53 protein-coding genes and 1 riboswitch (2 of these 54 running past the window's edge) are annotated in these 57,671 nt (G+C 67.3%); of the genes, 21 read left to right on the forward strand and 32 right to left on the reverse strand.

Features of this window, described 5'->3' with window-relative positions; translation table 11 throughout:
* Positions 1-766, forward strand: the 3' portion of a protein-coding gene (locus GNX95_RS24930; protein ID WP_163509794.1) for a zinc-dependent alcohol dehydrogenase family protein. Its footprint begins 275 nt before the window's first position; the window shows 766 of its 1,041 coding nt (coding positions 276-1,041); its start codon lies beyond the left edge, outside the window; it ends in the stop codon at positions 764-766.
* A 1,161-nt stretch (positions 767-1,927) separates the two neighbouring features.
* Here GNX95_RS24930 and pgm read toward each other — a convergent pair.
* Both pgm and GNX95_RS24940 read right to left on the reverse strand, forming a co-directional pair.
* Positions 1,928-3,565: a phosphoglucomutase (alpha-D-glucose-1,6-bisphosphate-dependent) gene (pgm, locus tag GNX95_RS24935; protein ID WP_163509795.1), complete on the reverse strand. Its 1,638-nt coding sequence runs from the start codon at positions 3,563-3,565 to the stop codon at positions 1,928-1,930.
* A 28-nt stretch (positions 3,566-3,593) separates the two neighbouring features.
* Positions 3,594-3,896 (reverse strand): hypothetical protein, encoded by a 303-nt coding sequence (locus tag GNX95_RS24940; protein WP_163509796.1) that lies wholly within the window; start codon positions 3,894-3,896, stop codon positions 3,594-3,596.
* A 55-nt stretch (positions 3,897-3,951) separates the two neighbouring features.
* Positions 3,952-4,067: riboswitch (SAM riboswitch) on the forward strand.
* Between the two features lie 33 nt (positions 4,068-4,100).
* On the opposite strand from GNX95_RS24940, the gene GNX95_RS24945 reads away from it, so the two are divergent.
* Both GNX95_RS24945 and GNX95_RS24950 read left to right on the forward strand, forming a co-directional pair.
* Positions 4,101-5,441 carry an aminotransferase class V-fold PLP-dependent enzyme gene (locus GNX95_RS24945; protein WP_163509797.1) on the forward strand — a complete coding sequence of 447 codons (1,341 nt, stop codon included), beginning with the start codon at positions 4,101-4,103 and terminating at the stop codon, positions 5,439-5,441.
* Between the two features lie 74 nt (positions 5,442-5,515).
* A complete protein-coding gene (locus tag GNX95_RS24950) occupies positions 5,516-6,703 on the forward strand; it encodes a hypothetical protein (RefSeq protein WP_163509798.1) in 1,188 nt (395 codons plus the stop codon).
* On the opposite strand, the gene GNX95_RS24955 is transcribed toward GNX95_RS24950, so the two are convergent.
* Together GNX95_RS24955 and GNX95_RS24960 are read right to left on the reverse strand one after the other, a co-directional pair.
* Positions 6,690-7,859, reverse strand: a complete 1,170-nt coding sequence (locus GNX95_RS24955) for an NAD(P)/FAD-dependent oxidoreductase (RefSeq protein ID WP_163509799.1) — start codon at positions 7,857-7,859, stop codon at positions 6,690-6,692. The genes GNX95_RS24950 and GNX95_RS24955 overlap by 14 nt on opposite strands.
* A complete protein-coding gene (locus GNX95_RS24960; protein WP_163509800.1) occupies positions 7,856-8,170 on the reverse strand; it encodes a bifunctional 3-phenylpropionate/cinnamic acid dioxygenase ferredoxin subunit in 315 nt (104 codons plus the stop codon). Before GNX95_RS24960 ends, GNX95_RS24955 begins: the two co-directional genes overlap by 4 nt.
* A gap of 126 nt (positions 8,171-8,296) precedes the next feature.
* Here GNX95_RS24960 and GNX95_RS24965 point away from each other — a divergent pair, with 126 nt between their 5' ends.
* From GNX95_RS24965 to GNX95_RS24980, 4 genes are all read left to right on the forward strand, one after another.
* On the forward strand, positions 8,297-9,079 hold the full coding sequence (locus GNX95_RS24965) for an IclR family transcriptional regulator (RefSeq protein ID WP_163509801.1): 783 nt from the start codon (positions 8,297-8,299) through the stop codon (positions 9,077-9,079).
* Between the two features lie 108 nt (positions 9,080-9,187).
* Complete coding sequence (locus tag GNX95_RS24970) at positions 9,188-11,602, forward strand: GcvT family protein (protein ID WP_163509802.1); 2,415 nt, start codon at positions 9,188-9,190, stop codon at positions 11,600-11,602.
* Between the two features lie 35 nt (positions 11,603-11,637).
* Complete coding sequence (gene solA, locus GNX95_RS24975) at positions 11,638-12,756, forward strand: N-methyl-L-tryptophan oxidase (RefSeq protein WP_163510210.1); 1,119 nt, start codon at positions 11,638-11,640, stop codon at positions 12,754-12,756.
* Entirely contained in the window at positions 12,753-13,868 is a 1,116-nt protein-coding gene (locus tag GNX95_RS24980; RefSeq protein WP_163509803.1) for an aromatic ring-hydroxylating oxygenase subunit alpha, read from the forward strand. The genes solA and GNX95_RS24980 overlap by 4 nt, the downstream gene beginning before the upstream one ends.
* 422 nt (positions 13,869-14,290) lie before the next feature.
* On the opposite strand, the gene GNX95_RS24985 is transcribed toward GNX95_RS24980, so the two are convergent.
* The 4 genes from GNX95_RS24985 to GNX95_RS24995 all read right to left on the reverse strand — a co-directional run bounded on the left by GNX95_RS24985 (position 14,291) and on the right by GNX95_RS24995 (position 17,339).
* Positions 14,291-15,637: an HNH endonuclease signature motif containing protein gene (locus tag GNX95_RS24985; protein ID WP_343034961.1), complete on the reverse strand. Its 1,347-nt coding sequence runs from the start codon at positions 15,635-15,637 to the stop codon at positions 14,291-14,293.
* Positions 15,638-15,751: 114 nt separating this feature from the next.
* Entirely contained in the window at positions 15,752-16,006 is a 255-nt protein-coding gene (locus GNX95_RS42615) for a hypothetical protein (protein WP_222853866.1), read from the reverse strand.
* Positions 16,000-16,314, reverse strand: a complete 315-nt coding sequence (locus GNX95_RS44410; RefSeq protein ID WP_222853867.1) for a transposase — start codon at positions 16,312-16,314, stop codon at positions 16,000-16,002. The genes GNX95_RS42615 and GNX95_RS44410 overlap by 7 nt, the downstream gene beginning before the upstream one ends.
* Positions 16,315-16,442: 128 nt before the next feature.
* Entirely contained in the window at positions 16,443-17,339 is an 897-nt protein-coding gene (locus GNX95_RS24995) for a polysaccharide deacetylase family protein (RefSeq protein ID WP_163509805.1), read from the reverse strand.
* Between the two features lie 383 nt (positions 17,340-17,722).
* On the opposite strand from GNX95_RS24995, the gene GNX95_RS25000 reads away from it, so the two are divergent.
* Both GNX95_RS25000 and GNX95_RS25005 read left to right on the forward strand, forming a co-directional pair.
* The gene (locus GNX95_RS25000) at positions 17,723-18,637 is read left to right on the forward strand and encodes a bacteriocin fulvocin C-related protein (RefSeq protein WP_163509806.1); all 915 of its coding nucleotides are present in this window, start codon (positions 17,723-17,725) and stop codon (positions 18,635-18,637) included.
* 9 nt (positions 18,638-18,646) lie between these two features.
* The gene (locus GNX95_RS25005; RefSeq protein ID WP_163509807.1) at positions 18,647-19,573 is read left to right on the forward strand and encodes a dihydrodipicolinate synthase family protein; all 927 of its coding nucleotides are present in this window, start codon (positions 18,647-18,649) and stop codon (positions 19,571-19,573) included.
* Here the strand turns inward: GNX95_RS25005 and GNX95_RS25010 are convergent.
* On the reverse strand, positions 19,568-20,107 hold the full coding sequence (locus tag GNX95_RS25010; protein WP_246281723.1) for a DinB family protein: 540 nt from the start codon (positions 20,105-20,107) through the stop codon (positions 19,568-19,570). The two genes, GNX95_RS25005 and GNX95_RS25010, sit on opposite strands and share 6 nt — an antisense overlap.
* Positions 20,108-20,138: 31 nt before the next feature.
* Here GNX95_RS25010 and GNX95_RS25015 point away from each other — a divergent pair, with 31 nt between their 5' ends.
* A complete protein-coding gene (locus GNX95_RS25015) occupies positions 20,139-21,122 on the forward strand; it encodes a lactonase family protein (protein ID WP_163509808.1) in 984 nt (327 codons plus the stop codon).
* Between the two features lie 91 nt (positions 21,123-21,213).
* Entirely contained in the window at positions 21,214-22,278 is a 1,065-nt protein-coding gene (locus GNX95_RS25020; protein ID WP_163509809.1) for a lactonase family protein, read from the forward strand.
* Here the strand turns inward: GNX95_RS25020 and otsB are convergent.
* From otsB to GNX95_RS25035, 3 genes are all read right to left on the reverse strand, one after another.
* Positions 22,264-23,001, reverse strand: coding sequence for a trehalose-phosphatase (gene otsB / locus GNX95_RS25025; protein ID WP_163509810.1), 738 nt, complete (start codon positions 22,999-23,001; stop codon positions 22,264-22,266). The two genes, GNX95_RS25020 and otsB, sit on opposite strands and share 15 nt — an antisense overlap.
* Positions 22,998-24,425, reverse strand: coding sequence for an alpha,alpha-trehalose-phosphate synthase (UDP-forming) (locus GNX95_RS25030; RefSeq protein ID WP_163509811.1), 1,428 nt, complete (start codon positions 24,423-24,425; stop codon positions 22,998-23,000). Before GNX95_RS25030 ends, otsB begins: the two co-directional genes overlap by 4 nt.
* Positions 24,426-24,552: 127 nt before the next feature.
* Positions 24,553-24,996, reverse strand: a complete 444-nt coding sequence (locus GNX95_RS25035) for a GNAT family N-acetyltransferase (RefSeq protein ID WP_222853868.1) — start codon at positions 24,994-24,996, stop codon at positions 24,553-24,555.
* A 123-nt stretch (positions 24,997-25,119) separates the two neighbouring features.
* On the opposite strand from GNX95_RS25035, the gene ettA reads away from it, so the two are divergent.
* The gene (gene ettA / locus GNX95_RS25040) at positions 25,120-26,802 is read left to right on the forward strand and encodes an energy-dependent translational throttle protein EttA (RefSeq protein ID WP_163509813.1); all 1,683 of its coding nucleotides are present in this window, start codon (positions 25,120-25,122) and stop codon (positions 26,800-26,802) included.
* Between the two features lie 96 nt (positions 26,803-26,898).
* Here ettA and GNX95_RS25045 read toward each other — a convergent pair whose 3' ends face one another.
* From GNX95_RS25045 to GNX95_RS25100, 12 genes are all read right to left on the reverse strand, one after another.
* Positions 26,899-27,054 carry a hypothetical protein gene (locus GNX95_RS25045; RefSeq protein WP_163509814.1) on the reverse strand — a complete coding sequence of 52 codons (156 nt, stop codon included), beginning with the start codon at positions 27,052-27,054 and terminating at the stop codon, positions 26,899-26,901.
* A 17-nt stretch (positions 27,055-27,071) separates the two neighbouring features.
* The gene (locus GNX95_RS25050; RefSeq protein WP_222853869.1) at positions 27,072-28,301 is read right to left on the reverse strand and encodes an RNA polymerase sigma factor; all 1,230 of its coding nucleotides are present in this window, start codon (positions 28,299-28,301) and stop codon (positions 27,072-27,074) included.
* A 71-nt stretch (positions 28,302-28,372) separates the two neighbouring features.
* Positions 28,373-28,708: a YciI family protein gene (locus GNX95_RS25055; protein ID WP_163509815.1), complete on the reverse strand. Its 336-nt coding sequence runs from the start codon at positions 28,706-28,708 to the stop codon at positions 28,373-28,375.
* Positions 28,709-28,711: 3 nt separating this feature from the next.
* Positions 28,712-29,059: a YciI family protein gene (locus tag GNX95_RS25060; RefSeq protein ID WP_163509816.1), complete on the reverse strand. Its 348-nt coding sequence runs from the start codon at positions 29,057-29,059 to the stop codon at positions 28,712-28,714.
* Between the two features lie 661 nt (positions 29,060-29,720).
* Positions 29,721-31,106 carry a GH1 family beta-glucosidase gene (locus GNX95_RS25065; RefSeq protein WP_222853946.1) on the reverse strand — a complete coding sequence of 462 codons (1,386 nt, stop codon included), beginning with the start codon at positions 31,104-31,106 and terminating at the stop codon, positions 29,721-29,723.
* Positions 31,107-31,129: 23 nt separating this feature from the next.
* Positions 31,130-31,969: a carbohydrate ABC transporter permease gene (locus GNX95_RS25070; protein WP_163509818.1), complete on the reverse strand. Its 840-nt coding sequence runs from the start codon at positions 31,967-31,969 to the stop codon at positions 31,130-31,132.
* Positions 31,962-32,957 carry a carbohydrate ABC transporter permease gene (locus tag GNX95_RS25075; RefSeq protein WP_163509819.1) on the reverse strand — a complete coding sequence of 332 codons (996 nt, stop codon included), beginning with the start codon at positions 32,955-32,957 and terminating at the stop codon, positions 31,962-31,964. Before GNX95_RS25075 ends, GNX95_RS25070 begins: the two co-directional genes overlap by 8 nt.
* Complete coding sequence (locus GNX95_RS25080; protein WP_163509820.1) at positions 32,957-34,267, reverse strand: ABC transporter substrate-binding protein; 1,311 nt, start codon at positions 34,265-34,267, stop codon at positions 32,957-32,959. The genes GNX95_RS25075 and GNX95_RS25080 overlap by 1 nt, the downstream gene beginning before the upstream one ends.
* A gap of 211 nt (positions 34,268-34,478) precedes the next feature.
* Positions 34,479-35,492: a LacI family DNA-binding transcriptional regulator gene (locus GNX95_RS25085; protein WP_163509821.1), complete on the reverse strand. Its 1,014-nt coding sequence runs from the start codon at positions 35,490-35,492 to the stop codon at positions 34,479-34,481.
* A 1,219-nt stretch (positions 35,493-36,711) separates the two neighbouring features.
* Complete coding sequence (locus GNX95_RS25090) at positions 36,712-37,605, reverse strand: carbohydrate ABC transporter permease (RefSeq protein WP_163509822.1); 894 nt, start codon at positions 37,603-37,605, stop codon at positions 36,712-36,714.
* A complete protein-coding gene (locus GNX95_RS25095; RefSeq protein ID WP_163509823.1) occupies positions 37,602-38,561 on the reverse strand; it encodes a carbohydrate ABC transporter permease in 960 nt (319 codons plus the stop codon). Before GNX95_RS25095 ends, GNX95_RS25090 begins: the two co-directional genes overlap by 4 nt.
* An 80-nt stretch (positions 38,562-38,641) precedes the next feature.
* On the reverse strand, positions 38,642-39,940 hold the full coding sequence (locus tag GNX95_RS25100; RefSeq protein ID WP_163509824.1) for an ABC transporter substrate-binding protein: 1,299 nt from the start codon (positions 39,938-39,940) through the stop codon (positions 38,642-38,644).
* Between the two features lie 174 nt (positions 39,941-40,114).
* On the opposite strand from GNX95_RS25100, the gene GNX95_RS25105 reads away from it, so the two are divergent.
* Genes GNX95_RS25105 through GNX95_RS25115 form a run of 3 tightly spaced genes read left to right on the forward strand, consistent with a single transcriptional unit; the run spans position 40,115 to position 41,641 of the window.
* Entirely contained in the window at positions 40,115-40,540 is a 426-nt protein-coding gene (locus tag GNX95_RS25105; RefSeq protein WP_222853870.1) for an acyl-CoA thioesterase, read from the forward strand.
* Positions 40,537-41,169 (forward strand): DUF8185 domain-containing protein, encoded by a 633-nt coding sequence (locus tag GNX95_RS25110; protein WP_163509825.1) that lies wholly within the window; start codon positions 40,537-40,539, stop codon positions 41,167-41,169. Before GNX95_RS25105 ends, GNX95_RS25110 begins: the two co-directional genes overlap by 4 nt.
* A gap of 19 nt (positions 41,170-41,188) precedes the next feature.
* Positions 41,189-41,641 (forward strand): YbjN domain-containing protein, encoded by a 453-nt coding sequence (locus tag GNX95_RS25115; RefSeq protein ID WP_163509826.1) that lies wholly within the window; start codon positions 41,189-41,191, stop codon positions 41,639-41,641.
* Positions 41,642-42,240: 599 nt separating this feature from the next.
* Here GNX95_RS25115 and GNX95_RS25120 read toward each other — a convergent pair.
* From GNX95_RS25120 to GNX95_RS25135, 4 genes are all read right to left on the reverse strand, one after another.
* Positions 42,241-43,797, reverse strand: a complete 1,557-nt coding sequence (locus GNX95_RS25120; RefSeq protein ID WP_246281724.1) for a glycoside hydrolase family 13 protein — start codon at positions 43,795-43,797, stop codon at positions 42,241-42,243.
* 84 nt (positions 43,798-43,881) lie between these two features.
* Entirely contained in the window at positions 43,882-44,271 is a 390-nt protein-coding gene (locus GNX95_RS25125; protein WP_163509827.1) for a globin, read from the reverse strand.
* A 10-nt stretch (positions 44,272-44,281) separates the two neighbouring features.
* The gene (locus GNX95_RS25130) at positions 44,282-45,547 is read right to left on the reverse strand and encodes an MFS transporter (RefSeq protein ID WP_163509828.1); all 1,266 of its coding nucleotides are present in this window, start codon (positions 45,545-45,547) and stop codon (positions 44,282-44,284) included.
* A 319-nt stretch (positions 45,548-45,866) separates the two neighbouring features.
* Positions 45,867-46,874 (reverse strand): mechanosensitive ion channel family protein, encoded by a 1,008-nt coding sequence (locus GNX95_RS25135; protein ID WP_222853871.1) that lies wholly within the window; start codon positions 46,872-46,874, stop codon positions 45,867-45,869.
* Between the two features lie 317 nt (positions 46,875-47,191).
* On the opposite strand from GNX95_RS25135, the gene GNX95_RS25140 reads away from it, so the two are divergent.
* The 3 genes from GNX95_RS25140 (at position 47,192) to GNX95_RS25150 (ending at position 51,536) form a co-directional block, all read left to right on the forward strand.
* A complete protein-coding gene (locus GNX95_RS25140) occupies positions 47,192-47,749 on the forward strand; it encodes an HNH endonuclease (protein WP_246281725.1) in 558 nt (185 codons plus the stop codon).
* Between the two features lie 471 nt (positions 47,750-48,220).
* Positions 48,221-51,016: an ATP-binding protein gene (locus GNX95_RS25145; protein ID WP_163509830.1), complete on the forward strand. Its 2,796-nt coding sequence runs from the start codon at positions 48,221-48,223 to the stop codon at positions 51,014-51,016.
* 64 nt (positions 51,017-51,080) lie between these two features.
* Complete coding sequence (locus tag GNX95_RS25150) at positions 51,081-51,536, forward strand: hypothetical protein (RefSeq protein WP_163509831.1); 456 nt, start codon at positions 51,081-51,083, stop codon at positions 51,534-51,536.
* On the opposite strand, the gene GNX95_RS25155 is transcribed toward GNX95_RS25150, so the two are convergent.
* From GNX95_RS25155 to GNX95_RS25170, 4 genes are all read right to left on the reverse strand, one after another.
* The gene (locus GNX95_RS25155; protein ID WP_163509832.1) at positions 51,517-52,059 is read right to left on the reverse strand and encodes a dihydrofolate reductase family protein; all 543 of its coding nucleotides are present in this window, start codon (positions 52,057-52,059) and stop codon (positions 51,517-51,519) included. The genes GNX95_RS25150 and GNX95_RS25155 overlap by 20 nt on opposite strands.
* A 70-nt stretch (positions 52,060-52,129) precedes the next feature.
* On the reverse strand, positions 52,130-53,050 hold the full coding sequence (locus GNX95_RS25160) for a vWA domain-containing protein (protein WP_222853872.1): 921 nt from the start codon (positions 53,048-53,050) through the stop codon (positions 52,130-52,132).
* Positions 53,051-53,103: 53 nt separating this feature from the next.
* On the reverse strand, positions 53,104-53,934 hold the full coding sequence (locus tag GNX95_RS25165) for an AAA family ATPase (RefSeq protein WP_163510217.1): 831 nt from the start codon (positions 53,932-53,934) through the stop codon (positions 53,104-53,106).
* A 22-nt stretch (positions 53,935-53,956) separates the two neighbouring features.
* Positions 53,957-55,072, reverse strand: a complete 1,116-nt coding sequence (locus tag GNX95_RS25170) for an NDMA-dependent alcohol dehydrogenase (protein WP_163509833.1) — start codon at positions 55,070-55,072, stop codon at positions 53,957-53,959.
* Positions 55,073-55,370: 298 nt separating this feature from the next.
* Here GNX95_RS25170 and GNX95_RS25175 point away from each other — a divergent pair, with 298 nt between their 5' ends.
* From GNX95_RS25175 to GNX95_RS25185, 3 genes are all read left to right on the forward strand, one after another.
* Positions 55,371-57,041, forward strand: a complete 1,671-nt coding sequence (locus GNX95_RS25175) for a protein kinase domain-containing protein (protein ID WP_163509834.1) — start codon at positions 55,371-55,373, stop codon at positions 57,039-57,041.
* Between the two features lie 146 nt (positions 57,042-57,187).
* A complete protein-coding gene (gene ctaJ, locus GNX95_RS25180) occupies positions 57,188-57,478 on the forward strand; it encodes an aa3-type cytochrome oxidase subunit CtaJ (RefSeq protein WP_163509835.1) in 291 nt (96 codons plus the stop codon).
* 13 nt (positions 57,479-57,491) lie between these two features.
* Positions 57,492-57,671 carry the beginning of a DUF5130 family protein gene (locus GNX95_RS25185; protein WP_222853873.1) on the forward strand. Its footprint extends 279 nt past the window's final position, so the window shows 180 of its 459 coding nt (coding positions 1-180); the start codon lies at positions 57,492-57,494; its stop codon lies beyond the right edge, outside the window.

The raw sequence follows: 57,671 nt of genomic DNA on the forward strand, positions 1-57,671 counted from the left end.
CCATTGCCCGGAGTGCGCAGTCGGCGAACAGCAGGTGTGCCGGGCGCAGGTGCAGCCTGGTTTCGGCCTGCTCGGCTCGTTTGCCGACTACGTCGTGGTTGCCAATGCGGCGACGAATCTCGTGCGGCTGCCTGACACGGTCGACACCACCACCGGCGCCGCTCTCGGCTGCCGCTTCGCGACCGCCTACCGAGCCATCGTCGCCCAGGGCCGCGCGGCCGCCGGCGAGTGGGCCGCGATCTTCGGCTGCGGCGGCGTCGGCCTGTCCGCCGTCATGATCGCCGCCGCCAGCGGCCTGCAGGTCGTCGCCGTCGACGTATCGCCCGCGGCCTTGGAACTGGCACGATCTTTCGGTGCCACGACTGGCATCCTAGCCTCCGACACCATCGTCACCGATGTCGTCGAGGCGACCCGCGGCGGCGCGCACCTGACCGTCGACGCACTCGGCTCAGCCGCCGTCTGCGCCACCGCGATCTCCACCCTCCGCCGCCGCGGCCGCCACGTACAGGTCGGTCTCCTGCCCGACGGCGCAAACCTGCCCATGTCCCGAGTCGTCGCGTACGAACTCTCCATCACCGGCAGCCACGGCATGGCCGCGCACGCGTACGACCCCATGCTCACCCTCGTAGCCACCGGCCGACTCCGCCCCGACCTCCTGATCACGCGTACGGTTTCGCTGGACGAGGCGCCTCGGGCGCTGGTTGGGATGTCTGAGGGGAGTCCGACCGGGGTGACCATGATCGCTCCGGGGGGTACAGCTGGGTGAGTGTGGTTGGTGAGTGGGTGCTGGTTGGGCGTGGGTGGTTTCTGATTGTTGCGTTTGAGATGGTTGGGTTTTCTGGTCGTTGCGTTTGGGAAAGTGGTTGCGTTTCATGATTGTCGCGTTTTGGGGGTGGTTGGGTTTTCGCCTTCGCGGCGGGCGCTCCTGCGCGGAGGGCGACCTCAAGGGGAGGGGCGCGCGGGGTTTCGCTGTTGGTTGGGTTGGGTGCGGCGTGTGCGGTTGGTCTGTGGGTGGGTCCGGTTTGTCCGTTCTCCCCCGTCGGCAAGCAAAGCTCGCCGACGGGGGAGAACGGACAAACCGGACCAGAAGTGTGGCTGGGGCGCCGGCGGTGCCGTGGCGTCTCAGCGGGTGGCGTCAGGGTCCAGTATGTGGGATGCGAAGGCGTGTGGAGCGCTAAATGTCCGGCTTGAGAGGTTCGCGGATGGCGTGAATGTCGAGTTACTTGCGCTGGACGCAAGAAACAAGGCTTTCACGCCGCCGTGATCTCCGGAGGCTGTGACGAGTGTGACTACTGAGGCTGATAATGCTGTTGTGGCTGCCGGGCTGCACCAAATGTCGGTTTTGATGTCTTGTTAAACAAGTATTACACAGCCGAGCTGCCTCGCCCGCATTATCAGCCACACCAGTCACACCAGCACCACCCCGGACGCTGTGATGGCGTCCATGCCGACTGGGAGAACGAGCAAGCCCAGAAAACCCAGCCCCGCACGCAACCGCCACCCGCACCTCCATGCACACCGATTGGCGTCCACGCGCCCCCCTCCCTTGAGGTCGCCCGCCGCGTAGGCGCGCCCGCCGCGCAGGCGAAAAACCCAACCACCCACCCACGCAACAAACATGGAGACCCAACCACCCCCCTCGACGCAACAAACATGAAGACCCAACCCCCCAACGCAACAAGCATGAAGAAGCAACCACTTCCCCCACGCACAAGCATGAAGATGCAGCCACTTCCCCACGCAACAAACAAGAGACGCAACCACCCACCCACCCAACAAACGAGCGAACCCGCCACCCACCCACCGAACAAACGGGGAAACCGCCAGCCTCGAACCCACCAAACGGCGAACTCACCATCCACCCACCGCTACAAACAAAGGACTCCACCGCCGCCAACCCAACAACGGCACCGCACCACATCACACCTCAGGAAATCACTGACGACACAAGCTCCCGAGCCTCCGCCTGCAGTGCCCTCAAATGCTCCTCACCCCGAAAACTTTCCGCGTAAATCTTGTAAACATCCTCAGTCCCCGAGGGGCGAGCCGCAAACCACCCGGACTTCGTCACGACTTTCAGACCACCGATCGCCTCACCATTTCCGGGCGCATTCGTCAGCGTCGCGGTGATCTCGTCGCCGGCCAGTTCGGTTGCGGTGACCTGGTCGGCGGACAGCTTCGACAGAGCCGCCTTTTGGTCGGGTGTCGCCGGTGCGTCGATCCGAGCGTACGAGGGCGCGCCGAATTTTTCGGTGAGCTGCCGGTAATGTTCGCCGGGGTCGGCGTTGGTCGTGGCGAGGATTTCGGCGGCGAGCAGGTCGAGGATGATGCCATCCTTGTCGGTGGTCCAGACACTTCCGTCCATCCGCAGGAAAGAAGCGCCGGCGCTTTCCTCGCCGCCGAAACCGACGGACGCGTCGAGCAGGCCAGGCACAAACCACTTGAACCCGACCGGCACCTCGACCAGTTTACGGCCGAGGTCGTCGGCGACCCGGTCGATGATGCTGGAGGAGACCAGCGTCTTGCCGACGGCGGCGGCTGCCGGCCATCCCGCGCGGTGACGGAAAAGGTAGTCGATCGCGACGGCGAGATAATGGTTGGGGTTGAGCAGGCCGGCGTCCGGGGTGACGATACCGTGCCGGTCGGCGTCCGCGTCGTTTCCGGTCGCCAGGTCGAAATCGGCTCGCCGCTGGATCAGCGACGCCATGGCGTACGCGGACGAGCAGTCCATCCGGATTTTGCCGTCCCAGTCCAGTGTCATGAACCGCCAGGTCGGGTCCACCAGCGGATTGACGACGGTCAGTTCCAACCGGTGTCTTTCGGCGATGGCAGCCCAATAATCGACCGACGCGCCACCGAGCGGGTCCGCGCCGATGCGTACGCCGGCGCGGCGGATCGCGTCGATGTCGACGACCGACGGCAGATCGTCCACATAGGACGACAGGAAGTCGTATTTCTGGGTCGTACGTGCGGACCGCGCCGAGGCGGCGGTGACGCGGCGTACGCCGTCCAACCCCCTGGCCAGATAGTCGTTGGCGCGCTTGCCAATCCAGCCGGTGATCGCGCTGCCGGCCGGGCCGCCGTCCGGCGGGTTGTATTTGAACCCGCCATCGGCCGGCGGGTTGTGTGACGGCGTCACGACAACACCGTCGGCCTGCGCGCCGCCGCTTTGGTTGTGCCGCAGAATCGCGTGCGAGACGGCCGGTGTCGGCGTGTAGCGGCCGGCGGCATCGATCGCGACCGTCACGTCGTTGGCGGCGAAAACCTCAAGCGCCGTCCAGAAAGCCGGCTCGGACAGCGCGTGCGTGTCACGGCCGAGAAACAGCGGACCGGTGATGCCCTGACCATCGCGATAGTCGACGATCGCCTGGCTGGTCGCCGCGATGTGGTCCTCGTTGAACGCCACATTCAGCGAGGAGCCGCGATGTCCGGACGTACCAAAGGAAACCCGCTGCGCCGGCACGGACGGATCGGGATGCTCGGTGTAGTACGCGGTGACGACGGCGGCGACGTCGATCAGGTCCCGGGCCTGCGCCGGCTGACCGGCACGCGCGTCTGTCGACATGTTTTCTCCTTTGAAAACAACGAAAACGTCAGGACTGGGACGGCCTGTTCGAGTTTTTCGCCTGCATGCTGTGCGGATAGCCGAGCGATGGCCCCTTCGCCAGCGTGCTGCCGGTCGGCTCGGCGTCCCTGGTGGCCTCGGACAGCTGCCGGTCGGCGACCACGAACGCGACCGAGCAGCGGCTCACCATCGGTCCGGCGGTGGTCATGACGACGTGCATCTCCGGATCGGCGCCATATTCCTGCGTCAGCGTCGGCACGACGGCGTCCGGCGGCACGTGCATCCGCGCAGCGGCCTCCTCCGTGCTGAGCCAGTCCGATCCCTGCGGCATGTGCTCATCGTACGCGTTTGCCATCAGCGCCAGTGATCAGTTAACGTCTTCGACAGGTCATGAGTGCCAGCGTCAAGCCCCGGCTTGCTGGCCGGCAACCCTCCAACCGCGGTGGGGTGCTCCGGGTGACGACCAGGCCACCGGCCAGCAGGCCGGCGGCAAGCGCGGGCCTCCCAAGCAGGTCCGACGACCTGAGGAGGCTTGATGACCGCCGTGCTGACCAACCGCATCGCCGCTCTGTTGCCAGTGGTCGGTGGTGACCTGCCGGCGCCGCTGGTGACGGGGGAGTGTCGCACGTACGCCAACCTCGACTACGCCGCGAGCGCACCGGCGCTGGACGGCGTGGCGAGCCACGTCGCCGAGCTGCTGCCGTTCTACGCGAGCGTGCACCGCGGCGCCGGTTACGCGTCGCAGGTCAGCACTGGCGTGTATGAATCGGCGCGTGCGATCGTCGCCAACGCCTGCGGCGCGCGCGACGACGACGTCGTGGTGTTCACGCGCAACACCACCGACGCCTTCAACCTGCTGGCGGGCTGCGTGCCAGCCGGGGCCGGCGACGTGCTCGTACTCGACCTCGAACACCACGCCAACCTGCTGCCGTGGCGCGACCAGCGTTATCGCTGCCTGCCGGTTGCCTCGACGCTCGAGCAGACCCTGAAAGACCTCGAAGCAGCGTTGCGGGCGGCACCGGCCGCGTTGGTCACGGTCACGGGCGCCTCCAACGTCACTGGTGAGCTCCTGCCGCTCGGGACGATCGCCGCGATCGTCCATCGGTACGGCGCGCGGCTGGCCGTCGATGGTGCGCAGCTGGTGCCGCACCGCCAGGTCGACCTGGCCGCCACCGGCATCGACTACCTGGCGTTTTCCGGCCACAAGCTGTACGCGCCGTACGGTGCCGGCGCGCTGGTCGGCCGCCGCGACTGGCTGGACACCGGCCGCCCCTACCTGGCCGGTGGCGGCGCGGTGCGCAACGTCACGCTGACCGACACCGCGTGGGCCGCCGCCCCGGCGCGGCACGAGGGTGGCACGCCAAACGTGCTGGGGGCCGCCGCGCTGGCGCGAGCCTGCCAGCTGCTCGCCAACCTGCCAGAGGGCGCGCAGGAGACACACGAGGCAGAGCTGCGGTCGCGGCTGCTCGACGGCCTTCGGCGGCTCCACGGCGTACGTGTCCACCGAATCTTTCCGGACAGTCCCGGCGCGATCGGCGTGGTGACCTTCAGCCTGCCGGGTCACGATCCCGGCCTGGTCGCCGCGTATCTGTCCGCCGAGCACGGCATCGGCGTACGCGACGGCAAGTTCTGCGCGCATCCTCTGCTGGCGCGGCTCGGCCTGGCCGATGGTGCCATCCGCGCGAGCGTCGGCGTCGGCTCGTCGTCGGACGATGTCGACCGGCTGGTCGAGGCACTGGATGCCTTCCTGCGCGACGGTCCACAGTGGACGTACGCGCAGGTCGACGGCCGCTGGTCGCCGACTCCGGACCCGCGGCCGCGGCCGGACTGGTCGCTCGGCTCGACCGCCGGCGCCTCGCCGTGCGCGAACGCCTGAAAGTTCGTCCTTTTGGTCCCTTGTGGTCGCTGGGGCACGCGGTGAAGATGGGGCTTTCGCGGCAGTGAGGCGACATGGCGCAGGCGGGGCTCAAGGCCGGCGCGTCCGAGGTGGAGCAGGACGCGGCCGCTGGCGTGGTGTCCGAGTTGGTGTCGTATTCGCTGCTCAACCATGCCGCCGGCCAGATCGCCGAAGGGGTCGCGACGGTGCCGCCGTGGCGTGTCCTGGTCGTCGAGGACCGCGCGCTGGCCGCGACCGACTGGTCATATCACGCGGTCACCGAGCAGCTGAGCCGGTTGTCCGCCGAGCTCAAGGCGGCCAGCGAGAAGGTCGCCGAGGCGTCGGCGCCGGCGAAGGAAGCGGCTCCGGGCCAGGAGGGCCTGATCGCCGAGGCGACCGCCGCCGTCACCGCGGTCGTCGGCGCGGCGCAGGCGGTGCCGGCGGTCGTCGGCGCGATCGCCGACGCGGTCGGCTATTTGCGCAGCGACTACACGATCACCGGCCGAGCCGTGACGATGAAGTCGACGGCTTTGGTGAGTGCGGTCGCCCGTGCGTTACGTGCCCAAGGCGTACGGTCCGAAGTGGACGGTTTCCACACCTTCCCGGCCGAGACCGCGGCGTTGACCGCGTTTTCGGAATTCCAGCACCTGCAACGCGATCTGACCGCCTCGCGGCTGACGTTCGTGCAACAGAAACTGGTGCCGGCCACCGCCGAGGTGACCAGGCAGACCGCCGAGCTGACCCAGGCGCAGGCTGACCTGGCCGCCGCGCGCGCAGCGCAACCTCCCGACCAGATAAGGGAAAAACAGGCACAGGACGCGGCCGACGAGGCGACCGAACAGCTCGCGCGGGCACGGCAGGCGCAGACATTGGCGCAGCAGGTCGCCGATCTGGCCGAAGCCGCGCTGACGCGCGCCACGACATTCGCCACTGCCGTCACGACCGCTCCGGCGACCGGCGGCCTGCCGCCGCTGGCGCTGGCCGCGACCTTGGAGCGGCTGCATGCCGGCGGAGAAAACGCCATCACGCACGTGCTCTATGTCGGTGTGGACGTGGCCGGCGGCGAAACCGTGATCCGGAAACGGTTTTTCGGTGCTCCGACCCTGCGCTACATCGGCTCGTGCCAGGTGTCGGCGATGCTGGTCGGCAACGACGGCGACGTCGCCTGGGCTCGTACGATGACGCTGGTCGGCCAGCTGAAGTTCGCGCCTGGCAAGGGAAAGTTCGGCACGCCGGAGATGGTCGAGGTCAGGATGCGCTAGCGCGCAGCCGTTTGCGCGTACGTGTGAAGATTTTCGGACTGTTGATGGCGACCGCGCCGGTCATCGCGCCGTCTCGGTGGTATGTCGCGACAAACCTGCGTTCGTCGAGCGATCCGTCGATCACCCGCAGCTCGTCGCCGGCGGCCGGATGTCCCGCGTACTGGATCCACGCGTCATACTGCTTCGACCAGAAATAGCCGCTCGGCTGGTATTCCTCGACGGTGTGCCCGGCGAGCAGGTTGCGCGCCGCCACCGCCGGCTGGTCGTTGGCGTTTGTCCAGTGCTCGTGCCGCACGTACGCGCCGTGTGCCGGCGACCAGGCTCGCGCGACGTCGCCGGCGGCCACCACGGTTGGCAGGCTGGTGACGCCGCCTGCGTCCGTACGCACACCGTTTTCGGTGTCCAGAGCCGAATCGCTCAGCCACTCGACCGCCGGCCGTACGCCGATGCCGACAACGACGACGTCGGCCGGCAGCTCGCGGCCGTCGGCCAGGATGACCGCGGCGACCCGGTCGTCCACAGTGGACACTCCGGTCACGCCGATGCCGTAATGCACGTCCACGCCGTTGTCACTGTGCAGAGACGCGCAAAGTCGGGCCACTTCCGCGCCAAGCAGCGGAGCCAACGGATCCGCCAGCGACTCCACGACGGTGACCTTCAGGCCGAGCGAGCGGCTGCTGGCCGCGACCTCCGAGCCGATGAAGCCGGCGCCGACGACGACCACGTTTTCCGGTCCCTGCCGCAGTTCTTGCCGCAGCGCGATCGCGTCGTCCAGTGTTCGGAGGGTGTGGACGCCGGCGATCGGACCGTCCAGACCCGGCAGCCGGCGCGGGTACGCACCGGTCGCGATCACCACGCCGTCGGCGGCGATTTCGGTGTCGTCAGACAGAATCACCGCTCCGGAGGACAGTCGCGCGGCCGGCGTGCCGAGCCACCACTGGGCCGCCAACGCGTCCAGCTCGGCGGATGTGGCCAGCGCGATGCCGTCGGCTTCGGCCTTGCCGACCAGAAACTCCTTGGACAGCGGCGGCCGGTCGTATGGCCGGTGCGGCTCGGCGCCGATCATCGTGACCGTGCCGTCGAATCCGGCCTCGCGCAACGCCTGCGCGGCCCGCAACCCGGCCAACGACGTGCCGACCACCGCGATCCTGTTCACGCCACCTCTACTGTTTCCAGGTTTACATACACCTCGCCATCGCTGACCAGCACAGAATACGTCCGGACCGGCCGTTTTGCCGGTGGCCCGGTCGGCAGGCCGGTGCGCAGGTCGAAGCACGCCTCGTGCAGCGGGCATTCGACCAGGCAGCCTTCCAGCCAGCCGTCGGACAGCGACGCCTCCTGGTGCGTACAGGTGTCGTCGATGGCATAGAGGTCACCGTCGGCGTTGAAGACGGCGATCGGCCCCGGACCGGGGATCCGGACCGACTCACCGGGTGGCAGGTCGGCGAGCGCACAGGCGCGGATCATGGCACACCTCACAGTGAGTTGCGTCATAGACAACATGAATCATGCTCCGCAACACTCTCCGGCACGTACGGACGGCCGTCAACCCCTCAAAATGTGGGTCACGACTTTTGCGGTTACTGTTGCGTCATGGTCAACACGGGGTCAGAGCGACAACCGGCCGCCTTGGTGCAGTCGGTCGATCGCGCCGTCACCGTGCTGGAAATGGTGGCAAAACACGGTGAAGCCGGCATCACCGAGATCGCCGCCGAGCTCGGCGTCCACAAGTCGACGATCTCCCGGCTGCTGTCCGTGCTGGAGAGCCGCGGGCTGGTCGAACAGCTTGGTGAGCGGGGAAAATACGCGATCGGTTTCGGGATCGTACGGCTCGCCGGAGCCGCCACCGGCCGGCTCGACCTGGTCCGGCTCGGCCAGTCCAGCTGCCAGGATCTGGCCGACCGGCTCGGCGAGACGGTGAACATCGCGATCCTCGACCAGGATTGCGCGATGAACATCACCCAGGCGCACGGCTCGGCCGTGGTGACCGCGCAGAACTGGATCGGCCAGCGTACGCCGTTGCACGCCACCTCGAGCGGAAAAGTCCTGCTGGCGCACCAGTCTCCGGAGCGCCGTCGCCGGTTGTTGCGGCGCCGCCTGGAGGAATACACGCCGCGTACGATCACCGACCTCGACCAGCTGAAACAGGAGCTCGACCGGGTCAGCGCCGACGGCTACGCGACCTGTTTCGAGGAGCTGGAGCTCGGCATGCACGCGGTCGCCGCGCCGATTCTCGGTGTCGGTGGCGAGATCGTCGCCGCGCTCAGCGCGTCCGGTCCGGCATACCGACTGCCGCGCCGCCGCATTCGGCAGGTCGCCGAGGACCTCGCCGAGGTTGCCAGCCAACTGTCCGAACAACTCGGATTCCTTGGTTAGTTTTTCGCGCTCCTCTTGACAGCGTGGTCCCGCGTCGCGCACCGTGTTGCTGATAACGAGACAAGTCGCTTTCTGCGCAACACATGATCACCACCGAGGAGCCGGACCATGGCCGTGCACCCCCGCGTTGTCATCATCGGCGCCGGCATCGTCGGCTGCGCGCTCGCCGACGAGCTGACCGCGCGTGGCTGGACCGCGGTCACGGTGCTCGACCAGGGGCCGCTGTTTGCCACCGGCGGCTCGACCTCGCACGCGCCCGGCCTGGTCTTCCAGACCAATCCGAGCAAGACGATGACCGAGTTTGCCAGCTATACGGTCGGAAAGTATGCGTCGCTGACACTGGACGGCGCGCCGTGCTTCCAGCAGGTCGGCGGTCTGGAGGTGGCGACCACACCGGCACGGCTGCGGGATCTGCGGCGCCGGCACGGCTGGGCCATTTCGTGGGGTGTGGAAAGCGCGCTGATCTCGCCCGAGGAGTGTGCCGTGCTGCATCCGTTGCTGGATGCCAATCGCGTGCTCGGCGGTTTTCACATTCCGTCCGACGGACTGGCCAAGCCGGTGCGCGCGGCGCAGGCACAGGCTCGCCAGGCTATCTCGCGCGGCGCACGGTTTGTCGCGCACCAGAAGGTCGTCGCCGTCGAACGTAAGGCCGGCCGCGTGCAGAGCGTACGCACCGAAACCGACGAGTTTCGCGCGGACATCGTGGTTTCCGCGGCCGGAATGTGGGGACCGCTGGTCGGTGCGTTGGTGGATCTGACCGTACCGTTGGTGCCGATGGCGCATCAGTACGCGAAAACCGCGCCGCTGCCGGATCTCGACGAAACGCGCGAAGCGACGCTGCCGATTCTGCGTCACCAGGACGCGGACCTGTACTTCCGCGAGCATTTCGACCGCCTCGGCATCGGCGCGTACGGCCACCGGCCGATGCCGCTGGACCCCGCCGAGATCGGTGCGCTGCCAGGCATGCCGTCGGAGCGGCCGTTCACGCCGGAGGACTTCGAGGACTCCTGGCGAGAGGCCACACAGCTGATCCCCGGCTTGGCCGCGAGCAAGGTCGAGGACGGCATCAACGGCCTGTTCTCCTTTACTCCAGACGGAAATCCGCTGGTCGGCGAGCATCCGGAGCTGGCCGGATTCTGGGTCGCCGAGGCGGTCTGGATCACGCATTCGGCCGGTGTCGCGAAAGCGCTGGCCGAGTGGCTGGTCGATGGTCAGCCGGCAACCGACCTGCACAACTGCGATCTCAACCGGTTCGAGGCGGCGCAACTGGCACCAGCGTACGTGCACGACCGCAGCTGCCAGAACTTCGTCGAGGTCTATGACATCCTGCATCCCCTGCAGCCGGCCGAAAAGCACCGCGACCTGCGTACGACGCCATTCTATGAAAGGCAGAAGGAGCTCGGCGCGGTGTTTCTGGAGGCGGCCGGCTGGGAACGGCCGCACTGGTACGAGGCCAATGCCGGCCTGCCGGAGGCCGCCGGCATCCCGGAGCGCAACGAGTGGGCCTCGCGACACTGGTCGCCGATCGCCGGCGCGGAAGCGCAGGTCGCCCGCGAACGTGTGGCAATGTTTGACATGACACCGTTGAAACGCTTGGAGGTCACCGGGCCGGCGGCGTTGACGTTCCTGCAGACGATGACGACCAACCAGCTGGACAAGAAGCCGGGTTCGGTCACGTACACCTTGATGCTGGCCGAGGACGGCGGCGTACGCAGTGACCTGACCGTCGCCCGGCTGTCCGAGCAGACCTTCCAGGTCGGCGTCAACTCGCAACTCGACCTGGACTGGATGCGCCGGCACCTGCCGACTGACGGCTCGGTGCAGGTGCGCGACATCACCGGTGGCACTTGCTGCATCGGTTTGTGGGGACCGAAAGCGCGCGGTGTCCTGCGGCCGCTGACGAAACAGGATTTCGGCTCGCTCGGCTATTTCAGATGCCAGCGCGCGTACGTCGGAGCCATACCAGTGATCGCGCTGCGACTGTCCTATGTGGGCGAGCTCGGTTGGGAGATCTACACTTCCGCGGAATATGGCCGACTGCTCTGGGACACGCTGTGGGAGGCCGGCCAGTCCGCCGGTGTGATCGCCGCCGGCCGCAGCGCTTTCAACAGCCTGCGGCTGGAAAAAGGCTATCGGCTGTGGGGGACCGACATGACCCCGGAGCACGATCCCTACGCCGCCGGCCTCGGTTTCGCCGTCAAGCCGGACAAAGGTTATTTCGTCGGCCGTGACGCGCTCGACCCGACGGCTGCGACAACGAGGCTTTCCTGTCTCACCATCGACGATCCCTACCAGGTGGTGATGGGGGCGGAGCCGGTGTATTCCGGCGATGCTCCGGTTGGCTATGTGACGAGTGCGGCTTACGGTTACACGGTGCGGAAAAACATCGCGTACGCCTGGATTCCGGTGGAGCTGGCGGCTCCGGGGACACCGCTGCTCATCGAGTACTTCGGCGAGCGCGTGCCGGCGATCGTCGCGAAGGAGCCACTTTTCGACGCCGGCATGACAAGACTGCGAGGCTAAAGGTGTTCGACGTCATCGTCATCGGTCTCGGCGGCATGGGAAGCTCGGCCGCCTGTCAGTTGGCGCGCCGCGGCCAACGCGTGCTCGGCCTGGAAAGGTTTGGCCCGGCGCACAACCGCGGCTCCAGCCACGGCGGCTCGCGGATCACCAGGCAGGCGTATTTCGAGGATCCAGCGTATGTGCCGCTGCTGATCCGTGCCACCGAGATGTGGGACGCGATCGAGCGCGACGCCGGCCGGCGGATCCTCTATCTCAGCGGTGGCCTGATGATCGGCCGGCCGGACAGCCTCACGGTCGCCGGCAGCCGGCGCAGCGCCGAGGAATGGGACCTGCCGCACGAGATCCTCGACGCCGCCGAGATCCGCCGGCGGTTTCCGACCATGCGGCCGGAAGCCGACGACATCGCCTTGTACGAGCGCAATGCCGGTCTGGTGGTGCCGGAGGCCAGCGTGGCCGCACACCTCGCACTGGCCGACCGAGCCGGTGCCGATCTGCGCTTCGAGGAGCCGGTGCTTTCCTGGCGGGCCAACGAATCCGGCTCCGGCGTGCGGGTGCTGACGGCGGACGGCGCGTACTCGGCCGAACGATTGGTGATCTGTCCGGGCGCCTGGGCATCGGAGGTGTTGGCAGACCTGCGCATTCCGTTCCGGGTCGAGCGGCAGGTGCAGTTTTGGTTCCAGCCGCGTGGCGGCATCGAGCCGTTCCTGGCCGACCGGCATCCGATCTTCGTCTGGGAAGCGCCTGGCGGACGGCAGTTCTACGGATTCGGCGCGCATCACGCCGATCAGCGCGGCGTGAAGATCGCGTTTTTCCGCGGTGGCCAGACCTGCACGGTCGAGACGATCGACCGTGACGTACATCCGGAGGAGATCGCCGACATGGCGGCGTTCGCCGGCCATCGCGTCCCCGACCTGCCCGGTGAGTTTCTGCGTGCCGCCACGTGCATGTACACCAACACGCCGGACGAGCATTTCGTCATCGCACCGCATCCGGCGCATCCACAGGTCGTAGTGGCGTGCGGATTTTCCGGCCACGGCTTCAAGTTCGTACCGGTCGTCGGCGAGATCGTGGCCGACCTGAGCATCGACGGCACCACTCGCCATCCGATCGCGCTGTTCGACCCCGCGCGCCTGAGAGGCCAACTCGTATCATGACGACGACCCCGCTGCCGGTCAGCCTGCGCGCCACGCTGCCGGGCAACTTTTACACCGATCCGCGGATTTTCGCCGCCGAGCAGGAGAAAGTCTTCGAGAGCCTGTGGTTTTGCGTCGTACGCTCGGCAGACCTGGCCCAGCCGGGTGACTTCCAGACCGTGCAGGTCGGCCGCGAGAGCGTCCTGATCGCCCGCGGCAGAGATGGTGTGTTGCGTGCGTTTCTCAACATCTGCCGGCATCGCGGCGCGCGGATCTGCACGCAGGAATCAGGCGCGGTCAAGCGGTCGTTCCAATGTCCTTACCACGCCTGGACGTACGGCCTGGACGGTCGGCTGGTCGCCGCACCGAATCTCACCGGCATGCCGGACATCGACCGGCGGGAGTTCGGCCTGCGGCCGGTGCAGACCTACGAGTGGCTCGGCTATCTATGGGTCTGTCTCGCGCCGGCACCGCCGTCCTTCAGCGAGACCGTGATCGACGCGGTCACCGCGCGGCTCGGCTCGGCCGATGTGGTCGCCAGCTATCGGATGGACCGGCTCGCGCTCGGGCAGCGGATCCGTTACGACGTACGCGCCAATTGGAAGCTGATCGTCGAAAACTTCATGGAGTGCTATCACTGCGCCACCATCCATCCGGAGCTCACCGAGGTGCTGCCGGAGTTTGCCAATGGTTATGCGGCGCAGTCTTACGTCGGCCACGGCGCCGAGTTCGGTCCGGAGGTCGACGGCTTCACGGTCGACGGCAGTCCCGGTTTCGGTGTGCTGGAAGGGGTCGCGCGGGCGCAGGACCGACGCTATTACGCGGCGACCGTACGGCCGCAGGTGTTTCTCAACCTGGTGCCCGATCACGTGATCCTGCATCGCATGTTTCCGCTCGCGGTGGACCGTACGGCAGTCGAGTGCGACTGGCTGTTCGCGGCCGACGTGGTGGCGTCGGGGGTCGACGTTTCGCGGTCGGTTGAGCTTTTCCATCGCGTCAATGAGCAGGATTTCGCGGCATGTGAGCGATGTCAGCCAGGGATGTCGTCGCGAGCCTACGCCGCCGGTGGCGTACTCGTGCCGACCGAGCACCACATCGCGGAGTTCCACGAGTGGATCCGCGGCCTGGTCTAGCCTGGGAATTGCGCCGCGTCATCGACGAACGCTAGGGCATTTTCCAAACCTTCGGCGTGGCTTTCGGGCATGCTGGGTTGATGGTGTCTCAGCGAGGAGTTTGCGGATGAGTCGTGGGTCTTGTTGGAGCCGTTTTCCGAGGTGAAGGGAATCGGTTGGCCGACCCTGCATATGCGGCGGGTGGTGGACGGGATCGCGTGGCGGTTCCGAACTGGGGCGGCCTGACGACCACGTTCCACGCCACGGCCGACCCATGCAGCGATCGTTGGGGCTGGTGGTCATCGGCGGACACGCCGCGGACCCGCGCCTCGCGCACGTTTTAGTACGGACCGCGGTCAGCAGGAACGCAAACCTCGCAACGATCACCGCTCTCCCGGTGAAAGATCGAGCTGGTGTTTGGTTCCGAATCCACCTGTTCTGTTCTAGTTGAACAGGTGGTAGGTATTTCGTAGCGGCTTTTGCTCGAAGTCCACGTACTGCGGTGGAATGAATTCCGGCGCGCCGTCGACGATCTGGACTTGCCAGTCGCCGTGGTGGATCTGCCGGTGGTCGGCCTCGCACAGCAGCACGCAATTGTCGATGGAGGTTTCACCTCCGTCGGCCCAATGGGTCACGTGGTGGGCTTTCGTCCAGCGTACGGGTCGGGTGCAGCCGATCATCGCGCAGCCGCGGTCGCGGGCGATCAACGCTTTGCGCAGTTCATCGGTGACCAGCCGTTCGGTGCGGCCGACGTCCAATGCTTCGCTTTGGGTGCCGAGCACCAGGGGCGTGATGTCGCAGTCGCACGCGAGCCTTCTGGCGGCTTCGGGGCTGAGGACGGTGTTTTCGTACGCGCGGACCTGCCCGAGCTTGTCCCTGAGCATCTCCCAGGACAGCGTGATCGTCAGGTGCGGACGCTCGCGGCCCTGGATCGGCAGCTTCTCACTGTCGGCGATCAGATTCAGCGCATCGGCCAACGCATCACCATTGCGCTCAGCAGCCGAGCGGCGGTCTTTGGTTTTGCCCTTGTTGTCCGTGCGTGGCTTGGCCAGCGGCGAGAGGATTTCCTGCATCAGGCTGCCCGTCTCGGCATCAAAACTGCCGCGGAACGCCAATCGGCCGTCGGTGCCGGTGCGCAAATACAGCTCGCGGCGCGGCGTGGCGTTCTCTTCCTCGGACGGCATGGTTCCATCCGGGTCGAGGTGGCCGTGGACGCGGTTGCCGAGCTGGTGCAACTCACGCGCACGCAACTGGGACGCCGCGTCGACCAACGTTTTCTCGGCGAACCGCCGGTCCTCGATCCCGATCCGACGCGGCAACTTGCTGATAATCGTCCGGATCGCGTCCAACTGCGAGTCGGCCAGCTCGCCACGCCGCATGGCATCACCGGCGTATTCCAACTGCGGCGCCAACTTCTCACCGGCGGCCAGCGCACGGCTGCCGCAGAACGCCCGAGCGCGCTGCACGCACCGACTCGCCTCGGTAGGGGAGAACTTCAGGAAATCCTCCAAGAACGCCGCGGTGTCGCCGTGTCCGAACTTCGTCGCGATCGTCTGGTCATCGGCGGCCTTCACCACCGCCAGAAGCGCGGCTTTGGCCGTACGCACCGCCTGCTCCGCACACCGCAACGCGGCCGCGAACTCCTCCTTACCCGACAGCAACGACGGATCACCCGCCAGCCGAAAAGGAGGACTGGTCATGCCACCAATAATACCAAACCGACCGACAAACCCGGGCCACGAGGGTCGCGCGTTTCCGTTGCTGTGCAAGGTAAGTTGCAGCGCGCGCATTAGACCGCAGGAGGCGCTACTACTACGGCCTCATCATAAAACATAATGCCGAGAGGATGGGCACCCCCAGGACACGATGACGATCGCGACGGTTCCGTTAGGGCCTGTTTCAAGTCATAGCCACTCGTTGATGGTCGCTATGTGGACGGTTGCCTCGTAGCGAACGGCGAGTTTGTCATAGCGAGTGGCGACGGCGCGGTTGCGTTTGAGTCGGTTGATGCCGCATTCCGCCGCGTGACGTTGCTTGTAGATTTCGGGATCGAAGGCCGGAGCTGGGCCACCAGCGCGACCTTTGGCTTGGCGATGCCGGATCTGATCGACCTGTTCCGGAATTGTGCAGCGAATGCCGCGACCGAGGAGAGTCACCACGCTGACCTGCCGTGACGACCAGGGAGAGCGGTCTTTGTGCTTGCTCGGTGGCCAGATGCAACTTGGTTGTCCAGCCGCCTCGCGCCCCCCAGCGCGTGGTCATCCGGTTCCGCTTCCCCCACCCTGACATCCCAGCTGATCAGCCCGGCGGCATCGGCATCGGCCTGCAACCGGCACAGGATGCCAGCCCAAACCCCGGCTCGTTGCCGACGGCGAAACAGTCCGTAGATCGCTCGCCATGACCCGTAAACCGGTGGAACGTCTCGCCACGGCACACCCCGCGCGCCCGCCACCGCTACGGTGGCCACGAGGTCTCCGGCACATCACGATCTTCTTCGTCGTTGATCGATCTACCGGAGACCTCACCTACCGGACCAACAACACGCCGACACAACCCTCACCAGAATCTCCGCTGGCCAGCACTTTGAAACACGCTCTACTGCAGATAGTCCTCCAGCAGAGCCGGCGTCAGGCCGGCCTCCTTGACCAGCTTGAGCACGGTCGCGTACGACTCGACGAAGTCGTTCTGGAAATGCATCAGGATGATGTCGCCGGGCTCGAGCGTGTGGCTCCGGCGGTGTGGATATCCGATCGTCCTGCGGTCGTGGACGCTCACGGTCCACAGCACCAGATAGTGCACCTTGCAGTCGGACATGGCGGTCAGCGTGTCGGCGTTGAACATGCCGTACGGTGGCCGGAACAGCTGCGGCCGGTGGCCGAAGGCCTTCTGGAAGCGCGGCTGCGGGCCGCAGATTTCCCTGCGCTGGCCGGTCAGGCCGCGCCGCGGCATCAGCGGGTGGAACTCGGTGTGGTTTTCCATCCGCGCGCCGAGTCGTTGCATTCCTCGGAAATACGGCGTCTCGCAACGCTGCACCGTGCCGACCAGGAACACCGTCACCGGCACTTTCGCCTTGCGCAGCAAGGCGTCCGTACGCGGGTCGCGGTCGCTGCCGTCGTCGATGGTCAGGAACACCACTTTTTGCCTGGTGGGGATCCGGTCGACGACGATCGCCGAGCCGGGCCGGCGCGGTGGCCGGCCGAGGCCGAGCCACGACGTGGTGCCGTGCACTTCCTGGACGTCCGGCCGGGGCGGCGGCGGAAACGACGGTACGTCCGGAATGCGGGTGTATCGCGGTGTCCTGCCGGTCGGATCGTAGACCCGGCACTCCGCCGCGTCCTTCGGACGGATCGGCGCGACATGCGGCTCCACGACGTGTACGTTTGGCATGCCGCGACCGGCGATGGCCCTCGGGCGGGGTGGTGGTGTCGCGCAGGCCGCGGTGATCGCACAGATGCTCGCCACGACAACCAGAACCACTCGGCTCTTGGCCACCTCGCTGCCTCCCCGTCCCCGCTGCGCACCGCTCCTATTCTCTCGACGTTTGCGGACCCCATCCGGACACCGTCGTTATCCAATCGTTATGTGGACGAGAAGAGGGTGTGATCGCTGTCACATCGGCGCGCGATCAGTTTAGCGCTCAAATATGTTACTGGAAGCGTGAGCGGTTGGACCGCAATCGGTCAACTCTTCTGATGACTGTCATTGACTACGAGGAAAAATCGCGGCCTTCGGTAAGAAACCCTTGAACTTGGCGTGCGAGTTGTGCATGATGCCGGAATTGCCGACTCCGACTTTGTTGAGGGATTGTGATGGCAGCTCGGTGGATGGTTGCTTTCGACGCGTCCTGCTCGACGTGCCGAGAGATTTCGCAGGCGGTGGAACGAGCGAGCGCCGGACGGCTCGAGGTCGTGCCGCTCGGTCGCGCCGACGTGACGGCCTGGCGCCAGCAGGCGCTCGGGCCGGACCCGGTGTGGGCTCCGACGCTCATCCGGCTCGACGAGGACGTACGTGCGTGGACCGGTCCGCGGATGGCGTTGCCGTTGGTGCGGCGCCTCGGACCACGGGCGTCGATGCGCGTGCTGAGCGCGCTCGGAGAGCTGCGCCGGCCAGACAAGCCGTCGAAGAATTCGTTGACACGCGGCCAGTTCCTGCGGCTCGGCGGCGGCGCCGCGGTCGCCGCCGGTGTGCTGCTGACCAGCAGCTCGCCGGCTCTGGGCGCCGATCGGCAGCGGTCGCAGGCGCGCGAGTGGGTCGCCGCCAATGCTGGAAAGCTGCCGCAGAGATACGACGAGGTGGTGGCGCACGCTCCGGCTTATCGGCGTGCCATCTACGAAGCGTCGTCTCCAGCCGTACGCAGCCAGCTGTGGGTCGAGCAGCTGACCAGACAGCGCGGCGCGCATCTGTCGGCGGCGCAGCGCGACCTGCTCGACAAGGTTTTGGCGCTGGCCACCGACGAGGCGACGTTCAGCGACGACCCGGCCACCCGATCAGCCGCGCGGCCGCGGATCGACGCCCTGCGTGACACCGCGAAGCAGGTTTTCGAGCGCGACCAGGTGCATGCGATGTTCGTCTCGCTCGGACCGGCGCTCCAGCCGGGAGTGGTCGCGCCGGAGGCCTGCGATGTCTGCGAGTGCTCGACCGAGGACGACTGGTGTTCCAAGCCGGCGCGTTACTGCCGTGAGATCACCTGTTCGCGCGAATGCGACCAGCCACACGGCTGCCATTGCTTCAGTCTGTGCGGATTCCTTTACTCGTACGAGTGCAACGGCTATTGCGAGATCGTCACCTAAGATGGCTGGGTGCGACCGCTCACCGTTGACAAGCTGACCGGCACCTGGGCCACGCTGCTGCTGGCGCTCGACGACGATGACCGGATTTCCTGGCCACGCATGGAAAAGCAGCTTGCCGCGTTGGTGTCGGCCGGCGTGGACGGCATCTACACCAACGGGTCGAGCGGGGAGTTCTGGAGCCAGACCGAAGACGAGTTCGGCCGGCTGACCGAGCTGGCGGCCAGCGCCGGCGTGCCGTTCCAGATCGGTGCGGCACATCCGAGTCCACAGATCGCCCTTGAGCGCGTACGCAGAGCCGCCGCCTACGCGCCAGGTGCGATCCAGGTGGTCCTGCCTGACTGGTTTCCACCCAACGACAACGAAATCCGGAGCCATCTGCGTCGCCTCGCGGACGCGGCGGGGAGCGTGCCGCTGGTGCTTTACCACCCACCACACGCGAAACGCGTCCTCGGTGCCGACGACTATGCCTGGCTGCTCGACGCCGTGCCGGAAATCGTCGGCATCAAGGTCGGCGACGGCGACCGGTCCTGGTACGCCGGCATGCGCGAGGTCAGCGGTCGAGTCGCGATGTTCGTGCCCGGCCACCACCTCGCCACCGGATACGCGCACGGCGCGGCCGGCGCGTATTCCAACGTCGCCTGCCTGCATCCGGTCGCGGCCGTGCGGTGGTGGCGGCAGATCGTCGGCGGCGACGGCGTTGCCATGCAGACCGAGCGCCGGCTGCGCGGGTTTCTCGACGGCACGGTCGCGGAATTACGCACCAAGTCCGGATATTGCAATGCGGCGCTGGACAAACTGCTCGCCGCGCTCGGTGGCTGGTCGCCGGTCGGTACGCGGATGAGGTGGCCATACGACGGCGTCCCGGGGGACGTCGTACGCGCGTTGCGGCCTGTCGCCCATGACGTCCTGCCGGATTTCGTGCCAGGCGTCTCATAGACCGGTCGCGCCGTCGATGCGTTCGCGCAGCAGGTCGGCATGTCCGTTGTGCCTCGCGTATTCCTCGATCAGGTGCACGATGACCCAGCGCAGCGACACCTTGCCACGCCAGGAATCCACGCCGGTGACGTCGAGATCCGCGGCGTTTTCCACGAAATCCTCCGCGAAGGCGATCTCCTCGCGCCAGGCGGCCCATGCCTCGGCGGCGACTTCCGGTGTGGCGCCGTCGAAATCGCCGTCCGGCTCGTCGTCGGAGGAGAAACGGGGTGCGGCGTCCTCTCCGGCGAGGACCTGACGAAACCACCGGCGTTCCACGTCGGCCAGGTGGCGAACGAGACCCAGCAACGAAAGCGCGGACGGCGCCACGGATCTGGTCGCCAGCTCCGCGCCGAGCCCGGCGCATTTCAGCTCCAGCGTCTGCCGTTGCGCGCGCAGGAAGTCGGCGAGCATCGCTCGCTCGTCGCCGGTCGTACGCGTGCCGGCTCGCGGATCGGCGTTCTCGTCGACGAACAGCTCCACGCGTCGGTCGGCCACCTGACAACCCTAACCGGGATAGCATCCCGGCATGACGGATTTTCTCTACGTGGGGTCCTACGCCGGTGCCATCACCACGGTCACGCCCGGCCTCGGCGTCGTCGCGACGACGGAAAGCCCCGGATCGCCGTCGTTCCTGGCGATCCATCCGGCCGGCCACGCGCTCTATGCCATTGACGAGAGCGACGACGGCAGCGTGACCGCTTTCCGGGCAAACGCCGACGGCACGCTGACAAAGCTCAACACCGAGCCGGCGGAAGGTTCGACGACCGCACACCTGACCGTCGATCCGTCCGGCAAACATCTGTTGACCGTCAACTACGGCTCCGGCAGCGTCATCGTCCATCCGATCAACGACGACGGCAGTCTGGGCAAGCGTACGGATCTCGTGCGGCACCAAGGAGAAGGTCCGGACAAGTCACGGCAGGAGGGGCCACACGCCCACGTCGTACGTTTCGCGCCGAGCGGCGGCTACGCGTTGGTGGCCGACCTCGGCACCGACGAGGTCGTCGCGTACGCGCTCGACGGTGGCCGGCTGGTCCGTCAAGCGGTTAACAACCTCCAGCCAGGAGTCGGTCCCCGGCACCTGGTTTTCGGCCGGGACAACAGGGTTTACCTGGTCGGCGAGCTCGACTCGACAATCCGCACCTATCGCGATGACAATGGTCAGCTGACCGAGCTGGACGCGCGGCCGGCGAGCAAGGAACAAAACGGCGTTCGCAACTATCCGTCCGAGATCGCGCTGTCCGATGACGGCCAGTTTTGCTATGTGGCCAACCGGGGTTACGACGTCATCTCCGCATTCGACGTGAGCACGGGCATTCCGCGGCCGCTCGCCGATGTGTCGATCGGTGGTGCCTGGCCGCGGCACCTGGCGACCGCGGCGGACCAGCTGTGGGTCGCCAACCAGAATTCCGACAACCTACGCCGATTCCAGTTGGACAGGTTCGGAATTCCACGGCAGACAGGAGAATCGCTGCAGCTCACCGCACCAGCCTGCATAGTGCGAAAATAGCGGCAGGTATTGTCCAGATGCGGCCAGTGACTCGCCGGCCTTCGCGTTATCCGTTTAGGTAGCTCTCAGTCGAGACTGGGGAGAGAACGCGATGACCGATCGCCGGGGTTTTCTGAAGTTGGCCGGAGCGACCGCGGCCACGGCCAGCGTCGGGTTGCCGACCGCCGCCGCGGCGAGCCGCGCGCCGCAGTGCCTGCTCTACATCGGCTCGTACGCGCACGCGATCACCACGGTCGGCAGCGAGGACCTCGGGACCGTCAGCGAGGCGACCGGCCTGGCCGCGCCGTCATATCTGGCCGACCACCCCAACGGCCGGTTCGTCTATGCCGTCGACGAGCAGGAAGCCGGCACGGTCACCGGATTTGCCAAGGGCCGCACCGGAAAGCTCAGCCAGCTCAACACCCAGCCGGTGAACGGCAAGGGCCCGGCGCAGTTGACCGTCGACCCGACCGGCCGATACGTGGTGACCGCCAACTACGGCTCTGGCAGCGTCTCGGTCAACCCGCTCAACGCCGACGGTACGGTCGGCGCGGTCACCGATGTCGTGCAGCACCAGGGCGCGTCGCCGCACGCGCACATGGTGCGATTCGCGCCAAGCGGCCGGTTCGCGCTGGTCGCCGATCTGGGCACCGACGAGATTTTCGCTTACCAGCTGAGAAACGGCAAGCTGGTGCAGACCGCGGTGACGAAGGTGCCGACCGGCACCGGTCCGCGGCACTTCCGGTTCGCGCCGCACGACACCGTCTATCTGGTCGGCGAGTCCGACTCCACCCTGCGTACGTACACCTACGACCAGCGGACCGGCGCGCTCACCGAGCGAAACGTGCAGCCGGCGACCAAGGAGACCTACAGCGATCGCAACTATCCCTCGGAAATCGCGCTGTCGCCGGACAACGCGTTCGCCTACGTCGCAAACCGCGGCGGTGACGTGATCACCACCTTCGACGTGCGCGGCGCGACGCCGAAGGTGCTCGCCGACGTGAGCGTGCACGGCCACTGGCCGCGGCATTTCGCCGTGACCGGCAACCGCATCTGGGTCGCCAACCAACTTTCCAACAACCTGGTCGAATTCAGCCGCGATCCGCGCACCGGTCTGCCGACTTTCAGCACGCAGCGCGACCTGACGACGCCGTCGTTCGTCCTACCGGCCCGCTGACCGCAGGGCCAACAGCTCCTCGAAAAACGCGGCCATCGCTTCCGGATCCTCGACGCGGAGCGAGGCGGCGGTCTCGCCGGGGCCGACCTTGACCCCGAGATCGCCGTCTCGCAGGGCGCGAAACGCGCGCTCGTCGGTGACATCGTCGCCGGCGTAGAGCACCGCGGTGGCTGACAAGGCATCGCGCAGTTGGTTGACCGCGATGCCCTTGCTGACCTCCACAACGGCCAGCTCGATCACGCATTTTCCCTCGGTCACGAAGATCCCCGGCTCGGTGGCCGGACCCGAGCGCACCTCCTCCAGCACCGCCGAGGCGATGTCCGGAGCGGCGTTGCGCACGTGTACGGCCGCGCCGATCGGCTTCGGCTCGATGGCGACACCGGGACGCGCGCCGACCAGATGTTCCAGTGTGGCGGCGAGTTTCACCGCCGCCGGCCGTACGGCCTCCATGTCCATGGTGTTGTCGGTGGTCTCGGCGCCGTGCGAACCGACCAGATGCCACTCGTCGGGCGGTGACAGCAGCCGCCTAAGCACCTCCAGTGAACGGCCGGAGACGACCGCGATTTCAGTGTCTGGCAACGAACCCAGCGCGCGCAGCGCCTCGACGGAGGCAGGCAGTGCACGCGCGGCGGCCGGTACGGACACGATCGGCGCGAGCACACCGTCGAAATCGGTGGCCACCAACAGCTTTGCCGTACGCGCGAGCTCGGCCAGCCCGGTCATCGGTCCGACTTTCGCAGCGAGTCCAGGAAAGACGCCGCCCAGTGGTTCACGTCGTGGTTGGTGACGTGCCGGCGCATCGCACGCATCCGCCGGGCCCCCTCCGCCGGGTCCTGGTTCAGCGCGGCCACGATCGTCTCCTTCAGATGCGTGATGTCATGCGGATTGACCTGGTAGGCCTGGCGAAGCTCGGCGGCCGCGCCGGTGAACTCGCTGAGCACCAGCGCGCCACCGTGGTCGGTACGCGCCGCCACGTATTCCTTGGCGACCAGGTTCATGCCGTCACGCAACGGCGTCACCAGCATCACGTCGGCGACCCGGTAGAGCGCGCACAGCTCGTCGCGGCCGTATGACTGGTGCAGATACTGCACGGCCGGATGGCCGAGTTTGCCGAAATCTCCGTTGATCCGGCCGACCTGCAGCTCGATCCGGTTGCGCAGCGCCTTGTAATGCTCGACGCGTTCGCGCGACGGCGTGGCGACCTGGATCATCACCGAGTCCGGCACGGTGATCGAGCCGTCCTCCAGCAGCTCGCGATATGCCTGCAGCCGCGTGCCGATGCCTTTGGTGTAGTCGAGCCGGTCGACGCCGAGCAGCACGTGCTTCGGTTCGCCGAGCTCGGCATAGAGTTCTTTGGCCCGCTGGATGACATCCGGCGAGCTGGACAGCGCCGCCATGCCGCGGGTGTCAATGGAGATCGGAAAAGCCTCGGCGCGTACGGTCCGGCTGCCGCCGTTTCCGTCCGACACCTCGACCGTGCGGCCGTGTGGTTGTAGGCCGCAAAGCTGGCGCGCCAACCGTAAGAAGTTGGCCGCGCCGCCGGGTAACTGAAAGCCGATCAGGTCGGCGCCGAGCAGGCCTTCGACGATCCGGGTCCGCCACGGCAGCTGCATGAACAGCTCGGTCGGCGGAAACGGGATGTGCAGGAAAAACCCGATCCGCAGGTCGGGCCGCTGGGCCCGCAACATCGCCGGCACCAACTGCAGCTGGTAGTCCTGGATCCACACGAACGCCTCCGGGCCGGCCACTTTCGCCGCCGCGTCGGCGAACCGCCGGTTGACCGTGACGTACGTGTCCCACCAGGAGCGGTGAAACTCCGGCGGAGCCACCGCGTCGTGATACAGCGGCCACAGCGTCGCGTTGGAGAAACCCTCGTAATAGCGCGCGACTTCCTTGCTCGTGAGCGACACCGCGTGCAGATGCATGCCTTCGCTCTCGAACGGGTCAGGTGCCGCGTCGACGTCGCCGGACCAGCCGATCCACGCGCCGTCGCGGCTTTTCATGATCGGCTCCAGCGCGGTCACCAGACCGCCCGGACTGCGCCGCCATTCCACCCGACCGTCCGGATGATTCACCCGGTCCACCGGCAGACGGTTGGCTACGACAACGAAATCGCGATCGGAACTGCCTGCTGTGCTTGTCCCCAACCGAAAGCCTCCCTTAGCGGGTACGCATGCACCCCCCACCCGGATTCCCGGTTCGTCTCAAGTCAAACTTTAACCTAACGGCCGTACGGCAAGACGGCGTTCATCGAGAACGTCACTGTGTGACGGATTACAGAATGCGCTCGTAACAGACGCTTTGCGGATTTCCGGCGTACGGCCCGAATGCCTCGATCCGGTCATAGCCGCTGCGTTCGTAGAGCGTAATGGCCTCCGGCTGCTCCGTGCCGGTCTCCAGCCGCGCCACCTTCTTGCCGCGGCCACGTGCGGCCTGTTCCAAAGCTGCCAGCACGGCGCGGCCGGCGCCCCGTCCGCGTTGCTTCGGCACGACGTACATCCGCTTGATCTCGACGGCGTCGCCGTCCAGGTCGCGCAGCGCGCCACAGCCGACCGGCTCGCCGGTGAACGCGTCGGAAACAAGCAGGAACACCGAGATGTTGTCAGCGGTGGGGTGGTCGCCCGGCTCGGGGTTGTCGGGGTAGCGCGCGGCCAGCTCGGCCTCCTGGTCGGAGCGCAGCCGTACGCCCACCGGGTCGTCCCACGCCACAGGCTTCACGCTCCATCGCACTACTCCACGTTACCTGGCGAGCCGAGCGTGGGTAGGTCACCGCGATGACCACTCCAGGCACCCTCTGGGACAATGACAGCTGACGTAAGCGAATGCGGAGGATCCACTTCAGTGGCTCAGTACATCTACACCATGCGCAAGGTGCGCAAGGCACACGGCGACAAGGTCATCCTCGACGACGTGACGCTGGCTTTCCTGCCGGGCGCCAAAATCGGCGTGGTCGGTCCCAACGGCGCCGGCAAGTCCAGCGTGCTGAAGATCATGGCCGGCCTCGACCAGCCGTCCAACGGCGACGCGCAGCTGGCGCCGGGGTCGACGGTCGGCCTGCTGGCGCAGGAGCCGCCGCTGACCGAGGACAAAAACGTACGCGAGAACGTCGAGGAGGCGGTCGCCGAGCTGCGCGGCTGGCTGACCCGCTTCGAAGAGGTCTCCAACGCGATGGCCGACCCGGACGCCGACTTCGACGCCCTGATGGCCGAGCAGGGCGAGCTGATGGAGAAGATCGAGGCGCACGACGGTTGGGAGCTGGACAGCCGTCTTGAGCAGGCGATGGACGCGCTGCGCTGTCCGCCCGGCGACGCGGACGTACGCGTGCTCTCCGGCGGCGAGCGGCGCAGGGTCGCGCTCTGCAAGCTGCTGCTGCAGCAGCCTGACCTGCTGCTTCTGGACGAGCCGACCAACCACCTGGACGCCGAGTCGGTGCAGTGGCTGGAGCAGCACCTGGCCAAATATCCGGGCACCATCCTGGCCGTCACGCACGACCGCTACTTCCTGGACAACGTGGCCGGCTGGATCATGGAGCTCGACCGCGGCCACGCCATCGGCTACGAGGGCAACTACACGACGTATCTGGAGAAGAAGCGCGAGCGGATGGCCGTGCAGGGCCGCAAGGACGCCAAGACGGCGAAGCGGCTGGCCGAGGAGCTGGAGTGGGTACGCTCCAACCCCAAGGCGCGGCAGACCAAGAGCAAGGCCCGGCTGCAGCGCTACGAGGAGATGGCGGCCGAGGCGGAGAAGACCCGCAAGCTGGACTTCGAGGAGATCCAGATCCCGCCGGGCCCGCGGCTGGGCAACGTGGTCGTCGAGGTGTCCCACCTGGACAAGGGCTTTGACGGCCGCGCGCTGATCAAGGACCTGTCGTTTTCGTTGCCGCGTAACGGCATCGTCGGGGTGATCGGTCCCAACGGCGTCGGCAAGACCACGCTGTTCAAGACGATCGTCGGCCTGGAGCAGCCCGACTCCGGCACCGTACGCGTCGGCGACACCGTCCAGCTGTCCTATGTGGACCAGACGCGCGCCGGCATCGACCCGGACAAGAACGTCTGGCAGGTGGTCTCCGAGGAACTGGACTTCATCCAGGTGGGCAAGGTCGAGATGCCGTCCCGTGCGTATGTGTCGGCCTTCGGTTTCAAGGGTCCCGACCAGCAGAAGCCGGCCGGCGTGCTGTCCGGCGGTGAGCGCAACCGGCTCAACCTGGCGCTGACCCTCAAGCAGGGCGGCAACCTGATCCTGCTGGACGAGCCGACCAACGACCTGGACGTGGAGACCCTGTCCAGCCTGGAAAACGCGCTGCTGGAGTTTCCCGGCTGTGCGGTGATCACCTCGCACGACCGGTGGTTCCTGGACCGGGTGGCGACGCACATCCTGGCCTGGGAGGGCGACGACGCCGACCCGGCGAAGTGGTTCTGGTTCGAGGGCAACTTCGACGCGTACGAGAAGAACAAGATCGAACGGCTCGGACCGGAGGCCGCGCGGCCGCACTCGGTGACCTACCGCCGCCTGACGCGCGACTAGGGCCTGTCTCCATATTCGGCGGGGCGATAGCCGAGCCCAAACGGCACCCGACGTTTGGATCTCGACTCTCATCCCCCCGGAATATGGAGACAGGCCCTAACGAAACCAGGTCCTGACGTGTAGGCCGGGGATCCAGCCGAGGTAGCCGGCGACACCGCAGGCACAGCAGCAGAAGACGACCAGCACGGCGGCGACGATGCCGATGATCAGGCCGACGTTGGTCTTCTTCTGCGGTGGCGGACCGTATGCCATGACTCTCCGATGCAGCGCTAAAACGTTGACCGGACAGACATTAGCCGCTCGCGGAGAAACGCCGCCTCCGCCTCGGCCGGTTCCAGTGCCAGCGCGGCCTCGTACGCCTGCGCCGCCTCGGTCAGCCGGCCGAGGCGGCGCAGGAAGTCGGCCCGGGTGGCCGGCAGGTAGTGATAGCGGCTCAGCCGCGGGTCATCGGCCAGGGTGTCGAGGTCGGCGAGCGCCGCCTCCGGTCCACGTACGTAGGACACGGCGACCGTACGGTTCAGCGCGACCACCGGGCTCGGCCACGCGGCGAGCAGCCGGTCGTAGCCGGCCAGGATCGCCCTCCAGTCGGTCTCCTCGGCCGTACGCGCCGAGTGCGCGGCCGCGATCGAGGCCTGGATCAGAAACCGGCCAGGAGCCGTGACGCGCCGCGCGGCGCGCTCCAGCAGCTGGCCACCCTGCTCGATCGCGGTCCAGTCCCACCGCGACCGGTCCTGGTCCGGCAGCAGCACGAGCCGGCCGTCGGCGTCCGTACGCGCGTCCCGCCGTGCGTCGGTGAGCAGCAGCAACGCCAGCAGCCCGAGCACTTCCGGCTCGTCCGGCATCAACGCCGCCAGCACCCTCGCCAGGTCGAGCGCGCGTTCGACCAGGTCAGGCCGCACCGGCGCGACGTGGCCGGTGGTGAAGACCAGGTGGACGACCGACAGCACGCCGTCGAGCCGGTCCGGCAGATCATGATCGGCCGGCACGCGGTAGGGGATGCCGGCGGCGGCGATCTTCTTCTTCGCACGCGTCACGCGCGCGGCCATCGTCGGCTCGCTGACCAGGAACGCGCGCGCGATCTCGGCCGTCGTCAGTCCGCACACCATCCGCAGCGTCAGCGCGACGCGTGCCTCGGCGGCCAGCGCCGGGTGGCAGCAGGTGAACACCAACCGCAGCCGGTCGTCGAAGTCGACCGCCACCGCGTCCACCTCCTCCTCTGGCCCGTCGTCGCTCGCGAGCAGCGGCAACCGCCGGCGGATGGTGTCCTCCTGCCGCAGCCGATCGATGACCTTGCGCCGCGCGGCCTGGCTCAGCCAGGCGACCGGATTGTCCGGAACGCCGCGATCCGGCCAGGTACGTAGCGCCGACACGAACGCCTCCTGGCAGGCCTCCTCGGCCAGGTGCAGGTCGCCGTTGGCGATCCGCGCGGCCGCGGCCAACACGCGTCCCCAGCTCTGCCGGTGGACGGCGTCGACCGCGGCCCGTACGTCCAACGTCACGAAAGCTCCGGGATCGGCCGCACCTCGACGCAGCGATCGCTGTAGTGCAGCAAAGCGTACTTGCCCATGGCTCAGCCTGTCGCGATGACCGGCCGCACTTCGACGACCGTCTCGGGGACCTGCTTCGCCAGTGCGAGCGCCTGCTCCAGGTCGGCGGCCTCGATCACGTAGAACGCGCCGAGCTGCTCCTTGGTCTCCGCGAACGGTCCGTCGGTGACCAGCGTGTGGTCGCGTACGGTCCGCGCTTGCGGGGTCGAGGTGAGCGCTTCGCCGCCGACGATGCTGGCGCCGGCCGCGGCCACCGCCTCGGCGAACGCCGCGTGCTGGGCCATCGACGCCTCCCAGTTCTCCGGCGTGTCCTCCCAGTCGGCTTCGACGCCGTACAACAGAAACACGTATTTCGACATCGGTCAGCCTCCTTGAACGACGGGACGGATTTCGATGGCCGGCTCGGGCAGCAGCTTGGCCAGCCGGATAACCTGGTCGAGGTCGGTGGCCTCCACCACGTAGTAGCCGCCGAGCTGCTCCTTGGTCTCGGCGAACGGACCGTCGGTGATCGTGTCGTCGGCGTCCGTACGCTTGCGGATGGTGGTCGCCGCCTCCGTACCGGTCAGCTCGACGCCGTTGAGGATCTTCGCGCCGGTCGCGGCGACCTCGCGGACGAACGCGGCGTGCCGCGCCTGCAGCTCGTCCCGCTGGATCGCCTTGCCGACCCAGTCGTCCTCCGGCACGAAGAGCAGCAGCGTGTACGTCGTCATCGGTTCTCCTGTCTGTCGGTGGATCGTCTCATCCACCTGGACGTGAGTCCCGCGCCGAAATCGACACACGCGCGAGGCGATTTTACTGAGCCGGCGTTCATCTGAGCCCGGCTCGCTGCGTAATACTTGTTTAACAAGATATCAAAACGGACATCTGTTGCAGGTTAGCGGCCACAACAGCATCACCAGCCTCAGTAGTCCCACCTGTCACAGCCTCTAGTGATCGCGGCGCCGTGAAAGCCTCGTTTCTTGCATCCAGCGCTAGTAACTCGACATCCACACCATCCGCCAACTTCGCAATCCAGACATTTAGCGCTCCACATGCCTTCGTATCCCACATACTGGACCCTCACGCCACAGACCGGGACGTCATCGCACCTCCGGCGCCCTAGCCACAAACCGGACCACACCACAAACAAACCGCACTCGCGGCACCCAACCCAACCAGCAGCGAAACCCCGCGCGCCCCTCCCTTGAGGTCGCCCGCCGCGAAGGCGCTACCACCCCCCAAAACGCAACATTCATGGAAACCCCCCAAACCCAACAATCATCGAACCCCCGCCAAACGGAACAATCATCGAACCCTCAACCCCGCCAAACGCAACAACCAGAAACCCACCCCCCTCGAGCGCGCGTACGAAGTCGCTCTCTCGCGAGCTCCTTACCCCTCGTTGGAATCCCCGCGGCGAGTGACGAGCTTCTTGTACCAGTAGTAGCTGGACTTCGGAATGCGTTGCTGCGTCTGGTAGTCCACATAGACCAAACCGAAGCGCTTGGTGTAGCCGTAACCCCATTCGAAGTTGTCCATCAACGACCACGCGATGTAGCCGCGTACGTCGACGTCTTCGTCGATCGCCTGCCGTACGGCGCGCAGATGGCTGTCGAAATAGGCGATCCGCTCCGGGTCGTCGACCTTGCCGTCGACCACGGTGTCGACGTACGCGCAGCCGTTTTCGGTGATATAGACCGGGGGCAGCTGCGGATAGGAGTCGCGCAACCAGACCAGCAGCCGGCGCAGGCCGTCGGCCTCGACCGGCCATCCCATGGCCGTACGGCCGAGCGTCGCCGGCGGGTTGTCCACGACACCGATGTCAGTGGCGACGCGGAAAGTCACATCGCCGTCGACGGTGGGCGCGTTTTTCGCGTACGTCGGCGCGTAGTTGTTCAGGCCGAGGAAGTCCAGCGGCTGGTGCACGATGTCCAGGTCGCCGGCCTTGCGGAAGGAGAAGTCGCTGATCGGCGACCACAGCTCGGCCTCGCCGGACGGCCACCGGCCGGCCAGGATCGGATCGGAGAAGACCCGGTTCTGCAACAGATCCGAGCGTTGCGCGGCGGCCACGTCGGCCGGATCGTCGGTCGCCGGTGTCACGTGCGCCATGTTCAGCGTGATGCCAAACTTCTCGTCGCCGTACTGTTGCGCCCGCATCGCCTTGACCGCCAGGCCATGGCCGAGCAGCAGGTGGTGGGCGGCAGCGAGAGCGCCGTGGCCTTCGGTCGCGCCGGGCGCGTGCCGGCCCTCGGAATAGCCGATGAACGCGGAACAAAACGGCTCGTTGAGCGTCGTCCACATGGGGACGCGGTCGGCCAGCGCACTGTGCACGATCGCCGCGTATTCGGCAAAGCGTTCGGCGGTGTCGCGTACGCGCCAGCCGCCGGCGTCTTCCAGCGCCTGGGGGAGATCCCAGTGATACAGCGTGAGAAACGGGGTGATGCCGGCGTCGCCGAGCTCGTCGACCAACCGCTGGTAGAAGTCCAGTCCCTCGACGTTGGCCGGGCCCTTGCCGTCTGGCTGGATGCGCGGCCAGGCAACGGAAAACCGGTAGGCGGCGACACCGAGGTCGGTCATCAGGCCGATGTCGTCGCGATAGCGGTGGAAGTGGTCGCAGGCCACGTCGCCGGTGTCGCCGTGCGCGGTCCTGCCTGGCGTGTGCGAGAAGGTGTCCCAGATCGACGGTCCGCGGCCGCTCTCGCCGACGGCGCCTTCTATCTGGTACGCCGCCGTCGACGTACCCCACACGAACCCTTCCGGAAACGCCGGAAAGTCCACAGTAGACAACCAATTCCCCTTCACTATTTCACCGCACCAGCGGTCAGGCCTTGGACCAGGTAACGCTGCATCAGCAGGAATCCGACCACCACCGGGATGCTGACGACGATCGACGCGGCCATCACCTGATTCCAGTAGACGCCGACGTAGTTGGAATACTCGGCGAGGCCGACCGCCAGCGTACGCGAGCTGTCGTCGACCAGCACCGACGCGAAAAGCGACTCGCTCCACGACGTCATGAAGGAATAGATGAGCACCGCGACGATGCCGGGTTTCGCCGCTGGCACGATGATCGACAGCAACGCGCGCACCGGGCTGGCCCCGTCGACCAGCGCCGCCTCGTCCAGGCCACGCGGGATCGAGTTGAAATAGCCGACGAGCATCCAGATGGAGAACGGCAGTGTGAACGTCAGGTAGGTGATGATCAGGCCGGACAGGTTGCCGACCAGCTTGATGCCGGTGACCTGGCCGATGTTGACATAGATCAGATAGAGCGGCAGCAGGAACAGGATGCCGGGGAACATCTGGGTGGACAGCACGGTCATCCGGAACAGTTCGCGGCCGCGGAAGGAATAGCGGCTGATCGCGTACGCGGCGAAAACTGCCAGCGTCACCGACGCGATGCTGGAGATGCTGGCGACCAGCACGCTGTTGATGAAATAGCGGGCCAGCGGCACCGTCGACCAGATGTCCACGAACGGCCGGAAAGTGATCGTGGTGGGGATCCACTTGAAGTCGTTCTGTACGTCCCCAAGCGGTTTGATCGACGTCGAGATCATCACGTACAGCGGGACCAGCGTGAAGATCGTCAGGGCGGCCAGGCCGACCGCGCGTACGATCTTGAAGGACAGCGACTCACGCATCGTGTGTCCTCCTCGAGGTCACGAACAGATATCCGACCGTGACCACCAGCAGGAACAGCAGCATCAGCACCGACATCGCCGAGCCGAGGCCGAAGTTCCAGGTGATGAACGACGACTGTCTGATGTGGATGGTCACCAGGTCGGCGCTGGCCGGTGGTGAGTCGGCGAACAACGTGTATGGCACGTTGAAGTCGTTGAACGTCCACAGGAACAGCACCAGGATCAGCACCTGGTCGACCGGCTTGAGCATCGGCAGCGTCAGCCGGCGAAACTGCTGCCACATGCCGGCGCCGTCGACCGACGCGGCCTCGTAGATGTCGGTCGGGATCGACTGCATGCCGGCCATCAGGGTCAGCAGCGCGAACGGCCACAGCCGCCAGACCGCCACGATCGCGGTGCTGACGAACGCGTTGTTTCCGAGCAGCCAGAAGGTTTTGCCGTCGGACAGGTGCAGCGAGGACAGGACGTGGTTGACCATGCCGGTGTCCTGGCTCAGCATGAACTTCCAGACGATCACCGACGCGAAGACCGGAAGCGCGTACGGCACCAGGAAAATCGTCCGCAGGATCGCCCGGCCGCGAAAGCTGCGTTGCAGCAGCGTCGCGCCGAAGATGCCGAGCAGCCAGCTCAGCGACACCACGACGACGCTGAACAGGATCGTGACGCCGACCGAACGCAGCAGGCCGGCGCCGATCGCGGAGTTGAAGTTGACCGAGAACGCGTAGTTGTCGAAGCCGGCGAACGGCGCCTGCAGCCAGTGGCGCAGATAAAACGCGTTGAGCTTGAGAAAACTGATCGCGACACCGGTCAGCATCGGGATCACGTGCACCAGCAGCTCGAAAAGCAGGGCCGGCGCGAGCAGCAGATACGGCAGTGCGCGGCTGCTCAGCGGACGGCGACGCCGCCGGACCTTTTCGGGTCCGGGCGGCGCCGCCTCATCAGCTGGAGGCAGCCCTCCAGACTGCGCGGCCGTTGACAGGCTGGTCATCAGCCGCCGCTCGTCAACTTCTGCTGCGCCGCGGTCAGTGCGGCCTTCACGTCGGCCTCACTGGCGATCTTTCCGGTCGCCTGTTGAGCAACCAGGTCTTTCAGCGCGGCACCGACCGTGGTCTCGAACTGGCTTTCGTTGACGACCATCGGCATCGTCTTGGACGAATTCCGCAGTACGTCCACGAAAACCTTCTTCGTCGGCGTCTGGAAGGCGGGGTCGGAGGTGGCCGCGCCGACCACCGGAAGCGAGCCGAACTGCTTGTTCAGGTCGACCTGCACGGCCGGACTGGTCATGTAGTTGATGAACTTCAGCGCGGCCTCGGTGTTCTTCTCCTTGAACGCCGAGATGTTGATGCCGGCGACGAAGCTGGTGATCTTGCGGCCGCCGGGCGGCAGCGGGTTCTCGATCGGCAGCGGTACGACGCCGTAGTCACTTTCCTTCATGCCACCGGCGGCGATCGAGGCCGTGGTGCCGGTCTGCTGCATGATCATCGCGGCCTTGCCACTGGTGAAGTCGGCGACAGCGTCCTGACCCTGGCCGTGCTCCGCGGAGCTCGGGATGGAGATTTTGTCGGCGCCGAGCCAGTCCAGGTAACGCTTCACGCCTTTTACATTCTGCGGGGTGGCGAAGGTGGCCTTGCCGGACGCGTCGAAATAGTCGCTGCCGTACTGCTGGCCGAGGATGTACGCGAAGTGCACGTTTTCGGTGTAGCTGGCGCCGGCGAAGGACACGCCGTACTCGCCCTTGGCCGGGTTGGTGAGTTTCTTGGCGTCCGCCACGAACTCGGTCCAGCTGGTCGGCGGGTTGGCGATGCCGGCGTCGGCGAACTTCTTTTTGTTGTAGAACAAGCCGTACGACAGGCCGTACAACGGCACCGAGGTCGGCGCCTTGCCGGCCGCTCCGGTGGAGCTGAGGCTGGTGGCCAGGAACTTCTCCTTGCCGCCGACCTTCTTGAAGGTGGCGCTGTCGAAGTCGACGAACGCGCCGGTCGCCTGCAGCGACGCCGACCAGGTGTTGCCGATGTTGACCACGTCCGGTCCGTCGCCGGAGGTGGTGGCGGTGGTGATCCGGTCGAGCAGGTGATCCCAGGCGATCACCTCGAGGTTGACCTTGATGCCGGTCTGCTTGGTGAACGCCGCCAGCCGCGGAGTCAGGATTTCCTTGTCCTTTTGCAGGCTGGGGGCCTGGTTGCTGGCCCAGTAGGTGATCGTGTTGGCGTCCGAACCGCTGCCGCCGGACGAGCAGGCCGCCAGGCCGCTCGCCGCTAGCAGGGCCGCCGAGAGGAACGCGAGGGCTTTCTTGCGCACGGTCGACTCCTTCGGTGCCGGGCCTTGGGGGAGGTGGCCCGGTGGAAGTTTGCATGGCGAGCTGTCAGCCAGCCGGCATCAATTAACCGGTTCAGCTCGCGGGTCATGTTAGCTGAGTCACGGCCTTCGTGGGAACCGTTCGGTGGACTAATTTTATTGTGCGGATGATGAGGAAATCGCCGAAAACTACGCGGTTTGTCGGGTGTTCTCGTTACGCAGAAGGATCGGTGCTTCTACGCACGGTGAGTCGCGGTGGTTCCAGCCAGCGGTCAGCGGCCGTCCCGTGCTCGATCCGGTCGATCAGCAGCGCGGCGGCCTCGCTCGCCTCGGCGGTGATGTCGTGTGTGAACGCGGTGACGGCCGGATGGACCAGCTCGCACAGCGGCGAGTCGTCCCACGCCAGCACGGCAAGATCGGTCGGCACACGTACGCCTTCGTTGGTCAGCGTCGCGACCGAGGCGACCGCCATGATGTCGTTGTCGTACACGATCGCGGTCGGCGGCGCGGGGTTGGCGAGCAGCGCCTTGGTCGCGCGTACACCTTCGGCCGCGGTGTAGTCGGTCTCCACCTGCGGCTGCTCGGTCCCAAGGATCTTCTTTGTGGCGTCGGCAAAATATCGCTGGCGGCGGACGACGTGCTCCAGTGTGTGCGGACCCGAGATGCGCGCGATCCGCTTGTGCCCAAGATCGGCAAGGTGGCCGACCGCGCGGAACATGGCATCCTGGTAGTTGACGCGCGTGCAGGAAATCCCGGCGTACGCCCGCTGGGCGCCGATGATCACCGCCGGCGCTCCGGCCTTGCGTATCCACCGCGGCCGCGGGTCGTCCATCCGCATGTCGAACAGCAACATGCCATCCACCCGCCGGCCGCCCCACCAGCGCCGATAGAGCTCCAGCTCGCGAGCCGGGTCGGAGACGACCGTCAGCAGCAACGCCATGCCCCGCTCGGCCAGGGTCTTCTCGACGCCGGCCATCATGCGCATAAAATACGGTTCGGTGGCCACCAACTCCGGCTGCCGCACCGCGATCAGCCCGATCGCCTCGGCCCGATCGCTGGACAACGCACGCGCCGCGCTGCTCGGGATCCACCCCATATCCTCGGCGATGCCCAGAATCCGCGCCCGCGTCTCCACCGACACCCCGGGCCGACCATTCAGCGCGTACGACACCGCACCTTTGGACACCCCGGCAGCACGCGCGATATCCAGGATCGTCGGCCGCTTCATCGCCACCCTCTTCAGCAGTTCTGTCGAACGGTAACTTAACCGCTTAAGTCCGGTTCGGCAACGATGGTGCGGTGGTGGTTTGAGTGTAGGTGGCTCGAGGGGGGGTTGGGTTTTGGTTGTTGCGTTTTTTGGGGGCGGGTTTCTGGTTGTTGGGGGTGGGAGTGGTTGGGTCTTCTTGATTGTTGCGTTGGGTGGATGGTTGGGTTTTCCTGAGTGTCGCGTTTGGGGGTGGTGCGCCTGCGCGGCGGGCGCTCCTGCGCGGAGGGCGACCTCAAGGGGAGGGGCGCGCGGGGTTTGGCTGTTGGTTGGGTTGGGTGCGGCGTGTGCGGTTGGTCTGTGGGTGGGTCCGGTTTGTCCGTTCTCGCCGACGAGGGAGAACGGACAAACCGGACCGGGAGTGTGGCTGGGGCACCGGAGGCCTGATGGCGTCCCGGTAGATGGCAAGAAGGTCCACTACGTGGGATGCGGAAGCATGTGGAGCGCTAAATGTTCGGATTGTGAGGGTCGCGGATGGCGTGAATGTCGAGTTACTTGCGTTGGATGCAAGAAACAAGGCTTTCATGCTGCCGCGATCACCGGAGGCTGTGACGGGTGTGACTACTGAGGCTAGTAATGCTGTTGTGACTGCTCACCTGCGATAAATGTCCGTTTTGATGTCTTGCTAAACAAGTGTTACGCAGTCAGTCGCACCAGCACGATCGTTTGGCGTCCATCCCGACGGGTTGCTTCCCACACGTGACCTGGCTTGCTCGTTCTCCCCGTCGGCGGGCGCAGCCAACCACATTGTCGGAGGGGCCGCCGCCCTCCCAAACGCAACCACCCTCCCAAGCTCGGCGGCCCCTCCGACAATGTGGTTCCCTTCAGGGCGCCGACGGGGAGAACGAGCAAGCCCAGAGAACCCAGCCCCGCCCGCAAACCGCCGCCCGCACCCTCAATGCACACGATTGGCGGCCACGCGCCCCCTCCCTTGAGGTCGCCCTCCGCGCAGGAGCGCCCGCCGCGCAGGCGAAAAACCCAACCACCCACCCACGCAACAAACATGGAGACCCAACCACCCCCCCGACGCAACAAACAAGAGACGCAACCACCCATCCAACGCACCAAACATGAAACCCAACCACCCCCTGACGCACCAAACATGAAAACCAACCACCTTCCCCACGCAACACAACAAAAAGCCCGGCCACGCACACCACGCGACCGGGCCTTACACCCCCTCTTACTTCACTCCACCAGCTGTCAACCCAGCCACAATCCTCCGCTGAAAGAACAACACCATAATAACCAACGGAATCGTAACAATAACCCCCGCCGCCATCTGCGTCCCATACGGCGCGTCAAAATTGGTAGTCCCAGTAAACAACGCCACAATGACAGGAGCCGTCCGATACGCGGGATTATTTACCATGCTCAGCGCAATAATGTACTCATTCCACGCCGCGATGAACGCAATGATCGCAGTGGTGAAAACACCGGGCGCGGCGAGTGGCAGGATCACCTTTCGGAAGGCCTGGCCTGGTGTGCAGCCGTCGATCTGGGCGGCTTCCTCGAGTTCGTACGGCATCTGACGGAAAAACACCGTCAGGTTCCACACCGCGAGCGGCAGTGCGAAGGACATGCTTGGCAGGATCATCGCCTGGTAGGTGTTGATCCAGCCGATGTCGGTGAAAAGGTTGAACAACGGTACGACCACGGAGATGCCGGGAAACATCGAGGTGGCGATGATCAGGGCCAGCGCGACGCCCTTGAAGCGAAACTCCAGCCGCGCCAGTGCGTACGCGCACATGGTGCCGACGAGCAGCACCAGGATCGTGGTGATGCCGGCGACGATCACGCTGTTGAGCAGTGCGCGGGCAAAGCCGTTTCGCGGGTCGAAGGCGGCGCCGTAGTTTTCCAGCGAGAACGGGCGGGGGACCGGGAAGTTGTCGAACAGGTCGTTGGTGCGCCGCAAACTGGAGACGATCATCCAGTAAAACGGTGCCAGACAGTAAATGACGATGATGGCGATGCCGACATAGGGCAGGATGCTCGGCCAGCCGCCGGAGCCGGTTGCCTTGCTGCGCTTGGCAACCCTGGTGCGCGCCGGTGCCGGGACCTCGGTCGTGGTGGTCATGACTTCCTCCCCAGCCGCGTGCCGATCACGTCGGCGCCGAGCACCTTCACGAAGACGAATGCGGCGACCGCGATGTAGATGAACAGCATCGTGGAGATCGCGCCGGCCGCGCCGAAGCGTTGGCCCTTGATCGCCTCGTTGAACGCGAGGATCGACAACGTCTGCGTGTTGGCGTTGTCGCCGCCGGTCAGGACGTACGGCAGGTCGAACAACCGCAGCACGTCCAGCATCCGGAACAGGATGGCCACGATCAGCGCCGGTTTCACCAGTGGCAGCGTGATCCGCCAGAAGGTGTTCCACGCGTTGGATCCGTCGACCCTGGCCGCCTCGTAGACCTCGGCCGGGATGATCTGCAGGCCGGCGAGCACCAGCAGTCCGATGAAGGGCGCGGTTTTCCAGGTGTCGGCGATCAGCACCGCAAACCAGGCCTGCAGTCCCTCGGTCGTCCACAGCACCTTGGTGCCGATGATGCCGTTCGCGATGCCGTCGGCGGCGAAGATCCATTTCCACAGCAGAGCGGAAATCGCCGTGGGGATGGCCCACGGTACGAGGATCGACGCGCGCACCAGACCGCGGCCGCGGAAGGCTTTGTGCATGACCAGCGCCATTCCGACGCCGATCACCGTCTCGATCACGACACCGACGATGGTGAACGTCGTGGTGTTCAACAGCGAGTTGAGAAACGCCGCGCCGGTGTCACCGCGGAAGAGGTCGAGGAAGTTTTTCAACCCGACGAACGTGCTGCCGGACTGGACGAACCCGGTGGTCGGGTCGATGCCGGTGTTTTTCTGGTAGAACGCCAACCGCAGCGCGTCCAGCAGCGGATAGACGATGACCAACAACAGTACGAGAAAAGTGGGTGACACCAGGCCGGCGGCCAACCGGCCGACGCCCTGCCGCCGGTTGGCCCCTTTGCCGATCGCGGTCGCGGGGGGTGGTGCGGTGATCGTCGTCATTCGGACTAGCTCCCGACCTCGGATGTGCGGCCGGGGTCGCGGCGCCAGCTGGCGACCTCGCGACCCCGGCCAGGTTTTCCCTACTTGATCAGCGAAGACAGTTTCGTCTGCAGTTCCGCCAGTGCCTGGTCGGAGGTTTTCGTGCCGTTGAGCGCGTCGGTGGCGGCGGTCTGGATCGCCGTCGACACGTCCTGGTACTGCACCGCGGCCGGCCGCTTCTTGGCCTTCAGGATCGACTCCTTCAGCGTGGACAGGTACGGGAACTTCGCCTGCAGCTGCGGGTTGTCGTACAACGAGGCCCAGGTCGGCGCCTCGGAGGTCGCCGTCAGGTTGTCGTTCTCCTGCTGCTCACCGGTGATGAACTTGATGAACTCCAGCGCCGTCTTCTTGTTCTTGGTGAACTTGCTGATCGCCAGGTCGTGCCCACCGAGCGTGGAGACGCCGGGACCGTTGAGGCCCGGAATCGGGGCGATGGCGAACTTTCCGTTCACCTTCGACGATCCGTCCGCCGCGCTGAACTTCGCATAGGTGTACGGCCAGTTGCGCTCGAACACCAGGTTGCCTTCCTGGAAGGCGCGCCGCGACTCCTCTTCCTTGTAGGTCAACGCGGCTTTCGGGATATATCCCTGTTTGATGCCGTTGACCAGGAAATCGACGCCCTGCTTGGCGGCCGGCGTGTTCACGTCCGGCTTGCCCTGGTCGTTGAGGACGGTGCCGCCGGCCGAGTTGATGGCCTCGGAGAAGTTACAGGTCAGTCCCTCGTATTTGGCAAGCTGCCCGGCAAAACAGCCGATCGCCGGATGTTTTGCCTGCACTTTCTTGCAGGCCGCGGTCATCTCGGCCCAGGTCGACGGCGCAGAGGTGACGCCGGCCTCGGTCAACAGATCCTTGCGGTAGTAGAGCAGCGCACCGTCGGACGCACGCGGTACGGCGTACAACTTGTTGAAGTATTTGGCGGTTTCCACCGTTGGCGCCAGATACGACGACAGCGGGATCTGCGCCTCGGGCAGTTGCTCGATCCACTGGTTCGCGGCGAACTCGGCGACCCAGACCACGTCGACGTCCAGCACGCTGTACGTCGCCGACTTGGACGAGAAGTTCTGCACCATCTGCTGGCGCTGGCTGTCGGCGTCCTCCGGCAGCTCGATCAGCGTCACCTTCTGGTCGGGATGCAGCTTGTTCCACGCGTTGATCTGGTTTTGCCGGTTGCCGGAGGTGTCCTTGCCCTGCACCAGCGTGATCGGACCGGTGCCGGTCAGCTCGCCGGCGGTCCCTGACGTGCCGCCACCGCCACCGCCACCGCAGGCGGACAGGACGAGTGCCGCTGACACCGCCACCGCGACCGCGGCTGACGGCCCGAAGAGGCGTACTCGACGCATTACGAAGCTCCCTCTGTTGATGTGCGCGTGGCCGTAACTCATGTGGTGCAGGCCACGGTCCAGCTTTGCGCATTCAACACCATGAACATGTCGGCTGTCCGGTTGGTGACCGGTTTCTTTTGACCTGCCGAGTCGGATGGGCCCGGCGGCGCGGGTTGTGACAGCCTTGTCGACGTGCCGCGTCATACCTCCTATTGCCATATCCGCTGGTCCGATATGGACGCGTACGGACATGTCAACAATGCGCGTTATTTGACCCTGTTCGAGGAAGCCCGCACCGAACTGATCGCACGTGCGCCGGCCGAGGACGGGTTGTCCGGACTGATGACCGGCGTACTGGTCGCCCGGCACGAGATCGACTATCTCCGGCAGGTCGACTACGCCACCGAGCCGGTGCGCATCGACGTGTGGGTCGAGGAGGTCAAAAACGCCTCCTTCACGGTCGCGTACGAGCTCTACGACCGGGACAAGCCGGGACTGGTGGCCTGCCGCGCCAGGACGCTGTTGGTGCCGTACGACCTCACCGCGGGCCGCATCAGGCGGCTGTTGGCACAGGAGCAGGCCTGGCTGCGCGGCTGGCTGCCGGACGGACCCGCGTGACTGCGCGGCTGTCGGGTGCCCAGACGGCGGCCGGTTTCCTGATGCGGCTGCGCCGGCTCGACCCGGACGCGCTGGTGCGGATCCGGCGTACCGCGTCTGCGGTCGAGCTGTGCTCGCGGCTGCCGGTCGGTGTGCTGGCCGCCCTGTCCGTCACCGCCGAGCTGGACACGGCGACCGGCGACGAACCGGTGGTGGCTGCTGACGCGATCCTGCGGTCGCTGGCCGCCGACGAGCCGTCGATCGCCCTCTCGCCGCGGCGGGACGCCGAGTGGATCGGAGCCATGCCGTCCGGCGACTTCGTAGGCCTGGACGCCGTGCCGGCCGAGGTGCTGACCCGGCTGGCCGAGGCGGGCGCGCGTACGTTCAAACAGGCCGCCGCCGGACGCAGCGCCAAGGCCGCGCGTACGCTCACCGACGCCGTCCTGGACCATGTCGCGCTGACCGTGTCCGGTGACGCCGGCCAGCCGACCGTGGAGGTCACGCAGCGGCTGGTGCAGGGAATGGCGGCGACCGGCCTGATCGCCGGCGCGGCGGTCGAGGTCGAGGTGCGCGAACCGTGGTTGCGGCTGCGGTCGCCGCTGGGCTCGGTCTACCTGCGCCGCGGTCCGTCGATCGATCTCCTTGTGTAGGGGTATTACCGTCGGATGAATGCGAGTCGATCCGCTGGAGGCGCGGCCGGTCACCCTCGGCCGGGTCCGGCAGTCGCTCGACCGGCTCGGCCACGACTCCACCGTTGACGGCACGCGCCGGCTGGTGATCCCCGGACAGCGGGCCTCGCTCTGGTTCACCCTCACCGGCGGCCAGCCGACCGACTCCGAGCCGGCCATGCTGTCCGCGCAGGTGGTGGCACACACGCGCGTACCGGTCGCGTGGGAGCAGCGCGCGCTGACCGCCGCCAACGAGTGGAACAACACACGCCGCCTGCTCCGCTGCTGCATCGGCGACGCGTGCGACGACCTGACGCTGCCGATCACCGCCGACATGTACGTGCCGCTCGGTCCCGGCGTACACGACGCGCTGCTGGACGAGCTGATGGAATACGTCGCGGTGTCAGCGCAGGCCTGGGTCACCTGGCTGCACGACGACGCGATGCTGATCTAGCTTCCGGGTCGCCAGGCCCGACATGTCCGTTTTGTATATCATGATCAACATGTATTACGCAGAATAATTGCCTCTCCTGCATTGTGCGTCACATGAGTCACACCAGTAACAGCTCGGCGGTGGGTGTGGTGTTCGCATGGACCCCTTACGTGCGTCAGACGCACGCAGGGAGGCCCTGCCACCACAAGACAAACGGACAAGACGGGCGTTTAGTGGTACAGCAAGATCATTTAGCGTCCGCTGCGGGTTGCTTCCAATGTGGCCAAACCCAGCCGACCGCAAACGCGCAGCCGCACCCTGGCGCAAGCAGACGCCATCGAGGCGTCCCCTCCCTTGAGGTCGCCCGCCGCGCAGGCGAAAACCAACCACCCATCTACGCAACAAACATGAGGACCCAGCCACCCACCCAACGCAACATAAGGAAGACGCAACCATCCCTCAACGCGACATACATAAAGACCCAACCACCCACAGAAACCCCAACCACCACAACAAAGGGGGATGCAACCACCTCCCGATCGCGACACGACGCCCCGCAAGAAATCGGTTGGATTCAGGCTAGACGCACGGAAAGGGGCGTTCCGAAAACTCGGCGACGGTTAGGTGAGCCAGGCGGTGGCGTCGCCGGGGAGATCACCTGTCACCGGGACGCTGGACAGGACGACCTCACCGGGCGGCAGCGGTACGGGCTTGTTGGTCACGTTGACCACGCAGGTCAGGCCGCCGTCGCGGCGAAAGGCCAGGCAGCCGGCCGGCGCGTCCAGCCAGGTCAGGTCACCGGACAGCCCGGGATGCTTGCCGCGCAGCTCCAGCGCCGCGCGATAAAGCGACAGCATCGAGCTGGCGTCGAGGCGTTGTACGTCGGCGGCCAGCGGCGACCAGCCGGCCGGCATCGGCAGCCAGGTGTCCACCTCCGGCGGCGAGAAGCCGTACGGTGGCTCGCCGGCGCTCCAGGGGAGAGGGATGCGGCAGTTGTCGCGGCCGCGTTCGACGTGGCCGGAGCGTTCCCAGGTCGGGTCGGTGAGCGCCTCGTCCGGCGGCTCGACGCTCGGCAGGCCGAGCTCGTCGCCGTTGTAGACGAAGGCGATGCCGGGCAAGGCCAGCTGGAGCAGCGCGGCGGCACGCGCACGCCGCTGGCCGACCAGGCCGTCGCCGAACCGGCTGACGTGCCGCTTCACGTCGTGGTTGGACCACACCCAACAGGTCGGTGTGCCGGTGCCGCGTACGGTCTCCAGCGACTGCTCGATCGCCTCGGTCAGCTCGTCGGCGCGCCAACGCGCCTCGGTGAGCCGGAAGTTGAAGGCGAAATGCAGCTCGTCCGGTCGTACGTACAACCGCAGCCGCTCGTTGTCGCGGACCCACACCTCGCCGACCGCCATCCGGTCCGGATACTCGTCCAGCACCGAGCGGATCAGCCGGTGTACGTCGTGCACGCCGTCGTTGTCGAAGCGCGGGTCGTCGTCCTCGCTGCGCAGCAGGTGGACGCCTTCGGTGTGCATGTCCGGCAGGCCGGCCGGCTTGGCCAGGCCGTGCGCCACGTCGACGCGGAAGCCATCGACGCCGCGGTCGAGCCAGAATCGCAGCGTACGCGCCAAATCCTCGGCAACCTCCGGGTTGTCCCAGTTGAGGTCCGGCTGTTCCGGCGCGAACAGGTGCAGATACCACTGCCCGTCCGGCACGCGGGTCCACGCCGGCCCGCCGAAGATGCTCGGCCAGTTGTTCGGCGGCTCGCTTCCGTCCGGCCCGTGACCGTCGACGAAGTGATAGCGCGCCCGCGCGGCACTGCCTGGCGGCGACGCCAGCGCCTCGACGAACCACGGATGCTGGCTGGAGGTGTGGTTGGGTACGACGTCGATCGTCACCTTGATGCCGACGTCGTGCGCCGCCGCGAGCAGCCGGTCGAAGGCGGCGAGATCGCCGAAGATCGGGTCGACGTCACGCGGATCGGCCACGTCGTAGCCGTGGTCGACCATCGGCGAGGTGAAGAAGGGCGTCAGCCAGAGCGCGTCGACGCCGAGCGCGACGAGGTGGTCGAGCCGGCCGCGGATGCCGTCCAGGTCGCCGACGCCGTCACCGTTCGCGTCGGCGTAGCTGCGCACGTACACCTGGTAGAAGACCGCGTCACGCCACCAGTCGGCCACCGGTACCAACTCCAACAGAATCGTTCCAGTCAACGGATGCCCGTCATGGTGCCAGACCGGAAGCCGATTCTCCTAACCGATCGTTAACCTCACGGCCACCTACTCGAAGGTGTTGACCATGGAGAAGGCGGCGCGCTGCAGGTAGTCCCACAGGATCGCGTCGTGCTCGGCCGGCAGGTTCAACGTGTCGACGGCGTCGCGCATGTGCCTCAGCCACGCGTCGCGCGCCACCGGGTCGACCTTGTACGGCGCGTGCCGCATCCGCAGTCGTGGGTGACCGCGCTGCTGCGAGTACGTCGTCGGGCCACCCCAGTATTGCTCCAGGAACAGCCGCAGCCGGTCAGCCGCCGGACCGAGGTCCTCCTCCGGATAGAGCGGCCGGAGCACCTCGTCGTCGGCGACGCCGGCGTAGAACGCGTCGACCAGCTTCACGAACGTCTCGTGACCGCCGACCGCCTCGTAGAAAGTCGTCGTTTGTTCCTGTTCCACGGCGACAAGCCTATGCCGAGACCTTCCGGGCCGGTCCGGTCGCCGGATGCTCCATCGCCTCGTCCTGCTGTTGCGTGCTCGGCCAGCCGGCCGCGAGCAGCAGGATCGACAGCAGGCAGGCCGCGCCGCACAGCGCGACGACGTACGGGGGCAGCAGCACAGCGGCGAGCGCGCCGGCCAGCAGCACACCAACGCCCTGGCTGATCTGCAGGCCGGAGTTGGCCACGCCGAACGCGCGGCCGCGGAACTCCGGCGCCACCGCGCGCACGTAGTTGGCGTTGACGACCGTCATGCAGGCCAGGCCGACGCCGGACAGGCCGTAGAGCAGCGTCACCACCGGCAGCGGCGGGTCCAGCGCGATCGGTACGAGCACCGCGCCGGCCCAGACCGACAGCGGGATCACCAGCTTCTGCCGCAGCGCCGGCCGGATGAACCGGCCGAGCACCAGAGCGCCGACCGCCTGGCCGATCGGGATGGCCGCGAGCAGGATGCCGACGACCTGCGGGCCGCCGTGCAGATGTGCCGCGTACGGCGCCGACAGGCCTTCGGAGGCGTAGACGAAACCGCTGGTGACGAAGGCGAGGATCAGATACGGCCGCAGGACGCGGTGACCGAGCACCAGGCGGATGCCGTCGCCGGTCTCGGCCAGCAGCGACCGGCGTACGGCCGGCCGCGCCGGCGCGTCACGCTTGTGGACCCAGATCCGGATGGCGATCGCGGACAGCGCGAACGTCACCGCGTCGACGATCAGCGCGCCTTGCGGGTGCAGCACGGTGACCAGCGCGCCGGCGATCAGGAAGCCGGCCACCTGGGTGGTCTGCCGCAGCACCTGCTGCAGCGCGTTGGCCAGCACGTACGGGTCGCCGGGGATGGCCACCGGCATGAGCGCCGAGCGGGCCGCCTCGAACGGCGGCTGGAACAGCGCGGAGACGAACAGCAGGGCGAGCAGCACGGGCAGTGGCACGCCGGGGATGGCGAGCAGGCCGACCATCGCGGCGCGTACCAGGTCGCAGGTCACCATGGTGGCGCGCCACGGCAGCCGGTCGGCCAGCGCGGCCAGCACCGGGCCGCCGAAGACCCACGGCAGGTAGCCGATCGCGAAGGTGGCGGCGGCGTAGACGGTGTTGTTGGTCTGGTTCCACACCAGGACCGTCAGCGCAACGGTGGCGAGCAGGTCGCCGACCAGCGACAACACGAGCGTACCGAGCAGCACCCGGGCCTCGACCAGAGCGAAGACCTGGCGGTAAGTCGCCGGACGCGCGTCGGTCGCCGCCAAGGACTTCACCTCCCCGTCACGACGCGTATTCGCGCCGTAGCCCATAGTTTGCACGATTCCGGGTGATTGCGACAGGACCCGTGGTATTCAACATCTTCTGGACGTTCGGGGTCTATCCAGGGTCGGTGTGAATCGTTACTTCCCATCCGCTATGGGACCGACCGCACCAACTCCGTCGAGGCGACGAACCTGTCCATTCTCCCTCTCTCCGGCACACGTACGGGGAAGACCCCTGGTTCATTGCCTGTAGGGGCCAACCGATGTTGCCGGACACTTTCGGATCCGGACAACCGTTCGTCACGCGGCGTTCCGAAAAAAGTCAGCGAGACTGGGTGCTGGTGCCGTCCGGCGCGCGTACGTAGAGCTGGCCGCTGAGCGCGGAGGTGATGCCGGCGTCCTCCAGTTCGTCGGAGAGCCGGCGGCGCAGTTCGCGGCCGACCCGCCACTGTCCGTCGGTGGTGGTCTTCACCGTGACGCGTACGGTCAGGCCGAGGTTGGTGATCTGCTCGACGCCGAGGATCTCCGGCCGCTCCAGCAGGTCGGAGCTGAACTGTTCGTCGTCGGCCAGGCCGTTGGCGGCTCTGGTGATGACCTCGGTGGCCTGCAGGAGCTGTGTTCCGTACGGCAGCGGCACGTCGATGACGACGACGGCCCAGCCCTGGCTGCGGTTGCCGACGCGGAGGATCTCGCCGTTGCGGACGTACCAGACCGTCCCCTGCACGTCGCGCAGCCGCGTACAGCGCAGGCCGACGGCCTCGACCGTGCCGGAGGCCTCGCCGAGGTCGACGATGTCGCCGACGCCGTACTGGTCCTCCAGGATCATGAACATGCCGGACAGGAAGTCGCGTACCAGCGTCTGCGCGCCGAAACCGAGCGCGACGCCGGCGATGCCGGCACTGGCCAGCAGCGGCGCGAGGTTGATGCCGAGCTCGCCGAGGATCATCAGCGCGGCGATGGCGCCGATGATCACCGAGGTGAGGCTGCCGAGCACCGAGCCGATCGTCTCGGCGCGCTGCCGTCGCCGCTCGGAGGCGAGGCCCGCGGCGGCGAGCGCGGCCGGGATGTGCTCGCTGAGCGGCCGCAGGATGACCGGCAGCTTGCCTTCGGAGCTGGTGCGCACCATCCGCCTGATCAGCCGGCGGACGACCCAGTGGACGATCACCGCGAGGATGACGATCAGCAGGATCTTCAGTGGTGTGGCGACGAAGTACTCGGACGCGGCGGCCAGCCAGCCGACGCCGGTCGCCTGCCACACCGACTGGCAGATCGAGCCGCCGTCGGCCGCGCAGGCCGGCTGAGCGGACAGCAGCCGGAGCAGCGATTCCATCGGTTCCCTTGTTCGGTGGCGGATGTGCCTACCCTTCCTTCGTACCCGGCCGCGCCGCCGGCTGGCCAACCACCCCGGGCGTGACGTGAACTTCGTCGCGGCGGCTTGTCCGGATCCTGGTGGACGGCGACTCCGAAGGCGATTTGAGTGGTTATATGGCATGGTGTCCGGAGGGTGAGCGTACGGTGCAACCGGGACCTTCTGTGAAAAAGCCGTTTCGCGCTCGCCAGCGGGCCGATCGTGAGCCAGGATGTTGTCACGACCCTGGTTCTTCGCGTATCGCGAACCGTGGTATCGAGCCCTCGAAGGAGGTGCGCGTGGCCGGATCCGGATCGGCGTTGGTACTCAACGCCACGTACGAACCGCTGTGCGTGGTGCCAGCGCGCCGCGCGGTAGTGCTGATACTCACCGAAAAAGCCGTCTCCGTCGAGGATGGAGACGGCTTTTTGCATTCTGCGACCCGTTCGTTCGCAGCACCCGTGGTGGTCCGGCTGACCAAGTTCGTCAAGGTGCCGTTCCGCGCCACCGTGTCCCTCACCCGAAGAGCCGTCTTCGCGCGCGACGGCGGTCGCTGCGTCTACTGCGGCAAGGCTGCGACGACGATCGACCACGTCGTACCCCGCAGCCGCGGCGGCGCCCACACCTGGGAAAACGTCGTCGCCGCCTGCGGCCGCTGCAACCACGTCAAGGCCGACCGCACCCTCGCCGAACTAGGCTGGCGCCTGCACCGCCGACCGCTGGCACCAAGCGGCCCGGTCTGGCGAGTGCTCGGCCACCGTACGCCCGACCCGGCCTGGAACACCTGGCTCGGCATCGCCGAGGACCTCCCGGCCGCGACTTTCCCTGCCGCTTTCCCGGATTCGATGACCGCTTGAGCGGCCCCGCCGAGAGAGGCGATTGAGCCGCCTCACCCGCATCGACAGTCACACCAGTGACACCTTGGCAGCCGCTCAATGTTCGCAAGGCCCCCATGCGTGCGTCAGACGCACGCATGGAGGCCCTGCTACCAAAACACAAACCGGCAAGACGGACATGTAGCGCTACAGGAAGATCGTTTGGCGTCCATACCGACGGGTTGCTTCCCATACGTGACCTGGCTTGCTCGTTCTCCCCGTCGGCGGGCGCAGCCAACCACATTTTCGGGGTAAGCCGCCGCCCAACAAGCGCAACCACCCACCCACGCAACAACCAGAAAACGCAACCACTCACCCACCGCAACAACCAGAAAACGCCGCCACTCCACCCACCGCCCCAACCACCCCCCGCCACAAACTCGCACCACCTCTCACCGCACCACCTCTCACCGCACTCATCACCACCTCCCAACCGCCGCTACGCTCCGCAGAATGCGGACCCGATTCATCGGACGTGCCGGACTGGTGGCCGAGTTCGGCGACCGCTTGACCGACCTACGCGCCGGTCACGGCGCGGCCATCCTGCTGGGCGGCGAGCCTGGGATCGGCAAGAGCTCCCTCGTCGACGAGTACGTGCGCATCGCCGAAAGCGACGGCGTGCCGGTGCTGTACGGCCGCGCGGTCGAGGATTCCGGTGCGCCGCCGTACTGGCCGTGGACCGGCCTGCTCGAGCGCGCTGCTTCTCCGGAGCTGACACCGGACCTGCTGACAGCCGACGACACCGCCGACGACAGTCCAGCCACCCGCCAGCGGGCGCGGTTCGACGTGTGGCGGCGTACGACCGCCGCGCTCGCGAAAGCAGCCAACTCACGTGGTCTGGTGGTGGTGATCGACGACCTCCACTGGGCCGACGAGCTGTCGTTGTTGCTGGTCAGGCACATCTGCGCGGACATCGACCGGATGCCGCTGCTGTTCGTCGGCGCTTATCGCGACCGCGATCTCGGCGCGCCGCTCGTGCTGCCGCGGTCGCTGGCGGAGATCGTGGCGATGCCGGCGGCGTACGCGACAGACCTGGAGCCGTTGGCGGCCGACGATGTCGCGGCGTACGTCCGAAACGTCGCCGGCGCGCCGGTCGCTGACGCCTGGATCCGGCGCATCCACGCGCGCACCGGCGGCAACGCGCTGTTCGTCCGCGAGCTCACCAGGCTGCTCGTCCAGCGTGGCGCGCTGGCGGGTCCGGTCGCCGATCCGCCGCTGCCGGCCGAGCTGCGCCGGCTGCTCGCATACCAGCTTGGCCGGCTGACACCGGCCTGCCGCGAGCTGGTGGACGCGTGCGCGGTGATTGGCGACGAGGTCGATCCGGCGCTGCTGGACGTGCTCCTCGACGGTCCGGCCGCGATCAGCGAGGCGGTGGCGGCCGGCGTGCTGGTCGAGGCGGACGACGGCGTCGGCCAGCCGCGGTTCTCGCACTCGCTGCTGCGTGAGGTCGCGTACGCGGAGCTGCCGCACGACCGCCGTGTCGGCTGGCACGCTCGGCTCGCCGCGCACCTCGATCGCGCGGCCGCGGTCGACAGCACGCGGCTTGGCGAGCGCGCGAGCCACTGGGTCCGCGCGGTGACCGGCGCGGAGTCGGCGCGTTCCGCGCTGGCCGCCTGCCGGGACGCGGCCGCGCACGCCGTGACGCGGCTGGCGTTCGACGACGCGGCCAGGTGGTACGCGGCCGCACTCGGCCTGATTCCGACCGCCGGCGGCGGTGACCAGACCAGGGCTCGGCTCCTGCTGGACCTCGCCGCGGTGGACTACTGGTCCGGCCAGGTGACCAGCGCGTTGGACCGCTGCGTCGAGGCGATGGAGCTGGCCGAGCGCCTCGCCGACGGCTCGGTCGCCGCCGCGGCCGCGGTGCAGGTCCAAGGCATCGGCGGCGACCCCAACCGTACGATCGCCTCTCTGTGCGAGCGCGCGCGTGCGCTGCTGAGCAAGGCCGATGGTGCGCTGTACGCGCGCGTACTCGCCGCTCACTCGCGCGCGCTTGGTGAGCTCGCCGAGTTCGACGCGGCAGAGGAGCTGAGCCGCGAGGCGTTGCTGGTCGCGGAACAGTCCGCCGAGCCGACCGCGATGGCCGAGGCGATGCACGCGCGGCACCAGCTGATCATGGGTCCGGACGGCGTCGCCGAGCGGCTCGCGCTCGGTGCGCGGCTGCGTGACCTGGCCGGACAGCCGGGTGACGCGCTCTGGGGTCATCTGTGGCGGCTGACCGCGGCGTTCGAGGTCGGCACGATGCCGGCCGTCGACAGCGAGATCGCGTCACTGGCGGCGCTCGTCGATCGGTACGGCTGGCCGCTGGCGCGGTGGCACATGCTCCGCGCACAGGCATCGCGTCACCTGCTGGTCGGCCACTTCGCCGAGGCTGAGGAGCTGACCGTACGCGCGCGTGACTCCGTCGCCGGCACGCAGGACCGGACGGCGACGGCGCTCTTCCTGTCGTTCGCGTCGACGCTGGCGCGGCTGACCGGCCGGTTCGGCCGGCATGGCGTGGAGGAGGCGGCCGAATCGGTGCCGCCGGTGCCGGTGATCATGGCCGGTCTGGCGCACTATTTCCTGGTGGCTGGCGACTTGGACCGCGCCATGTCCTTCTATCGAGTCGTACGTCCGCACCTGCCGTCGCTGCGCAAGGACGTGGCCTTCCTGGCGGTGCTCAACGGCGTCTCGGCAGTGGCCGTCGCCACCGGCGACCTGGCGGCCGCCGAGGAATGCTATGAGCACCTGTTGCCGTACGGCACGGTCTACAACAACGCCGTCCAGGGTTGCGCCGGATCGGTCTCGCGACCGCTCGGCATGCTGGCGGCGGCGCTCGGCAAGGCGGAGGCCGCCGACCGGCACCTGACCGACGCGGTCGCGATGGAGCGGCGGATCGGCGCTGTGCCGTTCCTCGCGCTCGCGCAGCTGGAACACGCGAAAGTCCTGGCCAGCCAAGGCACGCGCGGCGGCGAGCGGGCGCGGGAGCTGCTGGAGTCGTGCCTACGCGTGGCCCGTCGGCTGGGCATGGCGCCGACGGTGGAGGCTGCCACGGCGCTGCAGGAGCGGCTGACCGCCGGGCCGCCGCTGACCCGCCGCGAGCGCGAGATCGCCCAGCTGATCGCCGACGGCCTGTCCAACCGGCAGATCGCCGAACGGTTCGTGCTGTCCGAGCGTACGGTCGAAACGCACGTCCGCAGCGTGTTGTCCAAGCTCCAGCTCGGCAACCGTACGCACGTCGCCGCCTGGGTCGCGCGCGGCGGCCTGCGATAGCTGCGTGCCGCGGTTGCGTGCTGACACTGACGCGCTGTCGACCGCGGGCTGCGATCGTACGACCATGCATGCACGTGTCCAGGTGAGCCGCGACGCGACGGTCGGCGATTACCTCTTCGAGCAGATCGGCGACGGCCGCCGGATGACGGTCAGCCTGCTGGCCGCCGCCGATGGCGATGTTTTCGAGGTGCGGCAGGACATCCACGGCTCGGCGTCGCCGGCGCGCGTGATGTCCGCCGGATATTTCGACGGTCCGCTCAGTCCCGTACGGATCGCCGCCGAGGACGAGGCCGCCGCGCAGGCCGCGGCCGTCGTCGCGACTTTTCCTGGTTTCGTCCGCACACTGCGGCTGTGGCAGCCGGTCTCGCGCGGCTTGGTGGTGCTCACCATGTGCCGGTCGATCGACGGCCTGGAGGCGCTGCGCCGAGCCGTGGACGCGTTGCCTGACCGCGATCCGGTGCTGTTGCCGGGACCTGACCGCAGTGAGATCTATCGCGTCGTCACTCTGGCACGTACGTAGCGACAATCGTGCCGTTCTTCAGAGATGTCGTGCGCACCAACCGCAAATCGACCTCGGCCGGATCGACCTCGGAGAAGAGCCGGCGACCTTTTCCCACGATCACTGGCAGATAGAGAAACTCGTACTCGTCGACCAAGCCGTGCCGGACGAGCGTGCGGTCGAGCTGGCTGGTGCCGTATTTGATCAGGTCCCTGCCCGGCTGGCTCTTCAGCTTGCGGATCTCCTCGACCGGATCGCCGGCCAGCAGCGTCGCGTTCCAGGTGGTTTCCCGCAATGTCGTGGAAACGACGTGTTTGGGCATGGCGTTGATCGTGTCGATGTACGGATCGCCGTGCAGCTGTCCCCAGCTCCCGGCGAACTTCTCGTACGCGCCGCGGCCGAGCACGAAAGCGTCGCAGTGAGCCAGCTTGGCCATGGAATACTCACGGCTCTCCTCATCGAAATGCTCGCCGACCCATTCCCACGGTGCTTCCACCACGCCGTCCATCGACACCAGCGTCGACTCGATCAACCTGCGCGTCATCGCGTTCTCCTTCAGCGTCACCGACAGTCCGCCAATGCAGACCGGGCAACCCACCGAAAGGAATCGGTGGTCAGGCGAGTACGGACGACACGGCGGCCGGAGCGTCATGCGGCGTCGACAAAACGGCATATCGGCCACCGCCGGCGGCGGCCAAAGCACGGCAGGTCTGTTCACCGACCGCCTCCTCACCAGAAGGCGGTGTGAGAGCGAGGACATGCAGGCGTACGCCCAAAGACCGCGCCGTGCCGGCGATCGGCACCGGATCGGCGCCTTCGGTGCGTACGCCGTCGGTCAGCAGCAAAACCTCGCGGCGCGCGGCTCGCGCGATGCGCGCTTGGTCAAAGGCCGCCCGCAGAGCCAACGCGAGGTCGGTCGTGCCGCCACCACGTAAATCCGCCAGCTTCTCGACCAGCGACGCGACCGACGCGGCTGGCGCCATCGGCTGCAAAACCACGGCACGGGACCAAAAAGCGAGCACCGCAAGCTCGGCCGCACCGACCCGGTGGCACAGCGCGCCGGCGGTCAGCACGGCGGTCGCCAGCCGCTCGCCGGCGACCGAGCCGGACGAGTCGACGACCAGCAGATAGGCCGACGAACTCCGTTTCCAGCCACGGAAAACCAGGTCGTCCAGCTGCGGCCGGTGGATGCCGGTGAGCCGGTTGAGCGTCACGTCCAGGTCGAGGTCGGCGCCGGCGTACGGGTCGGTCAGCAGTCCGAGCTGGGGCCGGCCGAGTCCACGCGGTGCCGCCACGCCGGCCGGACGCAGCGCCAGGCGAGTGGCCAGAAGCCGTGCCTTGGCACGTAAATCTCGGTCGTGGGCCCGAGTCAGGTCGGCCAGCAAAGCCAAACCCTCGGCCGGATCCAGGCCCGACAGCGCGTTTTCGTCCAGCACACCGGCTTCCGGCGACACCGTCGACAGGTCGGCATGGCGATGCGCCAGCTCCGACCGGCCGACCGTACGCGATGCCTGTGACCGCAACAGCGACGACACCGCGCCCGGATCGCTGATGACCGGCCCGGCGTCCGGCGGCGGCTCGCCGGGCCTCAGGCTTTTCCCGAGCTGCCTTCCCAGATCTCGGTGACCACCTCTTCTGCCGTCCGTCCGTTGCCGTCGACCAGCGTGATCCGGCCGGTCAGCGCCGCCAACGCGGCATCCAGCGAGAAATCGTCGGTGTCGCGGATCGCGGAAAGCTCGCGCGCGACCAGCACGGTGTCGATCGCGCCGCGTACGGACGCCGGCACGCGGATCTCGGGATGCGTACGCGTCGCGCGCACGGCTCGGACCGCCTGCCGCGCCAGCGGCGAGTCGGTGCCCGTCTCGGCGCGTACGATCGCCAGCTCCGCATCCTCGTCCTGGTAGCCCATCGCCACCCGGCACGAGCGGTCATAGAGTGCCGGCGTGATCCGGGTCGTGCCGATCGCGTCGTACGGGTTCATCGCGGCGATCAGCCGGAAGGTCGGCTCGGCCGGCACCGTGCCGACCCGCGGCAGGTGGATCTGCCGCTCGGACAGCACGCCGAGCAGCAGGTTGAGCGTCTCCTCCGGGATCCGGTTGAGCTCTTCCACGTACAACAGCGCGCCGCCGGTCATCGCCCGCAGCAGAGGCCCAGGCACGAAGTTTCCTTCGTGGTAGTCCTCGGTGAGCACGCGCGACGGGTCGTGGTGGCCGGCCAGCCGCGCTGGCGTCAGCTCGGCGTTGCCTTCCACCAGCACGAGCGGCAGCCCGGCGCCGGCCGCCAGCGCGGTCAGCAGCGTCGTCTTGCCGGTCCCCGGCGGGCCTTCCAGCAGGATGTTGCGGCCGGCGCCGAGCGCGGCCGCGACCACCTCGGCCTCGCGGCGCCTGGCGACAAGGCGGTCGCCGGCCGCCGCGATCATCGCGGCGACCGGCAACACACCGTCAGAAGACGATGACGCCACGGATGTTCTTACCGTCGTGCATGTCCTTGTAACCCTGGTTGATGTCGTCCAGCGTGTACGTGTTGGTGATCAGCTCATCGAGCTTCAACTTGCCGGCCTTGTAGAGCGACAGCATCAGCAAGATGTCCTTCTTGGGGTTGGACGCGCCGAACAGCGACCCCTGCAGCCGCTTCTGGAAGAGCGTCAGCTCGCCGATGCTGATCGGCAGGCCGACGTCGGTGATGTTGCCGAGGCCGGTGACCACGCACGTTCCGGCCTTGCGGATCGCCGCGAACGCGCCGGCGACGTGCTCGCCCTTGGTGACGCCGACGGTGACGATCGCCGAGTCGGCGCCCTGGCCGTTGGTCAGCGACCGCGCGATCTCGGCGCCCTCCTCGATGGTCTCGGCCGCGTGCGTGGCACCGAGTTCCTGTGCCTTCTCCCGTTTGAAGGCGACCGGGTCGACCGCGATGACGTTGGCCGCGCCGGCGTGCGCGGCACCCTGTACGGCGTTGATGCCGATGCCGCCGACGCCCATCACGATGACCGTGTCACCGGGATAGACCGCCGCCGAGTTGACCGCCGACCCCCAGCCCGTACCGACACCGCAGCCGGTGAGTACGGCCTTGGACAGGTCGAGGTCCTCGTCCACCTTCACCGCGTTGTCGACGGACACGACGGTGTGCTCGGCGAACGTACCGAGGCCGCACATCTGGCCGACCGGCGCGCCGTCCATCGTCGTACGGAAGCTGGTCGGGTCGTCCGGGCGTCCGCCGGAGAGCAGGCCGGCGCCGAGGTCGCAGAGGTTCTGCATGCCGGCGGCACACCAGCGGCAGCGGCCGCAGCTGGGCAGGAACGAGAAGACGACCTTGTCGCCTTCGCTGAAGCCGGGTGTGTTCGGGCCGACACCGGCGACCACGCCGGCTCCCTCGTGGCCGCCGATCATCGGATAGACGCCGGCCGGGATGTCACCGGTGGCGATGTGGTCGTCGCTGTGGCACAGGCCGGCGGCCGACATCTTGATCAGCAGCTCGTTCTGCCGCGGCTCGCCGAGGTCGACCTCACCCACCTCGAACTGACCAGGAGCCTTGCGGACGAACGCGGCACGGGTCTTCATTGCGGCCTCCGGTGTGAGCGTTGGTGATGTTCGCAGGCTATGGCCCCGGTGTGGTCCAGCACACCCCCAACCAACCCGCCAGTTGCCTGTCCGATCGGTCAGTGATCTGGATGTGAGGTCGGCGCGTACGGGCAACCGGTGCGGTCGTTCGAGCGTCGAAGCAGGTAGGGAGTGAGACCGCAGGTGGATGGCCGGTACGTCGCAGTCATGACATGGCGGTCGGCGACTTCGCCGGGGTGTCAGCGGTGGCTACTCTGGTCAGGCATCGGAAGAAGACACCGGCGGAGCAAGGAGGCTCATGTCCCAGGCGGCGGGTTCCGCGCCGGAAGCAGTGCTCGACCTGGTCTGCGGACCGGAGAGCGTGCTGCCGGAGTCCCGGTCGCGCTACCGGCTGATCTCGCATCTGGCCTCCGGCGGCCAGGCCGAGGTCTATCGCGCGGTACGGATGTCGGCCGGGGTCGCCTCCAGCCCGGTCACGGTCAAGGTGTTCCGGGCCAGCGAGGGCCGGCCGCTGATCGACCAGCTGCGGTCCTGGGACAAGGGCGACGCGGTGCTCGCCGACCTGAACGTGCGGGGCATCCCCGGCATCTGCCGGCGGATCGAGGGCTTCATGGCCGGCCATCCGCATCCGCCGGGGACGCTGCCGCCGCGCGGCATCGCCGGTGTGCCGGACGAGGTGCCGTACCAGGTGCTCGACTACCTGCCTGGCTGGGCCCTGCGCGACATGGTCAACGGCGCGTACCCGAAGGTCGAAGGCCGTCCGGTGTTGCGCAGCCTGGCCGACGTGCTGCTCGCCCTGCACCATCCGGTCGCGACCGCCAGTCCGGTGCTGCACATGGACCTGACGCCGGCCAACGTGGTCGTCCTGCCGGACGGCAGCCCGCGGCTGATCGACTTCACCGGTGCGCGTTACGACCGGCCTGACTACATCACCTCGGTCGCCTTCACCGCCAAGGCCGGTGGTCCGGAGGCGCTGACCGGCCGGGTCGGTCCGGCCTACGACGTGCACGGCTTCGGGGCTATCGCATACTTCCTGGTCACCGGACAGCTGCCGCGCGAGGTCGCGGAGAGCACCGTGGTGTCCGGACCGGAGATGCCGCGCGCGCGGTGGTCGATCCTGAAGCCGGCGGCCGCGCTGGACTCCGCGCCGAAGCTGCGCGAGCACCTGCTGCAGCCGCTGATGGACCAGCCGGGCGACCGGCCGCTGACCACCGACCTGCCGGAGTGGGTCGACCGGCTCGCCGAGCTGGCGGCCGCGTATCCGATCTCCGGTGGCCTGGCGACCTGGGCCGGTGGCCGGCGCTCCGTACGCGGCTCGGCGCGGGTCACCAGCGGTGCCGGAGCCGGCGCCGCCGCGGCGTCGTTCGTCGCGACCGTGCCGGCGATCGTCAAGCCGGCCGACAGCGCGGCCGCCGCGAAGCCGCCGACGGCGAAGGCGAGCGCGGCGGTGGCGCCGACGGTGCCTCGGGCGGAGCCGGTGAACGGCACGCGGGTCGACATCGCGCGGCCGCCGGAGACGCGCGGACAGGCGCGTGGTGCCTCGAAGGTGCCGGTGGCGCCTCAGCCGCCTCAGCAACCGCCGACCCTGGACGAGCCGGCCGCCCCGCCGCCGGAGTCGCGCCGGTCGTACGGTCCCAAGCGCGGCCGGCTGCTGTCCATCCTCGGCGGCGTGTTCCTCGGCGTCTGCTACATGATCTGGGCCGCGGTGACCGCGTTGAACACCGTCACCGGCGCGTCGCGCACGGACACGCAGACGCTCACCACCGAGCTCGGCGTGGCCGCCGTGCTGGCGCTGGTGGCCGCGATCGTGCCGTTCTGGATGTGCCGGCTGGTCGGCCGGCTGTTGCTCGGCTGGCGCCAGCGCCGCGGCGCGCTGCCGTCGCACCTGATCGGCACCGCGTTCTCGGTGCTGAGCGGCATCACCTTCCTGTCCGCGACGCCGGCCGTACACATTCCTTTCCTCAACTGAGCCGGTTTTGGCGCGGTGTTGGGGAGGGGATGAAACTGCAAGCTCCGTACGTCACATCAGGCGCATCCTGATCACGCGTACGCGGAGTGGGTCGGATACGGTGACCGTGCACGATTTGTTCGGACCCCAGAAGGTGTGACGAGCGCATGACCCCACTTGAGATCGTCGGGATTTTCGTCGGCATCCCCGCCGCGGTCGTTCTGGTGATCGCCGCGCTGGTGTACGGCACGAGCGCGCGGCGCTCCACCCGCTATCGTCCCGGCCGGCCGTTCGACTTCGCTCCGGTGTGGTTCCTCGCCGCCGCACCCGACGCCGGCGCGGTCGGCGCTCCGCGGACCACCGCCGGCCAGCTCGAGGCAGCTGCGCAGGAGTCCGTACCGGCCGGCCAGAGCGAGCCGGCCGCCGAGTCCAAGGGTGGCGCAAGTGGCAGCTGGTGACGGAGGTGCAGTGGTGACCGAGGACAACCCGGTTCCCGTACAGGTGACCGAGTCCGGTGAGACCGTCACCCCACCGATCAACGAGTCCAAGGACATCTCCGACCCGGAGCCGGGGGAGAGCCCGTTCAACTCGCGGCAACTCATCCGCATCGACGAGGCCCTGACCGCCGCCGACCGCGAGTCCGGCCTGACC

The organism is Fodinicola acaciae, from assembly GCF_010993745.1.
Lineage (GTDB): Bacteria > Actinomycetota > Actinomycetes > Mycobacteriales > HKI-0501 > Fodinicola > Fodinicola acaciae.

Excerpts from the sequence above, each read along its gene's own strand:
- pgm (WP_163509795.1), bottom strand. The coding sequence starts at position 3,565 with ATGTCGACAGACGCGCGTGCCGGTCAGCCGGCGCAGGCCCGGGACCTG.
- GNX95_RS24940 (WP_163509796.1), bottom strand. The coding sequence starts at position 3,896 with ATGCCGCAGGGATCGGACTGGCTCAGCACGGAGGAGGCCGCTGCGCGG.
- GNX95_RS24945 (WP_163509797.1), top strand. The coding sequence starts at position 4,101 with ATGACCGCCGTGCTGACCAACCGCATCGCCGCTCTGTTGCCAGTGGTC.
- GNX95_RS24950 (WP_163509798.1), top strand. The coding sequence starts at position 5,516 with ATGGCGCAGGCGGGGCTCAAGGCCGGCGCGTCCGAGGTGGAGCAGGAC.
- GNX95_RS24960 (WP_163509800.1), bottom strand. The coding sequence starts at position 8,170 with ATGATCCGCGCCTGTGCGCTCGCCGACCTGCCACCCGGTGAGTCGGTC.
- GNX95_RS24965 (WP_163509801.1), top strand. The coding sequence starts at position 8,297 with ATGGTCAACACGGGGTCAGAGCGACAACCGGCCGCCTTGGTGCAGTCG.
- GNX95_RS24970 (WP_163509802.1), top strand. The coding sequence starts at position 9,188 with ATGGCCGTGCACCCCCGCGTTGTCATCATCGGCGCCGGCATCGTCGGC.
- solA (WP_163510210.1), top strand. The coding sequence starts at position 11,638 with ATGGGAAGCTCGGCCGCCTGTCAGTTGGCGCGCCGCGGCCAACGCGTG.
- GNX95_RS24980 (WP_163509803.1), top strand. The coding sequence starts at position 12,753 with ATGACGACGACCCCGCTGCCGGTCAGCCTGCGCGCCACGCTGCCGGGC.
- GNX95_RS24985 (WP_343034961.1), bottom strand. The coding sequence starts at position 15,637 with ATGCGCGCGCTGCAACTTACCTTGCACAGCAACGGAAACGCGCGACCC.
- GNX95_RS25015 (WP_163509808.1), top strand. The coding sequence starts at position 20,139 with ATGACGGATTTTCTCTACGTGGGGTCCTACGCCGGTGCCATCACCACG.
- GNX95_RS25020 (WP_163509809.1), top strand. The coding sequence starts at position 21,214 with ATGACCGATCGCCGGGGTTTTCTGAAGTTGGCCGGAGCGACCGCGGCC.
- otsB (WP_163509810.1), bottom strand. The coding sequence starts at position 23,001 with ATGACCGGGCTGGCCGAGCTCGCGCGTACGGCAAAGCTGTTGGTGGCC.
- GNX95_RS25045 (WP_163509814.1), bottom strand. The coding sequence starts at position 27,054 with ATGGCATACGGTCCGCCACCGCAGAAGAAGACCAACGTCGGCCTGATC.
- GNX95_RS25055 (WP_163509815.1), bottom strand. The coding sequence starts at position 28,708 with ATGTCGAAATACGTGTTTCTGTTGTACGGCGTCGAAGCCGACTGGGAG.
- GNX95_RS25060 (WP_163509816.1), bottom strand. The coding sequence starts at position 29,059 with ATGACGACGTACACGCTGCTGCTCTTCGTGCCGGAGGACGACTGGGTC.
- GNX95_RS25070 (WP_163509818.1), bottom strand. The coding sequence starts at position 31,969 with ATGCGTGAGTCGCTGTCCTTCAAGATCGTACGCGCGGTCGGCCTGGCC.
- GNX95_RS25075 (WP_163509819.1), bottom strand. The coding sequence starts at position 32,957 with ATGACCAGCCTGTCAACGGCCGCGCAGTCTGGAGGGCTGCCTCCAGCT.
- GNX95_RS25085 (WP_163509821.1), bottom strand. The coding sequence starts at position 35,492 with ATGAAGCGGCCGACGATCCTGGATATCGCGCGTGCTGCCGGGGTGTCC.
- GNX95_RS25090 (WP_163509822.1), bottom strand. The coding sequence starts at position 37,605 with ATGACCACCACGACCGAGGTCCCGGCACCGGCGCGCACCAGGGTTGCC.
- GNX95_RS25095 (WP_163509823.1), bottom strand. The coding sequence starts at position 38,561 with ATGACGACGATCACCGCACCACCCCCCGCGACCGCGATCGGCAAAGGG.
- GNX95_RS25100 (WP_163509824.1), bottom strand. The coding sequence starts at position 39,940 with ATGCGTCGAGTACGCCTCTTCGGGCCGTCAGCCGCGGTCGCGGTGGCG.
- GNX95_RS25115 (WP_163509826.1), top strand. The coding sequence starts at position 41,189 with ATGCGAGTCGATCCGCTGGAGGCGCGGCCGGTCACCCTCGGCCGGGTC.
- GNX95_RS25135 (WP_222853871.1), bottom strand. The coding sequence starts at position 46,874 with ATGGAATCGCTGCTCCGGCTGCTGTCCGCTCAGCCGGCCTGCGCGGCC.
- GNX95_RS25145 (WP_163509830.1), top strand. The coding sequence starts at position 48,221 with ATGCGGACCCGATTCATCGGACGTGCCGGACTGGTGGCCGAGTTCGGC.
- GNX95_RS25150 (WP_163509831.1), top strand. The coding sequence starts at position 51,081 with ATGCATGCACGTGTCCAGGTGAGCCGCGACGCGACGGTCGGCGATTAC.
- GNX95_RS25155 (WP_163509832.1), bottom strand. The coding sequence starts at position 52,059 with ATGACGCGCAGGTTGATCGAGTCGACGCTGGTGTCGATGGACGGCGTG.
- GNX95_RS25165 (WP_163510217.1), bottom strand. The coding sequence starts at position 53,934 with ATGATCGCGGCGGCCGGCGACCGCCTTGTCGCCAGGCGCCGCGAGGCC.
- GNX95_RS25170 (WP_163509833.1), bottom strand. The coding sequence starts at position 55,072 with ATGAAGACCCGTGCCGCGTTCGTCCGCAAGGCTCCTGGTCAGTTCGAG.
- GNX95_RS25175 (WP_163509834.1), top strand. The coding sequence starts at position 55,371 with ATGTCCCAGGCGGCGGGTTCCGCGCCGGAAGCAGTGCTCGACCTGGTC.
- ctaJ (WP_163509835.1), top strand. The coding sequence starts at position 57,188 with ATGACCCCACTTGAGATCGTCGGGATTTTCGTCGGCATCCCCGCCGCG.